This window comes from Agrococcus versicolor, assembly GCF_039531815.1.
Classification (GTDB): Bacteria; Actinomycetota; Actinomycetes; order Actinomycetales; family Microbacteriaceae; genus Agrococcus; species Agrococcus versicolor.
In genome coordinates this window covers 740888-796692 of record NZ_BAAAQT010000005.1, presented here as the reverse complement: position 1 = coordinate 796692, position 55805 = coordinate 740888, and the positions used below count along the sequence as shown (strand labels likewise).

Sequence of the window (55805 nt, the reverse complement as noted above, 5' to 3'; positions counted from 1 at the left end):
CCCTCGCGTGCGCGCCGCGCTCGCCGAGGGCTAGGCCGGCAGCGGGGCACCGCAGTCACGGCACGTGTCCGCGGCGGGCACGACCATGAAGCACGCCAGGCACGTGACCTCGCGCATGCTGCCGGTCGGGAGGGCGCGCGGCACGGGCGTCGTGCGCCGTGCGCGCGGAGCCGTGCGCGTGGCCGCCGGCCGTGCGACCGTGCGCGGCGTGAGCTGCGGCTGGCCGCCTCCCGGGGGCAGCGTCGCGCCGAACGCGCGGTAGCACTCGAGCCGATCCTCCGCGGCCAGCCGCTCACGGGCCTGCACGCCCTCGCCGGGCACCGAGCCGGCATGATCGCCCACCGAGAGGTCGGCCCGCACGCACAGCGAGGCGAGCCTCGGCTCGCCGCGCATCGCCGCCTCCGCCGCGACGCGCGCGAGCAGGTTGCCCACCCACTCCTGGGCAGGCTGACGCGTGGTGACGCCCGTGGCGGCCTGCACGCGCTCGGCGAGATCCTCCTCGGTGATCCACGCGCCGTACTCGTGCGCGACGGCGACGAGCACCTCGCGGGCCGCCGGCGCCCACTGCCGGAGCGCGTCGGACTGCGAGACGTACTTGCCGCTGGCAAGGTCGGGCATCTGGGTTCCTCCTCGGAGATGGTCCGTCTGCCAGGCTACGCGTCAGTCGCGTGTGCCGGCGAACGGTGCGAGGGCGTCGCGCAGCGCGACGAGCGCCTCGGGCGACATCCCCGTGGCCTCCATGACCTGCTCGGGCACCCGCAGCGCCTCGCGACGCAGCGCGACGCCCGCATCCGTCAGCCCGATGTCGAGGACCCGCTCGTCGACGGCGCTGCGGACCCGCGTGACGATGCCCTGCGCCTCGAGTCGGCGGACGAGCGGCGAGAGGGTCGCAGGCTCGAGAGCGACGGCCGCCGCGAGGTCGCGGAGCGACCGAGGCGCACGCTCCCACAGCGCGAGCAGCACGAGGTACTGGGGATGCGTGAGGCCGAGCGGCTCGAGGATGGGGCGGTAGATCGCGACGACGTTGCGCGCCGCCGTGACGATCGCGAAGCAGACCTGCTCGTCGAGTCGCAGCATGTCGTCGCGTTCGCTCATGGCAGCCCTCTCCCCCGTCATTCGTGAGTACACTGATCATCATGGCACGAAGAGACTCGCTGCGCGCACGGATCAAGGCCGCCGGCGGACTCTACCGGTGGGCGAACGCCCACCTCATCCGCGTCGCCGGGCCGCCGCAGCTCGGTCCGTGGGGCGAGGATCGGGAGGGCCGCGCGACCGCCCGTGGATGCCCCGAGTGCGGCGCTCCCTGGGAGGCGCACGAGACGCTGCACGTGCTCGGCCGCGCGAAGCTCGTCTGCCCCGTGCCGGACGCGCGCGAGCCGTCCTGATCCGGCAGCGCGCAGCACGGGGCTGCTAGCGTCCTCGACATGCTCGGTGCCGACGACCCGCTGCCGCATGCGCCCGAGCGCATCCTCGTCGCCGGCGTCGCCGGCACGGGCAAGACGACGCTCTCCGCACGCCTCGCGGCGAGGCTCGGCGTCGTCCACGTCGAGATCGACGGCCTGCACTGGGGTCCGGACTGGACGCCTCGAGCATCGTTCTCGGACGACGTCGACGCAGCGATCGCCGGCGATCGCTGGGTGATCGAGTGGCAGTACCGCATCGCGCGTGAGCGCCTCGCGCAGCGCGCGGACCTGCTCGTCTGGCTCGACTACCCGATCCGCGTGTCGATGGCGCGCGTCATCCGCCGCACGCTGCATCGACGGCTCCGCCGCGTCGAGCTGTGGCATGGCAACGTCGAGCCCCCGCTGTGGACGCTGCTCACCCACCGCGACCACATCGTGCGCTGGGCGTGGCGCACGCGGTCCAAGCACCGCGAGCCCCTGCTGCGCATCCACGAGCCGCACCCGCACCTGACGGTCGTGCGGCTGCGCAGCCAGGCCGAGACCGACCGATGGATCGCACGCCTGCCCGCGTCGTCCCCGCCCTGAGACGACGAACGCCCCGACCGAGAGGGTCGGGGCGTCCGTGGAGCGCGATGCGTCAGCGGCCGAAGTTGCCGCGATAGAACTCGAAGACCCAGCCCACCAGCATGATGAGCACGAGGGCGGCGCCGATCGGCACGAGGAAGACCGAGATCGCCAGGCCCATGAAGAGGATCATGAGGGATCCGGCGAGGAACACCGGCCACCACGACCACGGCGCGAAGTGCCCGATCTCGGGGTCGCCGTCGTCGATGAGCGCAGCCGCGTCGTCCTCGGGCAGCTGCCCGCCCGACGTGCGGTGCACGATGCCCATGTACGCGCCGATGAAGGCGGCCAGGATGGCGCACAGGCCCATGCCCAGCGTCCCGACCCACTCCACGGCTCCGTCGTAGGAGATCATGTGCCAGATCGTGTACGCGGTCGCCGCGAGCAGGAAGAAGACCGACAGGACCCAGAGGATCGTGATGTTGGCGCGCATCGGCTACTTCACCTTGCCTTCGGAGATGTCGAGCACGGGGCGCTCCGGAGCATCCTTGAACGGTCCGACGCCCACCTGCGGGCCCACCTCGGGGTGGTGCAGGTCGAACGCCGGCGACTCGCTGCGGATGCGCGGGATCGACGTGAAGTTGTGGCGCGGCGGCGGGCAGCTCGTGGCCCACTCGAGCGAGCGGCCCGAGCCCCACGGGTCGTCGACGGTGACCTTCTCGCCGTGGCGAGCGGTGACGTAGACGTTCCAGAGGAACGGCACCATCGAGAACGCGAGGATGAACGCGCCCACGGTCGAGACCTGGTTCATCCAGGTGAAGCCGTCCTCCGGCAGGTAGCTGTAGTAGCGACGCGGCATGCCGATGACGCCCAGCCAGTGCTGGATGAGGAACGTCATGTGGAAGCCGACGAACAGGAACCAGAAGTGCACGTGGCCCAGGCGGTCGTTGAGCATCTTCCCGGTCCACTTCGGCCACCAGAAGTAGAAGCCGGCGAACATCGCGAACACGACCGTGCCGAAGACGACGTAGTGGAAGTGCGCCACGACGAAGTACCCGTCCGACAGGTGGAAGTCGAGCGGCGGCGAGGCGAGGATGACGCCCGTGAGCCCACCGAAGACGAACGTCACGAGGAAGCCGATCGACCACACCATGGGTGCGTCCCACGTGATCGACCCGCGCCACATCGTGCCGATCCAGTTGAAGATCTTCACGCCCGTCGGCACGGCGATGAGCATCGTCGTCAGCGCGAAGAACGGGAGCAGCACGGATCCCGTGACGTACATGTGGTGCGCCCACACCGCGACCGACAGGGCCGCGATGGCGATCGTCGCGTACACGAGCGTCTTGTAGCCGAAGATCGGCTTGCGCGAGAACACCGGGAGGATCTCGGAGATGATGCCGAAGAACGGCAGGGCGATGATGTACACCTCGGGGTGCCCGAAGAACCAGAACAGGTGCTGCCAGAGCAGCACGCCGCCGTTCGACGGATCGTAGATGTGCGCCCCGAAGAGGCGGTCTGCGGCCATGCCGAACATCGCGGCTGCCAGCACGGGGAAGGCGATGATCACGAGGATCGACGTGATGAGGATGTTCCACGTGAAGATCGGCATGCGGAACATGGTCATGCCCGGCGCGCGCATCGTCATGATCGTCGTGATGAAGTTCACGCCACCGAGGATCGTGCCGAAGCCCGACAACGCGAGGCCGAGGAACCACAGGTTGGCGCCGACGCCTGGCGACCAGGTCTCATCGCTCAGCGGGGCGTAGGCCGTCCATCCGAACGACGCCGCACCCTGCGGGGTGAGGAAGCCGGCGACCGCCATGAGCGAGCCGAAGGAGTACAGCCAGTAGGCGAACGCGTTGAGTCGCGGGAAGGCGACGTCGGGCGAGCCGATCTGGATGGGCATGAGCGCGTTGGCGAAGCCGGCGAACAGCGGCGTCGCGAACATCAGCAGCATGATCGTGCCGTGCATCGTGAACAGCTGGTTGTACTGCTCGCGCGTGGGGACGATCTCGAGGCCGGGCTCGAAGAGCTGCGCACGGATGAGCAGCGCCATGACGCCGCCGATGCAGAAGTACACGAACGACGTGATCAGGTACATGTACCCGATGGTCTTGGCGTCGGTGGAGGTGATCCACTTGACGAGCACGTTGCCCTTGCGCTCGAAGCCATCGGAGCCGGTGCGCTCCTCCTGGATGGTGCTGGTGGCCATCACTCGCCTTCCTGGTCGGCGGGAGCCTCGGGCGTCGAGTCTCCGCCCTCCTGGTTCGCCGGGTTCGTGACGGGGTTGAGGCCCTCGCCGAACTGCTCGATCTCGTCCTCGCCGGACAGGACGTTGCCGTCCGTCTCGAGGCTCTCGAGGTAGGCGTCGTACTCGGCCTGCGAGACGATCTCCACCTGGAACAGCATCAGCGAGTGGTACTCGCCGCACAGCTCCGCGCACTTGCCTGCGTAGACGCCCTCGGTGTCGCCGGTCTCGAAGTAGAACCGGTTCGTGACGCCCGGGAGGGTGTCCTTCTTGTAGAGGAAGTCGACGATCCAGAACGAGTGCGCGACGTCGCGCGACTCGAGCGTGATCTCGACGGATGAGTTGACGGGCAGGTACATCGTCGGCAGCTGCTCGGTGTCGACCGAGCCGTTCTCGCCTGCGATCGTCTGCGCCTGGATGCCCTGGAAGTAGACCGACTGCTGGTCGGACTGCTCGTAGACGAAGTCCCACGCCCAGCGCTTGCCGTAGACCGTGATGGACACGTCGGGGTCGTCGATCGGCTCCTCGATGGCGGCCTGGTCGCGGGCCGTGAAGGCGAAGAAGCCCACGACGAGGATGACCGGGACGACCGTGAAGAAGACCTCGATCGGCATGTTGTAGCGCAGCTGCACGGGGAACCCGGTCTGGCCCTTGCGCCGGCGGTAGGCGATGCCCGCCCAGAGCATGAGGCCCCAGGTGATGACGCCGACGGCGAGGAGGACGATCCACGACGTGACCCACAGGCCGACGACGCGGTCGACGTGGTTCGTGAGGCCGGGCGTCGACGGGAGCCAGCCCTGGAGCTGCTCCTGGGTGCACCCCGCGAGGGCGAGCGTCAGGACGCCGACCACGGGGATCGCGAGCCATCGGGAGGTGCGACGAGTGCGCAAGAGAGGGTCCTTACGTATGCCTGCTGTGCAGCCCAATCCTAGTACGCGCCCAGCAGCCGGCGAGGACCGCGCCATGGGCGTTGCGCGAGGGCAGTGGCCATGCTGGGCACGCGCTCGGGCGTGTCGTCCGCGCGCCGCCGCACGACGACGGCCCCGGCGCGTGCTGCGCCGGGGCCGTCGTCGTGGTTCGAGCGGCGTGCCGCCCTAGTGGAAGCTGTCGCCGCAGGCGCAGGAGCCCTGCGCGTTCGGGTTGTCGAGCGTGAAGCCCTGCTTCTGGATCGAGTCCTCGAAGTCGATGCTCGCGCCGTCGAGGTAGGGCACGCTCATGCGGTCGACGATGACCTCGACGCCGTCGAAGTCGCGGACGGCGTCGCCGTCGAGGTAGCGCTCGTCGAAGTAGAGCTGGTAGATGAGCCCCGAGCAGCCGCCGGGCTGCACGGCGACGCGCAGGCGCAGGTCGGTGCGGCCCTCCTGGTCGAGCAGGCGGCGCACCTTGTCGGCGGCGGCGTCCGTGAGCGCGACGCCGTGCTCCTGGTCGATCTGCTCGGCAGCGCTGGTGGTGGTGTCGGTCATGATGCTCCCCTCGACGAGTCGAACGCGTCGTGTGCCTCGATCATTCCACCGAGCGCGCGTTCGCGCGAGCGAGCAGCGCCGCCTCGGCGAGGATCGCCTTGCGCAGCACGCCGAGGTGCTGCGACTCGTTCGGGCTGTGCGCCATCGTCTCGGGGTCCTCGACGCCCGTGACCAGGATCTGCGCCTCGGGGAACTGGTCGACGAGCTGCGCGATGAATGGGATCGACCCTCCGACGCCCTGCAGGACGGGCTCGGCACCCCACGCGTCGGCCATCGCGGCCTGCGCCTCCCCCGCCGCCCAGCCGTCGACGTCGACGAGGAAGGGCTCGCCGAGGTCGACGTCGGAGATGTCGAGGTGGGCGCCGAAGGGCGCGTTCGCCTCGAGGTGCGTGCGCAGCGCCTCGAAGGCCGACTGCGCCGTCTGGCCGGGCGCGATGCGCGCGGACAGGCGCACGGCGACCTCGGGCAGCAGGGTGTTGGACGCGTCGGCGACGCTCGGGGCGTCCATGCCCGTGATGGTGATCGACGGCTGGAACCACGTGCGCGAGAGCACGCTGCCCGAGCCGAGCAGGCGCACGCCCTCCAGCAGCGCGGCCTCGTCGCGCAGCTGGTCCTCGCCGCGGTCGGGCGTCGGCGCGTCGTGGCTCGTGAGCCCGGCGACCGCGACGCTCCCGTCGGCGGTCCAGAGGGTGTCGAGCAGGCGGATCGCCGCGAGCATCGCGTCGGGCACCGCGCCGCCGTACATGCCCGAGTGGCTCGCGTGGTCGAGCGTGCGCACGCCGAGGCGGAAGGTGACGTTGCCGCGGAGCGCGACGGTGAGCGAGGGGACCTCGGTCGACCAGTTGTCGCTGTCGGCGACGACGATGACGTCGGCGGCGAGCGTGTCGGCGTGCGTCTGCAGGAAGCGGCCGAACGAGCGGGATCCGAACTCCTCCTCGCCCTCGACGAAGAGCACGATGCCGAGGTCGGGGTCGGGCGTCGTCTCGGCGAGGGCGCGGAGCGCCGCGACGTGCGTCATGACGCCCGCCTTGTCGTCCGAGGCGCCACGTCCGAAGAGCCGGTCGCCGACCTCCGTGGGCTCGAACGGCGGCGTGCGCCACAGCGACTCGTCTCCCCAGGGCTGCACGTCGTGGTGCGCGTAGAGCAGCACGGTCGGGGCGCCGCCGCGGGCGGGACGACGGGCGAGGACCGCCGGCTGCCCCTCGCGGCCCTGTTCGTCGTCGACCTGCTCGATCGCGACGTCGTCGAACAGGCCCGTGCCGAGCACGAGCTCGCGCACGGCCTCGGCGCTCGCACGCACGTGGGCGCGGTCGTACGCGGCCCACGAGACGCTCGGGATGCGCACGAGGTCCTTGAGGTCGCCGACGGCGCGGTCGAAGCCGGCGTCGACGGCGGAGCGGAGCTGGTCGAGGTCTGCGGATGCCATGCGTCCGATCCTAGGGACGGTCGGGCGCGGTATCCTGGGGTCTCGAACGCCGACGTCAGGATCCTCCGTGCCCCTCTTCTCGAAGCCCAAGGACGTGCCCGTCGAGGCCGAGGTCGTCAAGGCCCACGGCAAGGGCACCGCGACCCCCAAGCGCAGCCAGCAGGTCGCGCGCAACGCACGCCCGCTCGTGCCGACGGACCGCAAGCAGGCCAAGCGCGACTCGCGCGAGGAGCTCGCGGCGCGCCGCGAGGAGCAGCGACGCGGCTTCGAGCGAGGCGACGAGAAGTTCCTCCCGGCGCGCGACCGCGGACCGGTGAAGCGCTACGCCCGCGACTACGTCGACGCGCGCCTGTCGGTCGCGATGCTCATGATCCCGGCGATGGTCGTCGTCATCATCCTGACGTTCTTCGACTCCATGGACGTCCGCGTCATCGCCAACGTCGTGCTCTTCGCCTTCATCGGCGTCGCGATCCTCGACTGCCTCCTGCTCAGCTTCCTGCTCAAGCGGCGCATCACGGCGAAGTTCGGCCCGGGTCAGACGAAGGGCGTCGCCTGGTACGCGTCGATGCGCGCCGCGCAGCTGCCGTTCATGCGCATGCCGAAGCCGCAGACGCGCCTCTTCCAGTTCCCCGAGTGACGCCGCACGGCCCCCGGCCGCCCGTCTGAGCCGCGGTCACGTCGTCGCGACGACGCGTCCGCCCGCGAGCACCATGCGGCGCTCCGGCAGCCGCACGAGCGCGTCCATCGCGTGCTCCGCGTCCACGAGCACGACGTCGGCGCGTGCGCCGGGCACGAGGTCGTGCACGTCGCGGCCCACGGCCCATGCGCCGTCGGTCGTCGCGAGGCGGACGACGCGCTCCAGGTCGTCGTCGCGCACGAGGCTCGAGGCGCGGGCGTACTGCCTCGCGATCGCGAGCGTGTCGCCGTCGCCGTAGGGGCTCCAGAGGTCGCGGATGCCGTCCGTGCCGAGCCCGAGGCGCACGCCCGCGTCGGCGAGCTCGTGCATGGGCAGCTGCGGCAGCCGCAGGGGTGCGACGGTCGTCATGCCGACGCCGGCCTCCCCCATCCGGCGCAGCAGCCCGGCACGACGGTCGGGCGCGAGCTGCGCGATCGCGAAGCCGTGCGCGATCACGACGCGTCCCTGCAGCCCCAGGCGCTCGACGCGCTCGAGCACGAGCTCGATCTGGAAGGCGCCGAGCTCGGCCGGATCGTGCAGGTGGATGTCGACGCCGACGCCCGTGTCGGCCGCGAGGCCCATGACGAGGTCGATCTGCCCCACGGGGTCGCGATCGATCGACGCGGGGTCGAGGCCGCCGACGTGCACGGCACCCGCCTCGACGGCGTCGCGCAGCAGGCGGTCGACGCCGGGGCGGCGCAGCACGCCGTCCTGCGGGAAGGCGACGATCTGCACGTCGAGCGCGCCGCCGTACGCCGCCGCCGCCTCCTGCACCGCCTCGATGCCGGCGAGCCCGATGCCGAGGTCGACGTCGACGTGCGTGCGGATCGCGGTGGTGCCGTGCCGGACCATCTCATGCAGCACGGCCGCCGCGATCGGGGTCGACGGGATGCCGAGCTCGCCGCGGCGGGCCCGCTCGTGGCGGATGCGGCCGTCGACGCCGGCCTCGCCGGCGTACGACTGCCACGGCAGCCCCCACCACGACTTGTCGACGTGCGCGTGCGCGTTCACGATGCCCGGCAGCGCGCAGTGCCCGCGGCCGTCGACGACGATGCCGGCGTGCTCGGGCGCGGCGCCGTGCGGATGGATCGCGGCGATCGTCGCGCCGTCGACGTCGAGGTCGACGGCGTCGCCGCCCCAGGGCCGGACGTTCGCGAGCCTCGTGATGGGCGTCGTCTCGTGCTGGGTCATCCGCGCTCCTCGTCCTCGGCGCCGGAGGCGGCCCGAGCGGGTCGACGCCGACGGCACCCGAGTCTAGGAGCGAGGTCGTCGCCTCAGCGCTTGGCGACCGTCGCCGTCACGGGCGTGGGGTTCGCGAAGAGGTCGAGCACGGGGCAGTGGGCGTCGACGGCGTCGCGCAGCCGCTCGTAGCGCTCGATCGACTCGGGGCCGTCGATGCGGATGTCGAGGCGGATCGCCGAGAACCCGGCGCGGACCGACTCGTCGGCGCCGAAGAGGCGCGCGGCGTCGAGGTCGCCCTCGGCCGTGATCTCGATGTCGTCGAACGGGATCGACAGCGCCTGGGCGTAGAGACGGTAGACGACGACCTGGCACGACACGAGCGCGCCGAGGGCGATCTCGACCGGGCTCGCCGCGACGTCGTCGCCCGCGAGCGCCGCGGGCTCGTCGATCCAGAACGTGTGGGCACCCGCGCGGACGCGGGTGGCGACGGCACCCTCCCCCGTGCCCTGCACGCGGTAGCGCAGGTGGGCGGCGGTGCGGTCGGCGGCGATGCGCTCGCCCCAGGCGGAGCCTGCGTCGGCGAGCCTCGTCGCGCGCTCGTCGGCGCTCGAGTCGGGCAGGGTGCGGGTGGCGGTGTCGATGCTCATGCGTGCGACGGTACGAGCGCGTCGCCGGCCGCGGCACCCCGCGACGTCACACGAGGTCGCGGGGCGTCTCGGAGCGTCGCAGAGGGTCGCCGAGGGTCGCGCGACGCCGTCAGGCGGCCGCGAGGACGCGCTGCAGGCCGAGCGCCGTGACGAGCACGACCCCCGCGAGCCCGATCGCGGCGACCGCGATGCCGCCTGGCACGAGGATCGCCAGCACGATGCCGCCGAGCGCGACGGCGACGGCAGCGCCCAGCAGGACGAGCATCCGCTCGACCTCGCGATGCACGGCGTCGACGCGGTCGTCGGCGATCGGCCCGGGCACCTGGGCCCACTCCGGGCGGGTCGAGAGCCAGGCGACGAGCAGCTGCAGCGCCAGCCACGCGCCGGCGAGCGGCGCGAGGGTCCACCTGGGACCGAACGCGTCCGCCTCGCCCGTGACGCCGAAGTGCGTCGGGATGGTCTCAGGCAGCGTCGGGATGACGGCGAGCGTCGCCACGGCGCCCAGCACGGTCGCGACGAGGGTGGCGATCCGGAGGCCCCGGATGCCGGGAGCGCTCGGTCCGTGCCAGCGAGGGCGGGTGGCTGCGCGCATCCCACGACCGTATCGAGGGGTGCTGGACGGCACCGTCGGGCGTGCACGGCGCGACGTCAAGGGCGCGCGCCGGCCCCGGGCGCGGACGTACCGTCGTCCGATGGGAACGCAGAGATCCATCGCACGCCGAAGCCGCGTCGCCGTCGTCGCCGGCGGCTCCCGCGGCCTCGGGCTGCTCGTCGCGCTCGACCTCGCCAGGCGGGGCTGGAGCGTCGCCGTGTGCGCGCGCGGCGAGGACGGCGTCGCGCACGCCGTCCGCAGGCTCGACGGCGCCGCTCGTCGCGGAGCCGCCATGCGCGGCGCCGTCTACGACGTGGGCGACGCGGACGCGGTCGCCGCATGGATCGCCGACGTCGAGGACGAGCTCGGCCCGATCGACGCCGCCTTCTCCGTCGCGGGCGTCATGGACGTCGGCCCGGCCGAGACCATGCGCATCGCCGACTTCGACCAGGCGATCGACGTCATGCTGCGCGGCCCCATCCACCTCGCATGGGCCGTCCTGCCCGGGATGCGTGCGCGTCGCCGCGGCCGCATCGGCGTCGTCACGAGCATCGGCGGCATCGTGTCCGTGCCGCACCTCCTTCCCTACTCGGCCGCGAAGGCCGGGGCGGTGGGCTTCACGGAGGGGCTCGCGGCCGAGCTCGCCGGCACCGGCGTCTCGGCGACGACGATCGTGCCCGGCCTCATGCGCACGGGCGCCCACGAGGTCGCGCGCTTCCGCGGACGCCGGAGCGCCGAGCTCGCGTGGTTCTCGGCCGGCGCATCCCTGCCGATCGTGTCGACCTCCGCCGAGCGCGCCGCGCGCCGCATGGTCGAGGGCGTGCTCGCCGGTCGGCCGCACGTGCGCGTGCCGTGGTGGATCCACGTGGCGATGCGCGTGCACGGGCTCGCTCCCTCGACGACCGTGCGTGCCGCCGGCCTCGCAGGCAGGCTGCTGCCGTCGGCCGGCCGGAGCCCCGACGGACCCGCCGAGGGTGGCACGGTGCCGCGCTCCCCCGTCGTCGCAGCGCTCACGGTGCTCGGCACGCGTGCAGCGCAGCGGCTGGGGACGCGCGTCGACCGCGAGGGCGACGGGCGCTCCTGACGCGCCGGCGCCCCTGCCGGGTCCGGCCGGGCTGCCGGGCCGAGCCGGGCTGCCGGGTCAGGCCGGGCGCAGCTCGGGCTTGAGGACGACCTTGATGCAGCCATCCTCCTTGCGCTGGAACGTGCGGTATGCCTCCGGCGCGGCGTCGAGCGGCAGCCGATGCGTCGCGAGCTGCTCGAGGCCGAGCACGTCGCCCTCCTCCTCCACGATCGGCAGCAGGTCGTCGATCCACCGGCGCACGTCGCACTGGCCCATGCGCATCGCGATGCCCTTGTCGAACATGATCCGCAGCGGCATCGGGTCGGCGACGCCGCCGTAGACGCCCGAGATCGAGACCGTGCCACCGCGTCGCACGGCGTCGATCGCGGTCATGAGGGCCGAGAGGCGGTCGATGCCGCCGTGCTCGATCGCCGCCTGCGCGACGCTCTTCGGCAGCCTGCTCGCGAGGCCGATCGCCACCGCGGCGGCGGGGTTGCCGTGTGCCTCCATGCCGACCGCCTCGACGACGGCGTCGGGCCCGCGACCGTCGGACGCGTCGCGCATCGCCTGCACGGCGTCGTCGACGTCGACGGCCACCGCGCCCCACTCGACGGCGAGCGCGCGGCGCTCGGGCTCGGGGTCGGAGCCGACGACGCGGATGCCGCGGCGGACGGCGAGGCGGACGACCAGCTGGCCGACCGGTCCGAGGCCGACGACGCCGAGGGTGCCGCCGTCGGGCACGTCTGCGTACTCGAGCGCCTGGTACGCGGTGGGGAGGATGTCCGAGAGGTACAGGTAGCGCTCGTCGGGGTGCTCGGAGCCGACGACGATCGGTCCGACGTCGGCGAACGGGACGCGCAGCCGCTCCGCCTGGCCGCCGGGCACCGCGCCGTACATCGACGTGTAGCCGAACAGCGCGGCACCGGTGCCCTGCTCGCGGTCCTGCGTCGTCTCGCACTGGGCGAAGCGCTTCCGCTCGCACATCCAGCACTCGCCGCACGCGATGACGAAGGGCACGACGACGCGGTCGCCGACCTTGAGGCGGGTCACCTCGCTGCCGATCTCCTCGACGACGCCCATCGTCTCGTGGCCGAGGACGTCGCCCTGCGTCAGGTACGGCGCCAGGACGCGGTAGAGGTGCAGGTCGGAGCCGCAGATCGCGGTGGAGGTGACGCGGATGATCGCGTCGGTGGGCAGCTGGATGGTGGGGTCGGGGACCTCCGCGACGCGGACGTCCTCGATGCCGTGCCAGGTGAGTGCTCGCATGTCCCGGACCCTATGCGCTCGCCACCGCGCTGACGAGCGGGTGGACAGCGCGGCGGCGGCGTGCGACGCGTCAGCGCCGGCGGGCGAGGAGCCCGCCGAGCACCGCGTGCAGGAGCGGCACGACCGACGCGACCATGAGCGCGGTGCCGAGCCAGGCGCCGTCGCCCTGCAGCACGGCGCCGCCGACGAGGAGCCCGACGAAGAGCACGGCCGACACGACGCGCGCGATGCTGCGCTCGACGCGGTCGATGCGCCGCTCGATGCGCGGCACGGCGACCTGGAGGCGCCCCTCCTCGATCCGCGTCGCGAGGTCGTCGAGGCGACGGGGCAGGCCTGCGGCGACGCGGGCGGACTGGAGCGCCTGGCGCCCGACGTCCTGCACGACGTTGCCGCGCTCCTCCTGCAGCAGCCGCGACGCGTACGGCTCGACGGCATCCCACAGGTTGAAGGCGGGATCGAGCGACGAGCACACGCCCGACGTGAGCGACATGGCCCGGATGACGAGCAGCATGTCCTCGGGCAGCTGGAAGGGCAGCGTGCGCAGCAGCTCCTGGAACTCGAGGGCGAAGTCGCGGAACTCGCGCGGGTCGACCTCGCGCAGCTCGGCGAAGCCCATGCCGCCGAAGCGTGCGAAGGCCTGCGTCATCGCCCGCTCGAGCTCGGCGGTGTCCGCCGAGGGCAGCAGCACGCCGACGTCGCGGATGCCGTCGACGAGGCCCGTGCCGTCGCGCGACGCGGCGGCGATGAGCATCCGCCGCAGGCCGCGCCGCGTCGTGGGCGGGACGGCGCCCATCATGCCGAAGTCGATGAAGGTGAGCCGCCACGTCGGGCGTCCCTCGGCGTCGATGCCGCCGAGCGGCGTGACGAAGACGTTGCCCGGGTGCGGATCGGCGTGGAACCAGCCGTGCGAGAAGAGCTGCTCGAACATCGTCCTGGCGAAGCGGTGCGCGACGATCGACGGCTCGATGCCCGCGGCGAGCAGGGCCGCGTGATCGGTGATCTTGATCGCCGTGACGTCCTCGAGCGTCAGGACGCGGCGCGTCGTGCGCTCCCAGACGACCTCGGGCGCGCCCACGCCGTCGTCCTCGGCGAAGATCGCGGCGAACCGCTCGGCCGACTGCGCCTCGTGGAGGTAGTCGATCTCCTCCTCGCTCGTGCGGGCGAACTCCTCGACGAGCGCGGGCATGTCGGCGCGGTCCGAGATGAGGCGGAAGCGGCTGAGCCAGCCGCCGACGCGGCGCAGCGCCGCGAGATCGGTGTCGACGATCTCGGCGATGCCGGGTCGCTGCACCTTCATGACCGCGTCGCGGAAGCCGGTCTCGGCGGCATCGGCGTCGACGAGCGTCGCGCGATGCGCCTGACCGAGCGACGCCGCGGCGATCGGCGCGTCCGCGACCTGCGCGTAGGCGACCGAGAGCGGCATGCCGAGCTCGGCCTCGGCCGCGCTGCGGATGGCGGGCGTCGGCACCGCGGGGACCTCGTCCTGCAGCCCCTCGAGCTCCTTCGTGATCTCGGGCGGCAGCACGTCGAGGCGCGACGACATGAACTGGCCGACCTTGATCATGAGCCCGCCGAGCTCGACGGCGAAGTCGTGGAACGAGCGGGCGAAGCGCGTCATGCGGCGCGGTCGGCTGCGCGCGGCGAGGCGCGCGAGGCCGATGCGGGGCATGGCGATCTCGAACCACCACGTCACCGCGAGGTGGCGGGCGGCGAAGCGGAGGATGCGGCGGTACCGGGCGCGGGAGGGCGCGGCGTCAGCCATCGCACCTCCCGCAGGCCCGGCAGAGCCGGAGCGCAGACTCGATCGCGCGCTCAGTCGCGCGCGAGGATCGAGTAGAGCCTACGACGCGCGTCCTCGAGGATGACGACGGCCTCGTGCACCTGCTCGGGCGTGCCCGTGCGGCCCACCTGCGCGGCAGCCTGGGCGAGCTCGAAGCCCGCCTTCGGCAGCGCGGAGAAGCCGGTCGACTCGCGCTGGTCGGCGCTCGCCCACGGCGTGCCCTGCTCTGCGGCGGCGTCGGCGACGGCGCGGCCGGCCTCGGTGAGCGAGTAGGTCTTGCGCCCGCCCGCCTCCTCGGCGCCGACGAGGCCCTCGTCGGCGAGCAGCTGCAGCGTCGGGTACACCGAGCCGGGGCTGGGGCGCCACGTGCCACCCGAGCGCGCCTCGATCTCGGAGATGAGCTGGTAGCCGTGCTTCGGCCCCTCGACGAGCAGCGACAGGAGCGCCTGCCGCACGTCGCCGCGGCCCATGCGGGTGCCGGGCGCCTTGCGCTCGAACTGGCTGCGCAGGTGCTCCATCGCCTCCCACATGCCGCTGCCGGGACGGCCGCTGCGGCCACCGTCGAACTGGTCCTGCTGGAACGATCCGTGCATGATGCTCCCCTCTCGTCGACGACTGTCGGCGATGCATCGACGATATGTCGGTAGCGGCGTCGGCGACAGGGGCGTTCGCTGCAGGCGTGCATCGCGACGGATGCGCGACTATCGTGCGATCCATGGCGGAGCACAGGATCTACGGCGTGCCCTTCGCGAGCATCCACCCGCACTACGTGACGAAGGTCGAGCGCAAGGGTCGCACGGTCGCCGAGCTGCACGAGGTGCTCACGTGGCTCACGGGCTACGACGAGGCCGGCATCGCCGAGACGCTCGCCGACGAGCGCTCGCTGCGCGACTTCTTCGACCGGGCGCCCGCGATGCATCCCGCCGCCTCGCAGATCACCGGCGTCATCTGCGGCGTGCGCGTGGAGGAGATCGAGGATCCCCTCATGCAGCGCATCCGCTGGATGGACAAGCTCGTCGACGAGCTCGCCAAGGGCAAGGCGATGGAGAAGGTCCTGCGCCAGGTCGCGGCGTAGCCCCTACGACTCCGGGTCGTGCTGGAACTCCCGCAGCTCCTGCGGGCAGCGGCACGCCGCCGCGATGCGCGCGGCCCACTCCTGCGCCGTCTCGCGGTCGGGCAGGTCGAGCACGGCGTAGCCGCCCTCGATGCGCGCCGTCTGCGGGTAGGTGCCGGGCTCGACCGTGCGGTCGGCGTGCACGCGCACGGGCGGCACCGACTCCTCGATGCCGCCGGCGAAGACGTAGACGCCGGCCGCCTTCGCGTCGCGCATGACCTGATGGGCGTCCTCGACCACCTGCTCCCACTCGCCGTCGGCGACGTCCATCTCGCCGCTCGGGAAGGAGATGAGGTACTTCGGCATGTCGGGATCCTCCGTCCTGGGTGCGCTCACGGTACGCCTGTGCGTGAATGGTGTCCATGTCCACCCGCATCCTCCACGTCGTCGCGAACGCCCAGCACGGCACGGCCCTCGCCGAGCTCGTCGACGCCTGGCGGGTGCTCGAGGCGGCCGGGTTCGAGCAGCTGCTCGTGAGCCCGGCGGGAGGTGCGGCCGACGTCGACGTCGACTCGCCCGCAGGTCGGGCATGGACGGAGGACGCCGCCAGGCGCGTGCTCCTCGCGCGGACCGCGGCGCCGGGGCAGATCGACGCGGGTGACTTCGACGCCGTCGTGTGCGCCGCCGGCGCCGACGACGACACGGTGCACGCGAGCGGCGGCCTCGAGCGCGTCGTGCGCGGCGTCGCCGTCGACGGCGGTGCCGTCGTGGCGATCGGCCACGCCGACTGCGCGCTCGTCCGCCTCTCCGGCGCTGCCGACGGGGCCCGGCCGATCGCGGTCGGCGCCGTCGAGGCCGCCCGGGCGCTCGTCGCGCGGCTCGCCACGCGCTGAGCCGGCCCATGGCCCGGATCAGTCCCCGGGCCGCTCCAGCAGGTCGCGCACGAGCTCGACGAGCAGCGCCGTCCGCGGAGCGATCTCTGCGACGAGCGCGTGCTCGTGATCCGCGTGCGCTCCCCCGCCGACCGCGCCGAGCCCGTCGAGCGTCGGGATGCCGAGGCTCGCCGTGAAGTTGCCGTCGGATGCCCCGCCGACCGAGATCGTGTCGGGCACGGGGATGCCGATGCGCTCGGCCGCGGCGACCGCACGTCGCAGCACGACCTCGGACGAGCGGCGCTCGAGCGGCGGCCGGTTCACGCCGCCGACGATGGCGATGCCCGCGCCCGTCACCGACGTCAGGGCGTGGAAGGCCTCGTCGACGCGCTGCTGCTCGGCGGCCGTCTCGGCCCGCACGTCGACCGTGAACGACGCGTGCGCGGCGACGGTGTTCGACGTCGTGCCGCCCTGCGCGACGGTCGGGGTCACGGTCGTGCCGAGGGCCGGGTCGCCGAGGCCCGCGATCGCGACGATCTGCGCACCCATCTCGACGGTCGCGTTCAGGCCGCGCTCGGGCTCGAGCCCTGCGTGGGCAGCCCGGCCGGTCAGCTCGACGCGGTAGTTCGAGACGCCCTTCCTGCCGACCTTCCACGCCCCGCCGTCGCCGCTCGCCTCGAGCACGAGCGCGGCGACGCATCCCTGCGCCTCCTGCTCGATGAGCGCTCGCGACGTCGTCGATCCGACCTCCTCGTCGCCGGTGACGAGAAGCGTCGCCGCCGTCCCCGGCGGCAGCGCGACCGCGGACAGCGCATGGACGGCCATGATGAGGCCCGTGAGCATGTCGAAGCATCCCGGGCCTCGCACGACGCCCTCCTCGATCGACCACGGATGCGTGGCGAGCGAGCCGATCGGCCACACGGTGTCGTGATGCGCGAGGAGCAGCACCCGCGGGGCGTCGTCGTGCTCGGATCCGATGCGCCAGCGCAGGTGCGTGACGCCGTCGACGACGATGCGGTCGGCCTCCGCGCCGAGTCGCGCGAGGCCGATCGCGGCGACGAGGTCGGCCGAGCGCGCGACGGCCTCGTGGTCGGACGACGGCGACTCGCAGCGCACGAGTCGCTCGAGGTCCTCGAGCATGTCCGCGAGCCGGGCCTCGGCGTCGGCGAGCGCGTGCTCGCCCATCAGCGCAGCGCTCCGCGGAGCCCACGGCCCGGGTAGGCGTCGACGACGACGTCGCCGTCGCGCACGACGAGCTCGCCGCGCACGAGCAGGTGGTCGACGCCGAGGGACGGCCGCGTCGAGTCGAGGTACGTCGCCTGGTCGGTGATGCGCTCGGGGTCGATGACGACGAGGTCGGCGTCGGCCCCGATGCCGAGGTGCCCCTTCTGCGCGAAGGCCGGCGAGACACGGTCGAGCACGCGTGCCGGCAGCATGCTGCAGCGACGGAACGCCTCGAGCCACGTCCACGCACCGCGCTCGCGGACCATGGTGCGCAGCGAGCGGGCGAACGTGCCCGCGGTGCGCGGATGCGTCATGCCGCCGGCGGGCAGCGGCCACTCGCGGGTGTCGGTCGAGCCGTCGGGCCACGTGACGTGCATGGCGTCGGAGGCGACGATCGAGTCGGGGAAGGCGAGCGACCGCTCGAGCAGCGCCCGATCCGCCGGGTCGCGCTCGTCGAGGTACTCGACGATGCACGCCGCCCCGGGATCCGTCGCACGCACGTGGCGCAGGTGCGCCTCGTCGCGGATGCGCTCCCCCGTCGCGACGATGACGATGCTGCTCGGCGTCAGATCCCACACCGGCAGGCGCTCGGGCGCGAGGAACGCGGCGCCGATGCCCGTGCTGCCCGCGCCGTAGGGGTAGGCCTCGACCGTGATCGTCGCGCCCCCGGTGCGCGCACGGTCGATCGTGCCGAGCACGCGCTCGATGTGCCGACGCGACGTGCTGTTGACGTGGCAGTGGTGCACCTGGCCGCCGAAGTCCATCGCGGCGCGCGCCGCCTCCTCGGTGCCGTCGATGGGCGTCGTGGCATCCGCCTCCACGATCTCGCGGACGTGCGTGAACGTCGGCGCGCCCGCGCGTGCCGCGAGCTCCTGCACGGCGCGATGCTCGGCGGGGTCCGTCCGTGGCGCGTAGCCCTGCAGGATGCCGATGCCGAGCGCGCCGTCCGCGAGCTCGGACTCGAGCCGGCCGAGCCACTGGCGCAGCTGCGTCGGCGACGAGTCGGCCTGCCAGGCGGGGTCGGAGAGCATCGACAGCCCGAGGTCGGCGTCGGGCTGCCTGCCGGAGAGGACCTCGGCGCGCGCCATGCCCCACGACGCGGAGAAGCCGAAGTTGATCGGCCGCCCCTCCTCGAGGGCGCGCGCGTAGGCCAGCTCGACCGGCAGGAGGCCCGCCTCGAGCTCGAGCGCCGTCGTCACGCCGTCCATCGCCTGGAGGCGCTGGCCGGCGATGCTGTTCACGTGGCTGTGGAGGTCGACGAAGCCGGGGCCGACGATCCTGCCGGCGACGTCGATGACCTCGGCGCCCTCGTGCACGAGGTCGACGCCGATCGCGGCGATGCGGCCGCCGTCGACGAGCACGTCGGCGATGCCGTCGAACCCGGTGCCCGGGTCGACGACGCGACCGCCGCGCAGCAGCACGGCGGTCACGCTGCCTCCTCCGTGCGCCTCGGGAGGCAGCGGATGCCGACGTACGCCGCGGGCGCGCCATCGACGGTCGTGAAGGACACGCTCGCCCAGGGCGTCAGCGCATCGGGTCGCACGACGAAGCGGGACGGATCGGAGGTCGGCAGCATCGGCATCGCCTCCGGCTCGTCGGCGCCCGGCACGATGCCCATGCGGCTCGCGACGGTCGCCTGGAACCCGCCGCCCTCTGCGCGCGCGACCGTGAGCGTCGTCGAGGCATCGCCGTAGCCGCCGAGCCATGCGTCGTCGACGACCGCCTCCGTGCTCGGGCCCGTCGGCGTCACGGGCCTCGGCGGGGCGACGTCGGCGAACGCCGCCGCGAACGCCCGGTACACCTCGGCGGCGGCCGACGGGGCGATGCCGCCGTTGCAGAAGACGACGAGCACGAGGCCGTCGTCCGGCAGCACCTGCAGCCAGGCGTTGTTGCCGATCGTGGTGCCGCCATGCCAGTGCATGCGGTGGCCGTCCCACTCGTCGAGCATCCAGCCGAGGCCCCAGCGCGGCGCCATCGCCGCGGCCGCAGGGTCGAGCTCCCACTGCGTCGCCGTCATGGCGTCGACCGACTCCTGCTGCAGGATGCGACCGCCGTTCGGTGCGCGCCCGCCGCGCACGAAGGCGCCGCCGAACGACAGCAGGTCGTCGACGCTGCTCGTGATGAGGCCCGCGGGCCCCATGGAGCGCGTGATCGACGTCACGGCGCTCGGCGTCCAGGTCGTGGCTCCCGGCGCGCGCACGTGACCGAGCTGGTGCCGGTGGCCGAGCACCTCCTCCGGCATGGTGAGGAAGGTCGACAGGCCGAGCGGCTCGGTGATGCGCGCGCGCAGCGACGCATCCCACGTGCGCCCGTCGAGCACCTCGACGATGCGGCCCGCGACGACGAAGCCCGAGTTGCAGTACGACCATCCCGTCGACGGTGCGAACAGCGCGTCGGCGGTCGCGAGCGTCGCGACGTAGCGCTCGAGGCAGTCGTCGCCGCGGCCGGTGTCGGTGAAGAGGTCGCCGTCGATGCCGGACGTGTGCGTCAGCAGGTGGCGGACCGTGATGTCGCCGGCGTGCGGCGACTCGAGGGCGAGCTCGGGGAGCACGTCGACGACGGCGTCGTCGAGCCCGAGCCGCCCCTCCTCGACGAGCTGCAGGATCATCGTCGTCGTCACGACCTTCGTGATCGAGCCGACCTGGCAGACCGTGTCGCGGTCGGTGACGTCGCCCGTGCGCAGGTTCGCGAGCCCGGCGCGCGCGACGAGGCGCTGCTCGAGCCCCGTCTCGGGATCGATGCGCAGCACGCCCGCCACGATGCCGGGGACGTGGTGCCGCCTGGCGATCTCGGCCAGCAGCCCGTCCCAGGGTGCCGGGTCGAACGCGGTGGGACTGAGGTGGACGGACATCTGCGCTCCATTCGCTGCTTCGGTCGGGGTGCCGGCGCATCGCCGACGATGCGACGGGCGGGCGCGCTCGTGGCACGCCCGCCCGTCCGTGCCGCTACGGCTGCACGAGGGTGAAGAACGACACGAGGTCGCCGGCTGCGCCCATCGGCGCGTCGATGCCGCGCGAGTACATGACGTCGGGACGCATCGCGAACGGCACGTAGTCGGCCGAGGCGTACATCTCCGACTCCGCCTCCTCCCACGTCGCGCAGGCCTCGCTGCCCGTGAGCTCCGCCGCCTCCGCGACGATCGCGTCGAAGTCGGGGTTCGAGATCGCGGCGTAGTTGTTGCCGAGCGGCGGGGCGTCGCCCGAGACGAACGAGGCGAGCACGTTCGGCACCGAGTAGTTCGCGGCGAGCCAGATGACCTCGAACTCGCTCGGAGCCCCCTCGGCGCGCACGTCCTCAATGAAGACGCCGTACTCCGAGCCGTGCTGCTCGACCCCGACGCCGATCGCCGCCCACTGCTCGGCGATGAGCTCCGCCGTCGCGGCGGTCTCGGGCCAGCGCGTGTTCCAGGCGAAGTCGAGCACGAGCGGCACGCCGTCGCGCTCGCGGATGCCATCCGACCCCATGACCCAGCCGGCCTCGTCGAGCGCGGCCTCCGCGGCATCCACGTCCTGATCCGGCAGGTTCGCGGCCGCGTCGTACTGGCAGATCTGCGGCGGCAGCACCGCGAGGCTCGTCGCCCGCTCGCCGGTGTCGGACGTCTGCACGCGCATGAGCGCGTCGAGGTCGAGCGCCTGCGTGAGCGCGATGCGCACGGCCTCGTCGGCCGTCGGCTGCCCCTCCGCCTGGCTGTACGCGAAGCCACCGGTGACGAGCGACGTCGCGATGAGCGGGTCGGCGGTCGCGGCGACGCGCGCCTCGTCCGGTCCCTGCACGGCCGTGAGGTCGATCTCGCCGGACAGCAGCAGGTTGGCGCGCGTGCTCGGGTTCTCGATGATGCGCACGTCGACCGTCTGCGGCACGCCGGGCGTCGAGCCGTCGGGTGCGCCCTCGGGGCCCCAGGCGTAGTCGTCCTTGCGCTCGAACGTGTAGTGGTCGCCCGCGACGGCCTCCGCGAGGCGGTACATGCCCGTGCCGTTCGTGGCGCTCGCGACGCTGTCGGGGTCGTCGAGCGCGCCCTGGCAGTAGATGGGGTGGATGCCCAGCTGCGGCAGCAGGAACGAGTTCGGCGTGGTCGTCGTGAGGCTCACGGTGCGCGACGCCTCGTCGTGCTCGACGACGGCATCGGCGGGCACCACGAGGCCGACGAAGCTCGAGCCGTTGGCCGGGTCGAGCATCCACCGGTAGTTGTTCGCGACCGTCTCGGCCGTGAGCGTCGTGCCGTCCTCGCACTGCACGCCCTCGCGGATCGTGAACTCGAGCGACGTCGGCGTCTCCTCCCACGACTCGGCGAGCCAGCCCTGCGGCTCGCCCGCGTCGTCGAAGTAGACGGGCGCCTCGTACGCGAACGGGTACACGTAGCTGAGGGTCGCGCTGGAGTTGAGGTGCCGGAAGAGGTTGCCCGGGTCCTCGTTGATCGCGAACGTGAGCGTGCCGTCGACGACGGGCTCGCCCGCAGCGCCGCCGGAGCCGCCGGAGCCGCCGCCTCCGCAGCCGGTCAGGACGAGGGCGACCGCCGTGCAGGCGGCGACGCCGAGCAGGTTCTTCTTCATGGGTGTCCTCCGGATGATGGTGCAGGGAGCATGGTCATCGTCTGCTGGCACTCTCCCGCCCGCAGCCGGCCGCGGCATCGTCCGAACGCACGGAAGCCGTCGAGCGGCCTTGGGGGAAGCGACAGGCGCGCGACGCGTCAGGCGTCGCGGAGCTCGGCGACGGCGGCCGCGGCGATCTCGCCGATGGCGCGGTCGGCGGACGGCACGACGGACGCGGTCGAGCGCAGGCGCAGGAACACGGCCACGGTCCACGCGCGACCGCTCGCGAGGTCCTCGACGACGCCGACCTCGTTGCGCACCGTGGGGAGCGTGCCCGTCTTGCCGCTGACGCGGATGCCGTCGTCCGGGAAGCCGGCGCGCAGGCGGTGCGACCACGCCTGCATGCCCAGGATGCGGCGCGCCTCGGTGCACGCCGCCGGCGCGAGGCCGCGCTCGGTCCAGATGCGGTCGAGCAGCAGCGTCGACTCGCGCGGCGTCGTGCGGTTCGTGCGTGCCGGATCGAGCGCCGCCGCCGCACGGAGCACGTCCTCGTCGACCGTCGCGACGTCGAGGTCGCCGTCGCGCGGCATGCCCACGTCGTCCGCGAGCGAGCCGAGCAGCGCCGCGCAGTCGCCCTCGAGCACGGTGCCCGGCAGCTCGAGCGCGCGCATGGTCGCGTTGACGCGGTCGAGCCCGACGGCGTCGATGACGACGTCCGTCGCCCGATTGTCGGAGACGGACATCATCGACAGGCACAGGTCGCGGAACGAGAGCGACACGGGGTCGAGGAAGACGGAGATGCCCGTTGGGCCCGGGACGACGAACGCGTCCGCAGCGAGGTCGACGCGGCGGGTGGCGTCGATCTCGCCTGCGGCGACCTGGCTGCACGCCTCGACGAGCACCGGCACCTTGCAGACGCTCGCCGCCACGACGGCGTCGTCGGCGCGCACCCCGACCTCCCGGTCGCCGCCGATCTCCGCGGCGTGCACGAACGCCGTGATCCCCCATCGCCCCTCGAGCGCGTCCACCGTCTGCTGCAGTCCCATGCCCTCACCCAACGCACGCGCATGCCGTGGCGCATCGGCGTCGGCGACGACATGGGAGGTCGCACGTGGTGCGTCCGGACAGGCGCGGCGGCCAGGCCGGACGGGCTTGTCGCTTCGGACAAGGAGGGGGGTCGGGGATGATCCGCCTGCATGATGCCCAGCCGTCGCGGACGCGCGAGCCTGGCTCCAGCACCAGACGAAGGGGACAGTGTGATCGATGCGCACGCCGGCTCGGCCATCGCGACGCCGACCACCGCCGCACGCGCCCTCGCGGACGAGGCGTGCGCCGCGGCCGGCATCACGATGGTCGACGCCGCCGACCCCGTCGCGACGCAGCGCGTCGCCGCGGTGCTGAGCGCCGTGTGGAGCAGGCAGGGCGCCCAGATCATGGACCCCGCGATGCTCGTCGCCATCGCCCACGCCGGCAACCTCGTGTGCGTCGCGCTCGAGGACGACGTGCCCGTCGGCGCCGCCGCCGGCTTCTGCGGTCCGCCCGGCAGCCCCTTCCACTCCCACATCGTCGGCCTGCTCGAGACCGCGACGGGCAGGGGCCTCGGCCGCGCGATCAAGCTGTACCAGCGCGCCTGGTGCCTCGAGCACGGCATCCGCGCCATGTCCTGGACCTACGACCCGCTCGTCGCCCGGAACGCGTACTTCAACCTCCGCAGGCTCGGCGCGCGGGCGACGTCGTACCACCCGGACTTCTACGGCGTCATGACGGACGTCATCAACGCCGGGCAGCGCTCCGACCGCATGGTCGTGCGCTGGGACCTCGACGTCGAGCCGCCGCCGGCCGGTCCGTCGTCGCAGCCCGACGAGGCGCCCGAGGACGCGCACGTCGTGCTCGCCGACGTCGACGGCGAGCCCTCCGCGGTCGTGCTGCCGGGCGCCACGGCGCGGACGGCGGTCGTCGCCGTGCCGCGCGACGTCGAGGCGATGCGCCGTGTCGAGCCCCAGCAGGCCCTCCGCTGGCGGGACGCGACGCGCGACGCCCTCTCCACGCTCCTCGCCGACGGCTGGACCGTCGTCGACTTCACCCGAACCTGCCAGTACGTGCTCCACCGCGAAGGGACGCCATGAGACTCCTCGGCCTGCGCCTCCACCACGTCGAGATGCCTCTCGTCGCACCGTTCACGACCTCGTTCATGACGCAGACGCACAAGCGCTGCTTCCTGGTCGAGGCCCGCGTCGAGACCGCGAGCGGAGCGATCGTGACCGGCTGGGGCGAGAACGTCGCCCTCGACCGGCCCTTCTACTCCCCCGAGCACGTCGACGGCGCCTCGGAGGTCATCGAGCGCTGGATCGCGCCGCTGCTGTTCGCCGTCGAGGACCTCACGGCCGAGACCGTCGCCCATCACCTCCGACGCATCGTCGGGCATCCGATGGCCAAGGCGTCGGTCGAGATGGCCATGCTCGACGCGCAGCTGCGCGCCGAGGGGCGGTCGTTCGCCTCCTACCTCGGTGCCGTGCGCACGAGCGTGCCCTCAGGGGTCTCGGTCGGCATCCAGGACTCCGTCGCCGCGACCCTCGGGGTCATCGGCGGCTACGTCGAGCAGGGCTACGCCCGCATCAAGCTGAAGATCCGGCCCGGCGCCGACGTCGAGCACGTCGCGGCCGTGCGCCGCGAGTTCGGCGACGACCTGCCCTTCCAGGTCGATGCGAACGCCGCGTACACCCTCGTCGACGCCGCGCATCTGCGCAGGCTCGACGCGTATGGCCTGCTGCTCATCGAGCAGCCGCTCGGCGAGGCGGACATCCGCCAGCACGCCGAGCTCGCCCGGCTCATGACGACGCCGATGTGCCTCGACGAGTCGATCGACTCCGCCGAGGCCGCCGTCGACGCGATCGTGCTGGGCGCCGCGGCCGTCGTCAACGTGAAGCCCGGTCGCGTCGGCGGCTACCTCGAGGCGCGCCGCATCCACGACATCGCCAGCGCGCACGGCATCGCCGTGTGGTGCGGCGGCATGCTCGAGACCGGCATCGGCCGTGCGGCGAACGCCGCCCTCGCCGCGCTCCCCGGCTTCACGCTGCCCGGCGACATCTCGGGCTCCGACCGCTTCTACGCCGAGGACGTCGTCACCGAGCCGCTGCGCATGCACGACGGCGTCGTCGACGTGCCCACGGGCCCCGGCTTCGGCGTCGAGATCGACGAGGGCAGGCTCGACCGCTTCCGCACGAGCCTCAAGGAGATGAGCGCGTGACCCGCACCCCCACCCTCGACGACCTCGGCGCGTTCGTCGAGTCCGGCAGCCCCGTCCTCGCACCCGACGGCGCGCACGTCGTGTCGGTCGTGTCGCGCGTCGGCGCGTCCGGGTCGACGACGTCGCGGCTGCACGTGCGCGCGCTCGGCGACTCCGACGTCGGCGGCGCCGGTGCTCGCGACGTCGAGCTCACGACGGGCGACGGCGACGCCAATCCGGCGGTGTCGCCGGACGGCGCGACGGTCGCGTTCGTGCGCACGGACGGCGACGACCCCGGCATCCACGTCGTGCCGCTCGCCGGCGGCGAGCCGACGCGCGTCACGAGCGGGCTGCGCGTCGTCGGCGCCCCGCGGTTCTCGCCCGACGGCGCATCCCTCGCGTTCGTCGCGCTCGTCGACGACGACGCCGCGACGCCACCCGCGCCGCTCGTGTTCGACGGCGACCCCGACCACAAGGTCGACGGGCTCGGATCGATCGGCACGACGCGCATGCACGTGCACGTCGTGCACGTCGCCGATGGCACCGTGGAGCGGATGACGGTGGAGGGGCACTGCACCGATCCGGCCTGGTCGCCCGACGGCACGACGCTCGCGTTCGCGCAGTCCGGCGTCGCCGTCGACGGGCATCCCCTCGCGCGCCGCGTCGGCCTCGTCGACGTCGACGCTCCTCGCACCTCCGTGCGGCTCCCGTTCGCCGCGAACGCCGTCGGCGGGCCGCTGGCGTGGACGCCGGACGGCGTCGCGATCGTCGCGATCGGCGACGTGACCACGCGCGTCGGGCACGGACGCCTCGTGCGCCTCGACGTCGCCGACGGCTCCGCGACGATCCTCGCCGCAGACCTCGACCGCAACGTCATGGGCGGCGGCCCCGGCTACCCCGGCGGTGCGCCGGCGTTCGACGCCGACGGCCGCCTCGTCTTCTGCATCCGCGACGGCGGCCAGACCGTCGTGCACTCGCTCGATGCGGACGGCGGCGACCTCCGCAGGCACGACGCCGGCGATGGCGTCGTCGTGAGCGGCCTCACGATCGCGGGCACGCGCGCGGTCGTGCGCGTGTCGGATGCGACGGTGCCGGCCGAGCTCGCACTGCTCGACCTGCGCGCCTCCGACGGGGCGGGCGACGCCGTGCAGCGCCTCACCGACCACCTGGGGGACGCGCTGCCGGACGTCGCCTTCCTGCCGACGCGGCCGGTGTCGTTCGCCATCGCCGACGGCACGACCGTGCACGGGTGGCTGCTGCGCGATCCCGACCTCGAGGGGCCGGCGCCGACGCTGCTCGACATCCACGGCGGACCGCACAACGCGTGGACCGGCGCCGCCGACACCGCGCACCTCTACCACCAGGTGCTCGCGGCCCGCGGGTGGAACGTGCTCACGCTCAACCCACGCGGCTCCGACGGCTACGGCGAGGCGTTCTTCACGGATGCCGTGGGCGGCTGGGGCGAGCGCGACCAGCAGGACTTCCTCGACCCCCTCGACCGGCTCGTCGCCGACGGCATCGCCGATCCCGACCGGCTCGCCGTCACGGGCTACAGCTACGGCGGCTTCATGACGTGCTGGCTCACGACCGTGACGGATCGCTTCCGCGCGGCCGTGCCCGGCGGGCTCGTGTGCGACCAGCGCACGCAGGGCGCGTCGAGCGACCTCGGCGGCCTGCTGCGCGACCTCGAGATCGGCGGCGTCGCGAACGCGACGCGGCTGTCGCCGTCGACGCACGCCGACCGCGTCACGACGCCGTCCCTGATCCTCCACGGCGCCGACGACCAGCGCTGCCCCGTCGCGCAGGCCGAGCTGTGGCACGCGCTGCTGCGCGAGCACGACGTCGAGTCGCGCCTCGTGCTCTACCCCGGCGGCTCGCACCTGTTCATCCTGAACGGCCCGCTGTCGCACCGCCGCGACTACAACGAGCGCGTGATCGACTGGGTGGAGACGCGCGCGGCGGCGCGCTGAGCGCCGGCGCAGCCGGCGACGGCCTGCATGCGCGGCCGGCAGCCGTGGCCTGCGTCGACCGGTCACGTCCTGCGCCGACCGGTCACGTTCCGCGCCGACCGGTCACGTTCCGCGCCGACCGGTCACGTTCCGCGCCGACTGGTCGCGATCTGCGCCGACCGGTCACGTTCTGCGCCGACTGGTCGCTGTTGCACGTTCGGTGGTCACCGCTGCACGCACGGTGGTCACGGTTGCACCCCGCTCGGCCTTATCGAGGTGCAACCGTGACCACCGTGCGTGCGATCGTGACCAGTCCCGCACCGGTCGTGACCGGTCGACGCAGGACGTGACCGATCGACGCAGGTCGCGACCGCCGGGCCGTCCGCGTCGGCTGATCGGCGCGGGAGCAGCACCCCGCACCCGCTCAGAGCGTCGGCACCGCTGCGATGAGCTCGCTCGTGTACGCCTGGGACGGCTGCTCGAGCACCTGCAGCGTGTCGCCCACCTCGACGAGGGCGCCGTGCCGCATGACGGCGACGCGATCGCAGACGACGCGCACGACCGCGAGGTTGTGGCTGATGAAGAGCACCGAGAAGCCGAGCTCGCGCTGCAGGTCGCGCAGCAGGTTCAGCACGGCGCCCTGCACCGAGACGTCGAGCGCCGACGTGATCTCGTCGGCGAGCACGACCGACGGGCGTGCCGCGATCGCGCGAGCCACGGCGACGCGCTGGCGCTGGCCGCCCGAGAGCTCGGTCGGCATGCGATCGGCCATCGCGGCCGGCAGCGCGACGGCTTGCAGCAGCTCGCCGGCCTCCGCACGGCGTGCTCGCGCACCGGCGGCCGCCACGCCCTCCCGACGGGCGGCCTGCACGAGGGCCTCGTCGATCGACTGGCCGATCGTGCGGCGCGGGTCGAAGCACGACTGCGGGTCCTGGAAGATCATCTGCACCCGACGCCGCTCGCGGGCTGCGGCGCCGCGGGCACGCGAGATGACGGTGTCGCCCAGCAGGATGCGCCCGGCCGAGGGCTCCTGCAGCCCGACCGCCGCGCGCGCGAGGGTCGACTTGCCCGATCCCGACTCGCCGACGAGGCCCAGCATCTCCCCCGGCTGCACCGTGAGGTCGACGCCGCGCACGGCGGCGAAGGTCGACGAGCCGTGGCCGAACGTGATGGTGACCGTCTCGAAGGTCAGCGGCATGCTCATGAGGCCCCCTCCGCCAGCGCCGTCTCGCCGAACGTCTCGACGAGCGCCGGATCGTCCGCGGCACGCACGACCTCGACCTCCGCGGCTCCGGCGGTGAAGTCGGCGTCGTCCGGGATCGACGCCATCGGCTCGCCGCGCGGCGTCGACATGGTCGGCACGGTCGCGAGCAGCGCCCGCGTGTACGGATGCGTGGCACGACCTGCCTTGAGGTCGCTCGAGCGCACGTCCTCCACGAGCCGTCCCCGGTACATGACGAGCACGCGCGAGCACAGCGACGTCACGACCGCGATGTCGTGCGAGACGAGCACGATCGAGGTCCCGTGCTCCTCGTTGACCTGCCGCAGCTGCGCGAGGATCTCGGCCTGCACGGTGACATCGAGGGCCGTCGTCGGCTCGTCGGCGAGGATGAGCGCCGGCGTGCCCATGAGGCCCGTCGCGATCATCGCGCGTTGCCGCATGCCGCCCGAGTACTCGTGCGGGTACTGGCCGTAGCGGCGCTCCGCGTCGGGGATGCGCACGGCCCGCAGCCGCTCGATCGCCGCCGCCTTCGCCTCCGACCGCGACATGCCGAGGTGGAGGATGCCGGGCTCGGCGACCTGCGAGCCGACGCTCAGCGCGGGGTTGAGCGACGACATCGGATCCTGGAACACGATCGCGAGGCGCTGCCCGAGCCGGTGGTCGACGGACGAGGCGCGCGCGTCGGTCGTCATGGCGAGCGGCTCGCCGTCGAACCGCGCACCGGCGGCGCCGACGCGCAGCGGGGCGTCGAGCAGGCCGGCGATGGCCATGAGCGTGACGCTCTTGCCCGAGCCCGACTCCCCCACGACGCCGACGATCTCGCCGCGCGCGACGTCGAACGAGATGCCGTGCACGAGCGGCTGCCACTGCCCGTCGGCGCCGGGCGCCGACACGTGCAGGTCGCGCACGGACAGCACGGCGTCCTCGTCGACGGCCGTGGCGTCGGCGGGCGCCTCCGACGTGCGCTGCGCCCTGCGCATCGCCCGCGGCACGCGCCGACGGGTCGAGGGCGTGAGCGCCTGCCCGAGCACCTCGCCGAGCAGCACGAACGTGAGGCCGGCGAGGATGATGGCGGCGCCCGGCACGAGCGCGGCCGCGGGCGTGACGAAGATGCGCGTGACGCCCTCGTTGAGCATCCGGCCCCAGTCGTACTCGGGCACCTGGATGCCGAGGCCGAGGAACGACAGGCCCGCGAACGCGAGGAGCGCCGTGCCCGCGGTGATCGCGGCGTTCACGAGCAGCGGGTCGCGCACGTTCGGCAGCACGTGGCGCAGCACCGTGCGCCAGTCGGGCACGCCGAGGACGCGAGCGGCCGACACGAAGTCGCGACCCCAGACGGAGGCGGCGAGATTGTGCGTGAGGCGACCGTAGCTGGGGATCATCGCGATCGCGATCGCGAGGGTCGCGGCGGTGCCGCTCTGCCCGAGGATGACCGAGAACGCGATCGCGAGCAGGAGGCTCGGAAAGGCGACGCCGATGTTGATGGCGGCGACGATGAGGCGGCCGGCGCGGCCGCCGAGCATGAGCGGCAGCAGCCCGAGCACGACGCCGCACACGACGCCCGCGAGGGTCGCGGTGAGCGCCATGACGACCGACAGCCGCGTCGCGACGAGCGTGCGCAGCAGGATGTCACGGCCGCTGCCGTCGGTGCCGAAGACGTGCTCGGCGCTCGGCGGCTGCGACAGCTGCTCGGTGTCGGTGACGGCTGCCGCCGCGCCCCAGACGATCGGCGCGAAGATCGCGAGGAACGCGAGGGTGAGGCACGCGACGACGGCGAGGATGCCGACGGGCGAGCGCAGCACGGCGAGCACGCGACGCGTCGTGCGGCTCATGCGGCGTCCAGGGCCGTGCGCGGGTCGACGACGATGAGGATGACGTCGACGACGAGGTTGATGAGCAGCACGGCGGCGCCGTAGAAGAGGATGATCGCCTGCACGAGCGGGAAGTCCTGTCCTTGGATGGAGCTGACGATCGTGCTGCCGAGGCCCGGCCAGGCGAAGATGTTCTCGACGAGCACGGTGCCGGCGATCATGCCGCCGAGCAGCAGGCCCGAGATCGTCAGCGTCGAGGTCAGCAGGTTCGGCAGCACGTGCCGCCGGTACAGGCGCGCGGCCGACATGCGGCGCGAGCGGGCGGTGCGGATGTAGTCCTGCTCGAGCACCGTGTGCGTCTCGGCGCGCACGATGCGGGTGAGCGCCGCCGTCGGCCCGAGCGCGAGCGCGATGACGGGCAGCACGTAGGAGGCGGCGTCGGATCTGCCGGCGACGGGCAGCCACTGCACGTTGACCGCGAAGAGGTAGACGAGCACGATGCCGGCGAGGAACTCGGGGATGACGGCGACGACGGCCGAGATGGACGTGAAGCCCGCCTCGGTCCCCGGGCGGCGCTGGCCTCGCGTCAGGGCGCCGAAGGCGAGGCCGACGGGGATCGCGACGACGAGCACGACGGCGACGGCGAGCAGCGCGAGCTCGAGGGTCGCCGGGGCGCGGGTGGTGAGGACGTCGATGACGGGCGTGCGCGACGTGAACGAGTCGCCGAGGTTCCCGGTGAGCACGCCGCCCCAGAAGCGCAGGTACTGCACGACGAGCGGCTGGTCGAGGCCGAGCTCGATCCTGCGTGCCTCGACGGCCTCCGGCGTCGCGAGCTCGCCCGCCGAGGCGCGCGCCGGATCGCCGGGGATGAGCTGCACGAGCAGGAACGCGAGGGTGACGAGCACCACGAGCGAGGCGACGAAGTACATGGCGCGGCGCCCGAGGTACCGCAGCCAGGGGTTGCCGCGGCGCTGCTGCGCCGCGAGGGCCAGGACGGTGGTCGTGGACGCCACGGATCACCTCACCTCTCCCGCATGGATCGCGTGGTCACGAGCCTGGCGGGTCCGCCCCGCCGCGGCATCGTCTGATCCGCCAGCGAGTGCGCGACGCGTTCGTGCGATCGGGCGAAGCGCCTGCCGCTGGCGCGCATCGCAGGCGATCACGGGTGGCCGGGGGCGATGCTCCCTCGCCCGCACCGGTTCGCCTGCGAAGCGCACCCGACCGAAGGCATGCACGGCGCGCGCGCTCGACGCGAGGTGGCGTCGGGCGCGGCGCAGGTCAGGCGCGGCGCACGAGCTCCGGGACGATCCGCAGCTGCAGCTGCGCCGCGAACCGGGCGTCGGCGTCGCCGAGGTCCATGTCGCCCACCTCGGCGAGGCGTCGCAGGCGGTAGCGGAAGGTGTTCGGGTGGATGTGCAGGCGCTCGGCGGCGGTCGAGACGTCGCCCATGCTGTCGAGCCAGACCCGCAGGGTCTCGACGAACTCGCTGTCGTGCTCGCGGTCGTGCTCGAGCAGGCGCGCGACGGGACCGGTGGCCCACTCGCCGCCGACGGCGAAGCGGTCGCGCAGCTCGAGCAGCAGCGACTCGACGTGGACGTCGCTGAACAGCGCGACGCGAGCCGGCGACGCCTGCTGCATCAGCACGCGCAGCGCGCGCTCGGCGCCCTCGCGCGAGTGCACGAGGCCGCGTGCGCCGCTCGTGATCCTGCCGATGCCGATCGCGAGGCCCGATCCCTCGCCGATGCGCGCGAGGAAGTCGCCCGCGAGCCGTGCGGCCTGCGCCTCGCCCTGCTCGGGCGAGCGCACGGGGATGAGGCCGTAGATCGTGCCGCCCATGAGCGCGGCGGACGCCTTGGGATGCACGGCCGCGAGGTGCACGACGATGGCGTCGGCGATGCGCTGCCGCCTGGCCTCGCGACCGCTCGCCTCGTCGAGGCTCTCGTCGTCGCCGACGATGCCCGCGGCGAAGACGGCGACGTGCTCGTCGGCGATGCCGAGCCGCTCGAGCGCGTACGCGGAGCCCTCGCGGCCCTCGAGGGCCGTGCTCAGCACGTCGGCGCGCATGCGGTGCGTGACGTCGGCGCCGGCGCGGATGCGCAGCATGTGCAGCGCGACGACCTTCGCGGCATCGCGCAGCGCGGCGGTGCGCTCGGGGCTGAGCGGCTCGGTGACCGCAGCCCAGATCGACCCGAGGATCTCGTCGCCCGCTCGCACGGCGAGCGCGGCACGCGTCTTCAGCTCCTCGCCGTCGACCGTGAGGTCGATGTACGCCGGGTCCTGCGACGAGTACAGGGTCTTGAAGAAGCCGGCCTCCGTCAGCATCCGCGAGTACCGCTCGGGCACCTGCCGCTCGAGGATCGTGGCGATGCGCGAGGGGTCGGCGCCGTCCTGCCTGCTCGAGAACGCGATGACGCGCGACGAGCGGTCCTCGATCGTGATGGGCGCGTCGAGCAGCGCCGAGATGGCGTTGGCGAGCGTGAAGAGGTCGCCGCTCGGCAGCCCGCCGATCGTGCCGCCGGCCGGCGCCTCCTGCGACGCGGCGAGCAGCGATCCGACCATCGCGCTCAGCTGCGCCCACGAGGCGCCCCGGGTGAGGCCGAGCAGTGCGACGCCGTGCTGCTCGGCGACGCCTGCGGTCTCGTCGTCGACGACGACGGGCTCGCGCAGCACGATCGCGCTCGCGCCCTGCGCGCCGGCGATGCCGAGCACGGCGCGCAGCTGCGGCCCGTCGGCGAGGCCGACGCCCAGCACGACGGCGCCGTGCGGCACGGCCTGCGTGTCGAGCGGGTCGTAGACGAGCACGCCGCCGATGCGGCGGGACGGATCCGGCAGCGGCGCGAGCGGCGACAGGAACGTCGTGCCGAGGTCGTCGAGCATGCGCGAGAGCGTCGGACGCGGCCACGGCGCCGGCTGCGCGGCGCCGCGCGCGGGCGCCTCGAGCGTGCCGTCGATGCGGGAGGAGGGCAGCATCCGCCCACGCTATACGCCTCGCCGTCGTGGATCCTCGACGCCGAGGCGCCCGCGGAGACGACGGAAGCCCCGCCGACAGGCGGGGCTTCGATGGTGGATCTGAGGGGATTCGAACCCCTGACCCCCTGCATGCCATGCAGGTGCGCTACCAACTGCGCCACAGACCCGTTCGCCGCCGAAGCGACTCCACGAGACTACACCACGCGACGCCCTCGACCGAACCACGCGGCGCCGAGCAGGGGTGCCGTGTCGCCGAGCGCCGCGCGTTCGAGGCGGCCATCCCAGCCGTCCAGGCCGGCGATCACCGCGGGCTCGACGAGGTCCCACGAGCGCGACATCGAGCCGCCGATGACGAGCACCTCGGCGCCGAAGCGGTCGAGCCAGGGGCGGATGACCTCCCCCACCGCCGAGAAGCCGGAGGCGAGCACGGCCGCGGCGGCCTTCTCCCCCGCCCGCGCCGCGATGGCGAGCTCGTGCACGTCGCGCTCGACGCCCGTCGCCGCGAGCCCGGCAGCCATGAGCGCACGACGCGACACCACGTCCTCCACAGGCAGGCCGCGCACCGACTCGAAGTGGATCTCGCCGTCGAGCGGCACGTCGGCGCCGGCAGCGATGGGCGCGCCCTCCGCGACGAACGCGCTGCCGAGGCCCGTGCCGAGCGTCAGGAGCACCGCGCGCGACGAGCCCTCCGCGGCACCCGCGAACCACTCGCCGAGGCCGTAGGCGTCGGCGTCGTTCACGAACCGCACGTCCGCGCCGAGCGCCTCCCGCAGCGCGGCGCCCACGTCGACGCCGTCGAGGCTGTCGAACTTGCCCACGTCGCGGAACCGGCCGATGCCGGCGTCGTGGTCGAACGGCCCGGGCATCGCGACGACCCAGTCGCCGGCCACGTCGCCCAGCAGCCTCGCCGTGTCGATCCAGCCGGACAGGATCGCCTCGGCGGAGCCCTGCGCATCCGGGTGCCCGCGATGCTCCGCGAGCACGCCGTGCGCGTCCAGGTCGACGAGCGCGGCGGTCACGTGCGTGCCGCCGATCTCGAGCACGGGCACGACCGCATGCGTCATCGCTTCGTCCCCATGGTGCTCCCTCGTCGACCGGCCGGATCGATCGTAGCCGCGCCGGTCGCCCGCGCCGTGGCGGGCGCGCGGGTCAGTCGCGGCGACGCACCTCGTCCTCGGCGGCGGGGTCGGGCCGCTCGTCGGGGCGCAGGCCGGCGTCGGCGAGCACGTCGACGACCTGCAGCTCGCCCGTCGCGTCGGCTGCGGCCTCCTCCTCGACCTCCTCGAGCTCCTCGGGCGAGGGCACGACGAGCGCCGCGATCGCCGTCGTGATCGGGATGGCGAGCACGAGGCCGATCGAGCCGACGAGCGTGCGCACGATCTCCTCCGCGATCTGCCCCGTCGTCCAGCCGACGTTCCCCGGCGCATCCGTGAGCACCATGATCATGAGCACGGGCAGCGCGGCGCCGACGTAGGCGAAGGCGATCGTGTAGACCGTCGAGGCGATGTGGTCGCGGCCGATGCGCATGGCGCGCGCGAAGAGCTCGCGGCGCGATGCGAGCGGCGAGACGGCGCGCAGCTCCCACACGGCCGACGCCTGCGTGATCGTGACGTCGTTGAGCACGCCCATGCCGGCGAGCACGAGCCCGCAGAGGAAGACCTGCTGCAGGTCGAGGTCGGCGCGGATGAGGAGGAGCCGCGCGTCCTCGGTGGCCGTGCCCGTCATGCTCGCGCCCTGCGTCGCGATCCAGCCGATCGTCGCGGTGAACACGAGGCCGATGAGCGTGCCGAGCAGCGCGGTCGACGTGCGCGCCGTGAAGCCGTGCGCGACGTACAGCACGATGAACATCACCACCGCGCTCGTCACGAGCGCGACCGGCAGCCCCGGCTGCCCCGTCAGCAGCGCGGGCAGCGTGAAGAGCAGGATCATCGCCCCGGCACCGACGAGGCCCACGATGGCGGCGAGGCCGCGCCAGCGGGCGACGAGCGCGACGACCAGGATGTACAGCGCCGCGAGGATCCACAGCGGGATCTCGCGCGCGAAGTCGATGAAGACGTACGGGCTGCCGTAGATGGCCGCCTCGGGGATGTAGAGCACGCGCAGCTGGTCGCCCGGGCCGATCGACTCGATGACCTCGGGCGGCACCGTGACCGTGATGGCCTCGCCGTCGAGCGTCGCGTCGACGATCTGGGATGCCGGGTCCGGCACGCCCGTCGCCTCGACCTGCAGCACCTCGGCGCCCTCGGCCGCGAACGGCAGCGAGTCGGGCATCTCGTCGGCGTGCGGCCACAGCATCGCCATGCCGACGAGCGCGACGAGCAGCAGCGGTCCGAGCAGCGCCGCCAGCACGAGGCGCGTGCGCGGCGTCGTGGGGGCGGCGGGCCCGTGCCCGTGGCCGTGCGCGTGATCGTGCGGATGCGCGTCGCGCTGCTCGCGACGCGTCAGCCGGTCGCGCAGCCGCTCGCGCCGACGCACCTCGGCGTCGAGCACGGGATCGACGTCGTGCACGTCGTCGTCGTCATGCCTCGGCCCGTGCTGCAGCCCGCCGTGCCGTCCCATGCGTCCCCCGCTCGTCCGCGGGCGATGCTACCGAAGCCGGTGGCATCGCCCGCGGTGACGCGTCGAGCGATCAGCCGAACGACTTCTCGAACCCGAGCTGCTTCGCGATGATCGCGAGCTGCACCTCCGTCGATCCCTCGCCGAGGGTGAGGATGCGCGAGTCGCGGTAGTGGCGCGCCACGACGTTCTCGTTCATGAAGCCGTAGCCGCCCCAGATCTGCGTCGCGTCGGCGGCGTTCGCCATCGCGGCCTCGGAGGCGATGAGCTTCGCGAGCGACGCCTCCTTCGTGAACGGGATGCCCGCGTCGATGCGGCGCGCCGCGTCGTGCATGACGGCACGCGCGCCGGCGACGCGCGCCTGCATGCGCGCGATCGTGAAGGCGATGTGCTGGTTGTCGCCGATGGGCTTGCCGAAGACGACGCGACGCTTCGCGTAGTCGACGGCCTGCTCGAGGCAGCCCTGCGCCGCGCCGACGCACAGCGCCGCGAACGCGACGCGGCCCTCGTCGAGGATCGACAGGAAGTTCGCGAAGCCGCGGCCGCGCTCGCCCAGCAGGTTGCCCTCGGGCACCTTGACGCCGTCGAACACGAGCGGGTGCGTGTCGGAGGTGTGCCAGCCGACCTTGTCGTAGGCGGGCAGCGCCGTGAAGCCGTCGATCGGCACGGGCACGATGATCGTGGACAGCTCGGGGCCGCGGCTGCCGTCGCGTCGCTCGACCTCGCCCGTGACGGCGGTGACCGTGACGACGCTCGTGATGGGCGTGCCGGAGTTCGTGATGAACTGCTTCGTGCCGTCGATCGTCCACCACCCGTCCTCGAGGGTCGCGGACGTCTTCGTCGCACCGGCGTCCGAGCCTGCGCCCGCCTCCGTGAGGCCGAAGGCGGCGAGGTGCTCGCCGCGCGCGAGGCTCGGCAGGTAGGTGCGGCGCTGCTCCTCGGTGCCGAACCGGTAGATCGGCATCGCGCCGAGGCCGAGGCCGGCCTCGAGCGTCACGGCGATCGACTGGTCGACGCGGGCGAGCTGCTCGACGGCGACGCACAGGTGCATGTACGTCTTGCCCTGCCCGTCGTACTCGGTGGGCAGCGGCAGGCCGAACAGGCCCATGCGGCCCATCTCGCGGATGATGTCGAGCGGCAGGCGGCGCGCGGTGTCGTACTCGTAGCTGGCGGGCGCGACGACCTCGTCGGCGAACGTGCGGACCTCGGCGGCGAGGCGCTGCAGCTCGGGCGAGAGCATCTCGGTGCCGTCCACGGGCAGCTCGGTGCTCGTGAGCTCGCGATCGATGGCGGTCATGATTCCTCCTCGGGTGCTCGTGGCACGTCGGTGGCGGTGCCCTGCCGGGTGGGCAGGGAGTCGGTGGTGGTGCGGATGGCCGCGGCCCGAGCGCGGACGCTGCGCGCGTGGCGCAGGATCGGCTCGTCGACCATGCGGCCCTCGAACGAGAGCACGCCCGGGTGGTCGGCCGCGGCGGCGAGCACGCGCTCGGCCCAGTCGGCCTCCTCGGCCGTCGGCGCGAACGCCTCGCGGATGGGGGCGACGTGCGAGGGATGGATGGCCGCCTTGGCGGCGAAGCCGGAGGCCGCGGCGTCGAGCGCCTCGACGCGACAGCCGTCGACGTCGGCGATGTCGGTGCGGATCGCGTCGATCGCGCGCTTGCCCGACGCGGCGGCCGCGAGCAGCACGTGGCTGCGGGCATGGGTCGCGACGGCGCGGTACGCGCCCGTCGCGTCGCGGCTCGAGGTGCCGCCGATCGAGGCGACGAGGTCCTCGGCGCCCCACATGAGGGCGACGACGTTCGGATGCGCCGCGATGTCCGCGGCGTGGACGACGCCCGCGGCGGTCTCGCAGAGCGCGACGACCGCGAAGCCGTCGAGCGCGTCGAGCTGCCTGGCCGACTCGGCCTTCGCGAGCATGATCGTCGTGACGCCCGCGCTACGCGCGGCGTCGAGGTCGGCCTCGAGCATGCCCTCGCCTATGGCGTTGACGCGGACGATGGTGCGCTCGGGGTCGACGATCGCGGCCGCGACGGCCTCGCGCGTCGCCGACTTCGCATCCGGGCCGACGGCGTCCTCGAGGTCGAGGATCACGGCGTCGGCGCGCTCGGCGGCCTTGCCGAAGCGGTCGGGGCGGTCGCCGGGGCAGAACAGCAGGGCGGGACCCATTGCGAAGATCATGCGTCGCCCTGCCCCTCGGCGGGACGACCCTGCATGAGCACGGAGCGCGTCGCGACCACGACGACCTCGCCGCGCTGGTTGCGACCGGTGTGCTCGAGGGTCGCGATGCCCTGGCCTGGCCGCGACGACGACGGGCGCACGTCGACGACGAGCGTCTCGGCGTACAGCGTGTCGCCGTGCCGCACGGGCGCCGGGAAGCGGATGTCGGCGAAGCCGAGGTTCGCGACGATCGTGCCCTGCGTGAGCTGCGCGACCGAGAGGCCCACGAGCGTCGCGAGCGTGTGCATCGAGTTGACGAGCCGCTCGCCGAACTCCGTGCCCTCCGCCCACGCGGCGTCGAGGTGCAGGGCCTGCGTGTTCATCGTCAGCGTCGTGAAGAGCACGTTGTCGGCCTCGGTCATGGTGCGGCCGGGACGGTGCTCGTAGATCGTGCCGGGCTCGAGCTCCTCGAGCCACAGGCCGCGCTGCCGGATGCGGCGCTCGGTCATCGCTCCCCCTCGGTCGTGTCGGATGCGCTGGCCCCATCCTGCTCCGCATCGGGCTCGACGGCCGCGACCTCCTGGCCGCGGCGCACGGTCTCGCCGACGGCGACGTGGATGCGTGCGATGCCCGCGGTCGGGGCACGCAGCACGTGCTCCATCTTCATGGCCTCGACGCTCACGAGCGCGGCGCCCTCGGCCACGACGTCGCCGTCGGCCGCGTGGACCGCGACGACGGTGCCCGGCATGGGCGAGGCGAGGCTCGGCGCGGCGGACGCGCCGGCACGAGCGCGCGCCGCGGGCCGGGCGTGCTCGACGAGCCAGTCGCCGCTCGCGAGCGGCATCCACACGTCGCCGTCGCGCGTGATGGTCGGATGGATCGACCGCTCGACCGAGCGGACCTCCTCGATCGTCCCGTCGGCGCGCGCGACGCGCAGCTCGACGTCGCGCATCGCGTGCTGACCACCGACGAAGGCGAAGTCCGTCTGCTGCACCCCTCCGGGCGCACGGGTGACGGTCGCGATGCCGTCGCCGTCCGTCAGCCGCACCGAGGCGCCGCGCGCGCCCGCGATGCGCCATCCGTCGCTCGACCACGCGCGCGTGCCGACGCCGCCACGCTCGATGAGCGCGAGGCCGGCCTGCGCCAGCACCGCGGCGGGCATGGGACGAGCCGCGAGCCGCTCGGCGTCGCGATCGATGAGCCCGGTGTCGAGGTCGCCCGCGAGCACCGCAGGCTCGGCGAGCAGCGCGCGGAGGAAGGGCACGTTCGTCGTGACGCCGAGGACGTGGGTCGATCCGAGCGCCTCGTCGAGCGCGGCGATGGCCGCCTCGCGCGTGGGACGGTGCGCGATGACCTTCGCGAGCATGGGGTCGTAGCTCGACGAGACGACCGAGCCGCGCTCGATCCCCGCGTCGACGCGCACGCCGTGCGGCCACCGCAGCTGCAGCACCTCGCCACCGGTCGGCAGGAAGCCGGCCGCGGGATCCTCGGCGTAGATGCGCGCCTCGATCGCATGGCCCGTCGTCCGCACCTCGTGCTGCGCGATGCCGAGGTGCTCGCCGGCGGCGACGCGCAGCTGCTGCTCCACGAGGTCGATGCGGGTGACCTCCTCGGTCACGGGGTGCTCGACCTGCAGCCTCGTGTTCATCTCCATGAAGAACGGCTCGTCGGGCTGGTCGGCCGACACGATGAACTCGACGGTGCCGGCGCCGACGTAGCCGACGCTGCGCGCCGTCTCGCACGCGGCTGCGCCGATGGCCTCGCGCTGCTCGGGCGTGAGCAGCGGGCTCGGCGCCTCCTCCACGACCTTCTGATGGCGACGCTGCAGCGAGCACTCGCGCTCGCCGAGGTGGATGACGTGGCCGTGCTCGTCGGCGAGCACCTGCACCTCGATGTGGCGGGGGTTCGCGACGAACCGCTCGACGAAGAGCGTGTCGTCGCCGAACGCCGCGGCGGCCTCGCGCCTGGCCTGCACGAGCGCGGCGGGCAGGTCGGCGGCATCGTCGACGCGGTGCATGCCCTTGCCGCCGCCGCCGGCGGACGGCTTGACGAGCACCGGATAGCCGACGCGCTCGGCGCCCGCGACGAGCGCCGCGTCGTCGAGCCCGGGCTCGGCGATGCCGGGCACGGTCGAGACGCCGCGCGCCTCGACGGCGGCACGGGCGCGGATCTTGTCGCCCATCGTGTCGATGGCCGCGGGCGTCGGGCCGACGAAGACGATGCCGGCGTCGGCGCACGCGCGCGCGAACGCGGCGCTCTCGGCGAGGAAGCCGTAGCCGGGGTGGATCGCGTCGGCGCCGGTCTCGCGCGCGGCGGCGATGACGCGGTCGATCGCGAGGTACGACGAGCGGGCGTCGGCCGGGCCGAGTCGCACGGACTCCCCCGCCATCCGCACGTGCGGCGCGGCCGCGTCGGCGTCGGAGTAGACGGCGACGGAGGCGATGCCGAGGCGGTCGAGCGTGCGGATGATGCGCACGGCGATCTCGCCCCGGTTGGCGATGAGGACCTTCTGCAGCACTGCCATCACATCCTGAAGACGCCGTAGCGCACGTCGGGCATCGGCGCGCGGCCGACGACGTCGAGGGCGAGGCCGAGCACGCGGCGCGTGTCGGCGGGGTCGATGACGCCGTCGTCCCACAGTCGGGCCGTCGAGTAGAACGGCGAGCCCTGCTGCTCGTACTGCTCGCGCACGGGCGCCTCGAACGCCTCCTGCTCCTCGGCGCTCCACGAGCCGCCCGCGGCCTCGATCTGGTCGCGCTTCACGGTCGACAGCACCGACGCCGCCTGCGGTCCGCCCATGACGGAGACGCGTGCGGTCGGCCACAGCCACAGGAAGCGCGGCGAGTAGGCCCGCCCGCACATCGAGTACGTGCCGGCGCCGAACGAGCCGCCGATGACGACGGTGAGCTTCGGCACGCGGGCGCACGAGACGGCCGTGACCATCTTCGCGCCGTGCTTGGCGATGCCGCCGCGCTCGTACTCGCTGCCGACCATGAAGCCCGCGATGTTCTGCAGGAAGACGAGCGGGATGCCGCGCTGGTCGCACAGCTCGATGAAGTGCGCGCCCTTCTGCGCCGACTCCGAGAAGAGCACGCCGTCGTTGGCGACGATGCCGACCGGGTGGCCCCAGATGCGCGCGAAGCCCGTGACGAGCGTCGTGCCGTAGCCGGCCTTGAACTCGTGCAGCTCGGAGTCGTCGACGAGGCGCGCGATCACCTCGCGGACGTCGTAGGGCGTCTGCAGGTCGGCGGGCACGGCGGCGCCGAGCGTCGCGGGGTCGACGGCAGGGGCGGCGGCCTCGAGCACCTCCCACGGGGGTGCTGGGCTCGGCGGCAGGGTCGAGACGATGTCGCGCACGATGCGCAGTGCGTGCTCGTCGTCGTCGGCGAGGTGGTCGGCGACGCCCGAGACGGTCGTGTGCAGCTCGCCGCCGCCGAGGTCCTCCGCGGTCACGACCTCGCCGGTCGCGGCCTTCACGAGCGGCGGGCCGCCGAGGAAGATCGTGCCCTGCTCGCGCACGATGACGGTCTCGTCGCTCATGGCGGGCACGTACGCGCCGCCGGCCGTCGACGAGCCCATGACGCACGCGATCTGCGGGATGCCCGCGGCGCTCATGCGCGACTGGTTGTAGAAGATGCGGCCGAAGTGCTCGCGGTCGGGGAAGACCTCGTCCTGCATCGGCAGGTAGGCGCCGCCCGAGTCGACGAGGTACACGCACGGCAGGCGGTTCTCGCTCGCGATCTCCTGCGCCCGCAGGTGCTTCTTCACCGTCATCGGGAAGTAGGTGCCGCCCTTCACCGTCGCGTCGTTCGCGACGATCATGCAGTGGCGGCCGGAGACGAGCCCGATGCCGGCGATGACGCCCGCGGCGGGCGCCTCGTCGTCGTACATGCCGTTCGCGGCGAGCGGGGCGACCTCGAGGAAGGGGCTGCCGACGTCGAGGAGGCGCTCGACGCGCACGCGCGGCAGCAGCTTGCCGCGCGCGACGTGGCGCTCGCGCGACCGCTCGGGTCCGCCGAGCGCCGCCGTCGCGAGCCGCTCGCGCAGGTCGTCCACGAGCGCGCGCATCGCGTCGCCGCGGTCGGCGCCCTGCGCCGACGCCGCGTCGACCGTCGTCGTCAGCCGCTCCACGTCAGCGCCTCGCCAGCGCGAGGCCGGGGTGCTCGAGCAGCGCGCCGACGTCGGCGATGAACGCGCTCGCCTCCTTGCCGTCGAGCACGCGGTGGTCGAACGACACCGTGATCTGCATGACGTCGCGCAGCGCGATCTCGCCGCGGTGCTCCCACGGCGTGCGTCGCACGGTGCCGAGCGCGAGGATGACGGCCTCGCCGGGGTTGAGGATCGGCACGCCGCCGTCGACGCCGAAGACGCCGACGTTCGACACCGTCATGGTCGACGAGGTGAGCTCGGCCGGGCTCAGCTGGCCGGCTCGGGCGCGCTCGGCCTGCGTGCGGATGCGGTCGGCGAGCTCGGTCGCGTCGAGCAGGTCGGCGTCGTCGACGCTCGCGACGACGAGGCCGCGGTCGGTGGCGACGGCGATGCCGAGGTTGACGGCGCCGTGCACCTCGATCTCGTTCGCGTCGGCGTGGAAGGTGCTGTTCACCTCCGGCGTCCTGGCGGCGGCGAGCAGGATCGCCCTGCACGCCATCGAGAGGAAGGTCGGGGTCGCGCCGCCGCGGGCGCGGGCCTTGAGGTCGTCGACGAGCTGCTTCGTCTCGGTCACGTCGACCTGCAGGAAGACCGCCGCGTGCGGCGCCGTGAAGGCCGAGTCGGTCATGGCCTTCGCCGTGTGCTTGCGCAGGCCGGTCACGCGCTCGCGGCGCGAGGCGCGCGGCTGCGACGTCATGGCCTCGGCGGGCGCCGCGTTCGTGCGGTCGAGGTCGGCGCGGGTGACGACGCCGCCCTCGCCCGACGGCTCGATCGCGGCGAGGTCGATGCCGCGCTGGCGCGCGAGGGCGCGCACGGGCGGGTAGGCGCGCGCGGGTCGGCGCTCGTCGCGCACGAACGGCGTGGGCTCGAACGTGCGGCGGCGGCGCGTGGCGCGTGCGCCCGTGCCGAGCTTCACCGAGCCGACGAGCACGCTCACGCGCTCCTCGACGGGCTTGGCGTCGGCGGGCTTGCGCTCCTCGACCGGCTGCGCGGGCGCCGGCTGGCGCTCGGGCTCGGCGGCCTCCGGCGCGGGTGCCGCAGTGGCCTGCTCGGCCTCCGCGCCCTCGACGTCGTACTCGATGAGCGGCGCGCCGACGGCGATGGTCTCGCCCTCGGTGGCGTGCAGGCGGGTGACGACGCCCGCGTACGGGCTCGGCAGGTCGACGACGGCCTTGGCCGTCTCGACCTCGGCGAGGATCTGGTTCAGCTCGACCTCGTCGCCCTCGGCGACGAGCCAGCGCACGATCTCGGACTCGGTGAGCCCCTCGCCGAGGTCCGGCAGGCGGAAGGTGGTCATCGGGATCCTCCCTGCAGGGCGGGCGTGCGATCGCCGGCGGTCCGCGAGCTGCGGCGGCCGAGCGTGCGGTCGACGGCGTCGAGGATGCGGTCGACGCTCGGCAGGTACGCCTCCTCGAACGCGCTCGGCGGATACGGGGTGTCGTAGGCGGTGACGCGCTCGGGCGCGGCCTGCAGCGAGGCGAAGGCCCGCTCGACGACGCTCGCGACGAGCTCGGACGACACCGACGACTCCTTGGGCGCCTCATGGGCGACGACGAGGCGGCCGGTGCGCTCGACGCTCGCGACGACCGTGTCGACGTCGAGCGGGGAGATCGAGCGCAGGTCGATGACCTCGATCTCGATGCCCTCGTCGGACGCCGCGACGGCGGCGTCGAGCGCGGTCTTCACGACCGGCCCGTACGTGGCGAGGGTCACGTCGCGGCCGCGCACGAGCACCTCGGCGGTGTCGAGGTCGCGCACGATCGAGCGGTCGACCTCGCCCTTCGACCAGTAGCGCGACTTCGGCTCGAAGAAGAGCACCGGGTCGTCGCTCGCGATGGCGGCGCGCAGCGTCGAGTACGCCTCCTGCGGCGTCGCGGCGGTCACGACCCGCAGGCCGGCGGTGTGGGCGAAGTACGACTCGGGGCTCTCGGAGTGGTGCTCGACCGAGCCGATGTCCCCGCCATACGGCACGCGGATGACCATGGGCACGCGCACGCGGCCCTTGGTCCGGTAGTGCAGCTTCGCGACCTGGGCGACGATCTGGTCGAACCCGGGGTAGATGAAGCCGTCGAACTGGATCTCGACCACGGGCCGGTAGCCGCGGTAGGCCATGCCGATCGCGGTGCCGATGATGGCCGACTCCGCCAGCGGCGAGTCGATGACGCGCTTCGGGCCGTACGTGGCCTGGAGGCCGTCGGTGACGCGGAACACGCCGCCGAGGGCGCCGATGTCCTCGCCCATGAGGAAGACGCGGTCGTCCTCGGCGAGGGCGTCGTGGAGCGCGGCGCCGATGGCCTTGCCGAGCTGCATCGTCTCGGGCGCGGTCATGCGTGGTCCTCCGCCTCGACGCTCGCGACGAACGCGTCGTGCTCGGCGAGCTGACGCTCGAGCCGCTTCGTGGGGGTCGTGTAGACGTGCTCGAAGAGCGTGCGCTCGTCGGGCACGTGCACGGCCGTGACCGCGGCGCGCAGCTCCTTCGCGACGGCGTCGCAGCGGATCTTCGCCTCCTCGCGGATGCGCTCGATGGGCGCGCCGACCGACTCGAGGTGACGCTCGAGGCGCACGATCGGGTCCTTGGCACGCCAGCTCGCGACCTCCGCCTCGTCGCGGTAGCGCTTGGGGTCGTCGGTGGAGGTGTGCGGGCCCATGCGGTACGTCATGGCCTCGATGAACGTGGGGCCGCCGCCCGAGCGTGCGCGCTCGACGGCGATGCGCGTCGCGGCGAGCATCGCGAGGACGTCGTTGCCGTCGACGCGCAGCGCGGGGATGCCGAAGCCGGTCGGGCGCAGCGCGAGCGGGAAGCCCGACTGCACGGCCACGGGCTCGGAGATCGCGTACTGGTTGTTCTGGCAGACGAAGATCACGGGCGCCTGGAACGCGCTCGCGAACACCATCGCCTCGTTGACGTCGCCCTCGCTCGTGGCGCCGTCGCCGAAGTAGGCGACCGCGACGTCGTCCGAGCCGTCGAGCGTCGACGCCATGGCGTAGCCCGTCGCGTGGAGCGACTGCGCCCCGATGATGATCTGCGGCGTCGCGAGGTGGTGCTCCATCGGGTCCCAGCCCGACTGCTGCACGCCCTTCCAGACGCGCATCGCCTCGCCCTGGTCGACGCCGCGTAGGTACGCGAGACCGTGCTCGCGGTACGAGCCGAAGACGAAGTCGGTGTCGCGCAGCGCACGCCCGGAGCCGATCTGCGCGGCCTCCTGGCCCTGCGACGGCGGCCAGAGCAGCAGCTCGCCCTGGCGGGTGAGCGCGAACGCCTCCGCGTCGATGCGGCGCAGGATCGACAGGTCGACGTAGAGGTCGGTGAGCAGGTGCTCGTCGACGTCGCCGAGCTGCGGGTCGAGCAGCGCGCTCGCGTGGCGCGAGCCGTCGGGGTGCAGCACGGTCAGCGGCTCGTCGAGCCCCGCTGCGAGCGCCGGGTCGGGCGCGGGTACGGTCAGCGACATGGGCGGAACCTCCTCGTTCACGCACCTCGTGGGCGCATCGCGGGCCGTGGTGCGGGCCCTGCTGTCGCAACGCTATCGACGTCGCGCAGATCGAGCAACGCCGACGCGCCGCATTGCGCATCCTGCTGTCCACATCCATGCATCCCGCATAGGATGCATCGCATGAAGGTCGTCGATGACACCGATCGCAAGATCCTGCTCGCCATGACCGAGCACCCGCGGTCGACGATCGTCGCCATCGCCGAGCGCCTCGGCCTCGCCCGCAACACCGTGCAGGCGCGCGTGCAGGCGCTCGAGGGGTCGGAGGCGCTGCAGGGCTTCGACCGCCGGCTGCACGCCGAGGCGCTCGGCTACCCGCTCACGGTCTTCATGGCGACGCACGTCGACCAGCCGCGCATCGACCACGTCGTCGCGCAGCTGCGCGAGATCCCCGAGGTCGTGCAGGCGCACGGCATCGCCGGGCAGGCCGACGTGCTCGTGCGCTGCGTGTGCAAGGACGCCGAGGACCTCTACCGCGTCAGTCGTCTCGTGCTGCAGTGCGAGGGCGTCGTGCGCACGGAGACGTGGCTGTCGATGGGCGAGCTCATCCCGTTCCGCCTCGCGCCGGTGCTCGAGCGCGACCTCGGGGCGTAGGCGGGGTCGCCCGGCGGGGGGTCCGGTGCGCGGGCCGCCGCGGGGGCCCATCCTCCACCCGGCAGCGCAGCCCGCGGACGGGCGTCGGGCCGAGTTCGCATCGGCGCGACCCTCGGCATGACTGGTCGCATCCTGCCTCGACCGGTCGCATCCTGCCTCGACCGGTCGCATCCTGCCTCGACTGGTCGCATCCTGCCTCGACTGGTCACGTTCTGCGACGACCGGTCTCGTCTCACGTCGACGGGTCACGTCCTGCGATCGCTCCCCTGCCTCGACTGGTCACGATCTCACTCGCACTGGTCACGGTTGCACCACGCTGGTCACCACTGCACCCGCACTGGTCACGATCGCACCCGCACTGGTCACGATTGCACCCACGCTGGTCGCCATTGCACCTCCGAGGACCCATTCGAGGTGCAACCGTGACCAGTCGACGCAGAACGCGACCAATCGACGCAGGATGCGACCAGTCGACGCAGGATGCGACCAGTCGGCGCGCCCGTGCCGCAGCGCCACCTCGGCGCCTGACGCAGGGGCGACCGCGCAACGGGTGTCGAGCGCACGGCGCTGCGCGTAGCGTCGGCGGCATGGTTCCTGCAACGCAGACGTCCGTCGCCCTCGCGCACGGCTTCGCCGACGACCTGCCCGAGATGGCGATCGCCTGGCAGGCCGAGGAGCCGCCGGATCCGCGGCTGCTCGTGCTGAACGAGCGGCTCGCGACCGAGGTCGGGCTCGATCCCGACGCACTGCGGACGCGGGAGGGCGTGCGGATGCTCACGGGGGCCGCCGTGCCCGAGGGCGCCCATCCCGTCGCGCAGGTGTACGCCGGCCACCAGTTCGGCGGCTACTCGCCCCGCCTCGGCGACGGACGCGCCCTGCTGCTCGGCGAGCTGCGCGCGCCCGACGGTCGCCTCCTCGACCTCCACCTCAAGGGCTCGGGCCGCACGCCGCTCGCACGCGGCGGCGACGGCCTCGCAGCGGTCGGCCCCATGCTGCGGGAGCACGTCATCAGCGAGGCGATGCATGCGCTCGGCGTCCCGACGACGCGCTCGCTCGCGGTCGTCGCCACCGGTCGGTCCGTGCAGCGCGACACGCTGCTGCCGGGCGCGGTGCTCGCACGCGTCGCGAGCAGCCACCTGCGGGTCGGCAGCGTGCAGCTCGCGAGCGCGAGCGGCGACCGAGCGCTGCTGCGTCGGCTCGTCGACCACGCGATCCGCAGGCACCATCCCGACCTCGTCGACGCCGACGTCCCCGCCCTCGCGCTGCTGCAGCGGGTGATCTCGGCGCAGGCCTCGCTCGTCGCGCGATGGATGCTCGTCGGCTTCGTCCACGGCGTGATGAACACCGACAACATGACGCTCTCGGGCGAGACGATCGACTACGGCCCCTGCGCCTTCATGGACGCCTTCGACCCGCAGACGGTCTACAGCTCGATCGACGTCGGCGGCCGCTACGCCTACGGCAACCAGCCGGGCATCGCGGCGTGGAACCTCGCACGGCTCGGCGAGGCGCTGCTGCCCGTGCTCGACGACGACCCCGACGCCGCGCTCGCGCTCGCCCAGGAGGCGATCGACGCCTTCGCCCCGCAGCATGCGACGGCGTGGACGGACGGGATGCTGGCGAAGCTCGGCGTGCGCGGCGACGTCTACCCGCAGGTGGCGTCCTCGCTCGTAGGCGACCTCGTCGCGATGATGCAGGCCACGCGCGCCGACCACACGTCGTGCTTCCGAGCGCTCACGGATGCGGCCCGCGGCGACGCGACCCGCATGCACGCGCTGCTCGGTGCCTCCGAGGAGCTCGAGGCCTGGACGCGACGCTGGATGGCCCTCCACCCGGACGGCGAGGCGATGGCCGCGGTCAATCCGGTCGTCATCCCCCGCAACCACCTCGTGGAGGAGGCGCTCGCCGCGGCGACCGCGGGCGACCTCGTGCCGCTCGAGCGACTGCTCGACGCGGTCTCCCTCCCCTACGCGGAGCGTCCCGGCCTCGAGCGCTACGCCGAGCCGGCTCCCCTGGCCTTCGGCACGTACCAGACCTACTGCGGCACCTGACCGAGCAGCTGCCACCCTCGAGTCCTGCACCCCGCGAACGCCCAGCGAGGCGGACCTAGCGTGGTCTCGTCGGAGGGGGCCCGGATGGGGTGGCAGGAGGCAGGACGCGTGCGGCGCTCGTCGAGCACGGGCGCGCATCCCGGCTGGCCGTGGGGCATCGTGCTCGTGCCGGCGGGCGTCGGGCTGGCCGCCGGCGGCGTCGCCCTCGCACGAGCGCTCGATGCCGGCATCGGCACCGCGATCGGCGTCGCCCTCGTCGCATGGGGCGCGACGCTCGTCATGCCATTCGTCGTCATCGCCTGGTACGCGGCGCAGGCGGCCTGGAAGGCGCCGCGCGAGGCGTCGGGCGCCGAGTTCCGCGCGCCGTCGCACGAGCTGCGACGCATCGGGTTCCGGATCCGATGGAGTCCGGGCGCGCGCAGCCTCGTCTTCGGCTCGGCGGCGCACGACGGCCGTGACCTGCCGATGCTCGTCGTCGGCCGCGTCGTGCACGTGCTCGGCATCGTCGTCCTCGTCGTCGCCGGCCTGGGCGCGGCGCTGTCGAACCTCGGAGGCCGCTGACGTCGGTGCATGCACTCGTGCAGACGAACGGCGAATCCTGGTGTGCCGAACCGCCGAATGGATACACTCCTGACGTGGGCATGGATGCGAGCACTCGGCGACGCGCCGGCGAGCACGCCTACGCGCGGCTGCGCGACGACATCCAGTCCGGCGCCCTCCCACCCGGCTCCGTGCTTGGCGAGGTCGAGCAGGCCGCGCGCATCGGCGTGAGCAGGACGCCGCTGCGCGAGGCGCTCGACCGGCTCGAGTCCGAGGGGCTCGTCGTGCAGCGCAGCCCGCGCGTCACGGTCGTCGCCGACGTCTCCCTCGGCCAGATCCGCGACCTCTTCGCCGTGCGCCGCGCGCTCGAGGAGCGCGCCGCGAGCCTCGCCGCCGAGCGCTCCGACGCCGAGCGCAACGCCTTCGCACCGCTCGCCGACGCCTTCGAGCGCAGCGACGTCACCGACGACGTCGCCGCCTACTACGCACGCGTCGCCGAGCTCGACGCCGCGATCGAGGCCGCCGTGGCCAACGCCTTCCTCGCCCGCGCCCTGCAGCCGATCCGTGCGCACCTCGGTCGCATCCGCAGGCTCGCGAGCGATCGACCGGAGCGGCTGCGCGCCTCCGCGGCCGAGCACGCGCTCATCGCTCGTGCGATCGCCGCCGGCGACGGCGACCTCGCCGCCCACGCGACCCACGTCCACCTCCACCATGCCCTCGCGAGCGTCGAGCTCGCCCTGGCTCCCGACTCCCCCGACGCCGCCACCGGAAGGACCCCATGACCGAGCTCCACCACCTGCGCGCCCATCGCAGCGCCGAGCCCCTCCCGCGCGAGCAGCAGCTCGCGTGGCGCATCGCCGAGGTCGCGGCCGATCCCGTCGCGGTCGACGCCGACGTCGCCGAGATGATCGTCAACCGCGTGCTCGACAACGCGTCCGTCGCGATCGCGAGCCTCACGCGCGCTCCGGTCACGGCCGCCCGCGAGCAGGCGCTGCGCCATCCGTACGCGCCGGGCGCCACCGTCTTCGGCGTCGACGACCGCGTGAGCCCCGAGTGGGCGGCGTGGGCGAACGGCGTGGCCGTGCGCGAGCTCGACTTCCACGACACGTTCCTCGCCGCCGACTACTCGCATCCCGGCGACAACATCCCGCCGATCCTCGCGGTCGCGCAGCACGTCGGCGCCGACGGCGCAGCCCTCGTGCGCGGCATCGCGACCGGCTACGAGATCCAGGTCGACCTCGTCCGCGCCATCTGCCTCCACGAGCACAAGATCGACCACGTCGCCCACCTCGGCCCGTCCGCCGCCGCCGGCATCGGCACGCTCCTCGGTCTCGACCGCGAGACGATCTTCCAGGCCGTCGGGCAGGCGCTCCACACGACCACCGCCACGCGGCAGTCGCGCAAGGGCGAGATCTCGACGTGGAAGGCGCACGCGCCCGCGTTCGCGGGCAAGATGGCCGTCGAGGCCGTCGACCGCGCCATGCGGGGTCAGACGAGCCCCACGCCCATCTACGAGGGCGAGGACGGCGTCATCGCATGGCTGCTCGGCGGCTGGGATGCGCGCTACGAGGTGCCGCTGCCCGTCGCGGGCGAGGCCAAGCGCGCCATCCTCGACACGTACACGAAGGAGCACTCGGCCGAGTACCAGGCCCAGGCCTGGATCGACCTCGCCCGCCGCCTCGGCACCGAGCGCCCCGAGCTGCGCGACCCGGCGAACGTCGCCTCGATCGTGCTCCACACCTCGCACCACACGCACGTCGTCATCGGCTCCGGCGCGAACGACCCGCAGAAGTACGACCCGACGGCGTCGCGCGAGACCCTCGACCACTCGATCCCGTACATCGTGGCCGTCGCGCTGCAGGACGGTGGCTGGCACCACGTCGACTCGTACGCACCCGAGCGCGCCGCCAGGCCCGACACCGTCGCGCTGTGGCGCAGCGTCACGACGGTCGAGGACGCCGAGTGGACGCGTCGCTACCACGACCCCGACCCGGCGGCGAAGGCGTTCGGCGGTCGCATCGAGATCACGCTCGCCTCGGGCGAGCGCATCGTCGACGAGATCGCCGTCGCCGACGCGCACCCGGCCGGTGCGCGCCCCTTCGCCCGCGCCCAGTACCTCGAGAAGCTGCACACGCTCGCGGACGGCGTCGTCGACGCGGGCGAGCTGCAGCGGTTCGTGGACCTCGCCGAGCGCCTGCCCGAGCTGACGGCCGACGAGGTGCGCTCGCTGACGGTCGCCGCGCCCGCGGGCCTCATCCGCCCGACGACGACGCAGGGGATCTTCTAGTGCTCTCCTCGCCCATCGACGCCCGCGCCAAGCGGCAGGCGTTCCGCCTCGGGCTCGCATCCGGTCGCATCCAGCGCTTCCCCGGCGCCTTCACGCCGCTGTCGACCGCGCTCATCGAGGCCAAGGGCTTCGAGGGCGTGTACCTCTCGGGCGCGGTCATGGCGGCCGAGCTCGGCCTGCCGGACATCGGGCTCACGACGCTGACGGAGGTCGCGCAGCGTGCGCACCAGGTCGCGCGCCAGACGTCGCTGCCCGTGCTCGTGGACGCCGACACGGGCTTCGGCGAGCCCATGAACGTCGCGCGCACCGTGCACGAGCTCGAGGACGCCGGCGTCGCAGGCCTCCACGTCGAGGACCAGGTGAACCCGAAGCGCTGCGGCCACCTCGACGGCAAGGAGGTCGTCTCGACCGCCGCCGCGACGCGGCGCATCGCCGCCGCCGTCGCCGCCCGCCGCGACCCCGGGCTCGTCATCATGGCGCGCACCGACGTGCGCGGGGTCGACGGGCTCGACGCCGCCGTCGACCGCGCGCGTGCGCTCGTCGACGCGGGTGCCGACGCGATCTTCCCGGAGGCGATGGCCTCGCTCGAGGAGTTCGCCGCCGTCCGTGCCGCCGTCGACGTGCCGATCCTCGCCAACATGACGGAGTTCGGCAAGAGTCCGCTGTGGACCGCGCAGCAGCTCGAGGACGTCGGGGTCAGCATGGTCATCCATCCCGTGTCCCTGCTGCGCGTCGCGTTCGGTGCGATCGAGCGCGCGCTCGACGCCCTCGCGACCGAGGGGTCCCTGGCGTCGCAGGTGGAGACCATGCAGACTCGAGCCAGGCTCTACGAGCTCAACGACTACCAGGCGTACGCCGCGTTCGACGCGGGCGTCTTCGACTTCGAGGTGCCAGGCGCACCCGACCGGCAGCACCGAGGCCAAGGAGCACTCCCATGACCGAGCAGGACATCAAGAAGGGGCTCGCGGGCGTCGTCGTCGACACCACGGCCATCTCGAAGGTCAACCCCGAGACGAACAGCCTGCTCTACCGCGGCTACCCGGTGCAGGAGCTCGCCGACACGCAGTCGTTCGAGGCCGTCGCGCACCTGCTGTGGCACGGCGAGCTGCCGAGCGACGCCGAGCTGGAGGCGCTGCAGCGCCAGGAGCGCGGCGATCGCGCGCTCGACCCGCTCACGCGCGAGCTCATCGACCGCTCCCCCGTCACGGCGCACCCCATGGACGTGCTGCGCACCGCCGTCTCCGCCACGGGCGCCGACGACCCCTCCGCCGACGACGCGTCGCGCGAGTCCGACCTCGACAAGTCGGTGCGCCTGCTCGCCCGCATCCCCGCGATGGTCGCGTACGACCAGCGCCGCCGTCGCGGCCAGGACATCGTCGCCCCGCGCGACGACCTCGACTTCTCGGCGAACTTCCTCTGGATGACGTTCGGCGAGGAGCCCGAGCCCGTCGTCGTCGACGCCTTCCGTCGCTCGATGGTGCTGTACGCCGAGCACTCGTTCAACGCGTCGACCTTCACGGCGCGCGTCATCACGTCGACCACGGCCGACCTGTACTCGGCGGTCGTCGGCGCGATCGGTGCGCTGAAGGGCGCGCTGCACGGCGGCGCGAACGAGGCCGTCATGCATCTGTTCGACGAGATCGGCGAGGCGTCGAACGTGTCGGCCTGGCTCGAGACGGCGCTCGCCGAGAAGCGCAAGATCATGGGCTTCGGCCACCGCGTCTACAAGCACGGCGACTCGCGCGTGCCCACGATGCGCGCTGCGCTCGACGAGCTCGTCGAGCACTACGGCGCGCAGGACATGCTCGCGCTCTACGAGGAGCTCGAGCGCGAGTTCGTCCGTGCCAAGGGCATCCACCCGAACCTCGACTACCCCTCGGGCCCCGCCTACCGCCTCATGGGCTTCGACACCCCCACGTTCACGCCGCTGTTCGTCGCGGCGCGCATCACGGGCTGGACGGCGCACGTCATGGAGCAGGCGGCGTCGAACGCGCTCATCCGCCCGCTCGCGGCGTACGACGGCCCCGACGAGCGCCACGTCCCCGGCGCCGAGGGCTGACGCGATCGGTCGGCGGAATGCGGAGGCGGCAGGCGTGGTTGCTTCGAATGTGAACGATTTCCTGCCCGACGCGACCCGCATGGGTCCCGTCACCCTCCGCACCGCCGACCTCGCCCGCCTCGAGCGCTGGTACCTCCAGGGTCCCGGGCTGTCGCCCATCGCCGAGTCGCCCGGCGCCGTCGAGCTCGGCGTCGACGGTCGCACGCTCGTGCGCCTCGAGGCCGCGCCCGACCTGCGCGGTCCGGATCCGAGGGCCGCCGGCCTCTTCCACACCGCGGTGCTGTACGAGGACCAGGCGTCGCTCGCGGCCGCGGTGCTGCGCATGACGCAGGTGCCCGGCATGGTCTTCGCTGGCGTCGGCGACCACGGCGTCTCGGAGGCGTTCTACTTCGTCGACCCCGACGGCAACGGCGTCGAGCTGTACGCCGACCGCCCGCGCGACGTGTGGCGCTGGCAGGACGGCCGGGTGCAGATGACGACCGACGGGTTCGACCCGAGCGCATTCGTGCGCGAGCACCTCGTCGAGGGCGCGGGGCAGCCCACCGGCGCGACCGTCGGCCACGTCCACCTCCAGGTCGGCGACGTGCCGACGGCGCGCGCGTTCTACGTCGACGCGCTCGGCTTCGCCGAGACGGCATCCCTCGGAGGGCAGGCGCTGTTCGTGAGCGCGGGCGGCTACCACCACCACATGGCGATGAACACGTGGAACTCCGCGGGAGCCGGCCGACGCGCCGACACGCTCGGGCTCGGCCTCGTCGACGTCGTCGTGCCCGACGCGGAGTCGATGGGCGCGGTGCGCGAGCGCCTCGCGGACCGCGGCGTGCAGGTCGCCGACGACGGCGCGACGCTCGGCTTCGACGACCCGTGGGGCAACCGCATCCGCCTCGGCGCCTGAGGCCGCCCCGCAGGCGTCAGACCACGCCGCGCTCGCGCAGCGCCGCGAGCTGCTCGGGCGTGACGCCCACCTCGGCGAGCACGGCCTCGGTGTCGGCGCCGTGCCGCCTGCCGGCGTGCCGCACGGCGCCCGGCGTCGCCGAGAGGCGGAACAGCACGTTCTGCATCTTGAGGCGCCCGAGGTCGTCGTCGTCGAGCTCGAGGATGGTGCCGAGCGCGTCGTACTGCGGGTTCGCCATGACGCCCGCGACGTCGTCGACGACGCCGATCGCCGCCTCGACGCGAGCGAACTCCGCCAGGACGACGTCGAGGTCGCGCTCGCCGATCCAGCCGCCGACGGCCGCATCGAGCTCGTCGACGTGGGCGGCGCGGTCGCGGCCGGTGCCGAACCAGGGCTCGTCGACGACGTCGGGACGGCCGACGAGCCGCATGACGCGCTCCGCGATCGACTGCGACGACGTCGAGACGGCCACCCATCGGTCGTCGCGCGTGCGGTAGACGTTGCGCGGCGCGTTGTTCACCGAGCGGTTGCCCGTGCGCGGCTGCAGGTAGCCGAGCTGGTCGTAGGCGGTGATGCCGCCGCCGAGCAGCATGAGGATGGGCTCGATGATCGCCATGTCGACGACCTGGCCCTCCCCCGTGCGCTCTGCATGGCGCAGCGCGATCGAGCACGCGTAGGCGGTGGCGAGCGCCGTGATGCCGTCGGCGAGGCCGAAGGGCGGCAGGATCGGCGGTCCGTCGGGCTCGCCGGTGATGGCGGCGAACCCGCTCATGGCCTCGGCGATCGAGCCGAAGCCCGGCTGCGTCGCCATCGGACCGGTCTGGCCGAAGGCCGTGACCCGCGCGATGACGAGGCGCGGGTTCGCCGCGAGCAGCCGCTCGGGGCTGAGACCCCAGCGCTCGAGCGTGCCCGGCCGGAAGTTCTCGACGAGCACGTCGGCGTCGGTCGCGAGGTCGACGAGGAGGTCGGCGCCGTCCTGCGACGAGAGGTCGATCGTCGCGGCGCGCTTGTTGCGACCGAGCGTCTTCCACCAGAGGTTGACGCCGTCCTTCGCCTGCCCGTGGCCCCTCGCGGCGTCCGGGCGGCGAGGATGCTCGATCTTGACGACGTCGGCGCCGAAGTCGCCGAGGAACGTCGCGGCGAGCGGGCCTGCGAAGAGCGTGGATGCGTCGATGACGCGCACGCCCTCGAGCGGACCGGTCATGCCGTCTCCTCCGTGTCGTGCAGGTCCCATGCGAGACGGAACCCGATGGCGTCGCTGCGGTCGAGCCCCGTGCGCAGCCACGACAGCACGCGCTCGGGCGGCTGCGCACCGCCGTCGGCGTACCAGTCCGATCCCTCGACCGCCCGGGCGCTCCCGCCGACGAGCAGCACGCGACGCGTCACGCCGTCGGTGCGCTCGGTCTCGGTCCACTCCCATGGCGACGGCGCAGGACGCTCGAGCGCCGCGGCGGCCTCGCGCCACTCGGCATCGGTGGGCAGGCGTGCCCCGTGGGCGGTCGCGTAGGCGCGCGCCTCGTCGAGGTCGACGTGCGTCGCGGCCGCGCCTGGCACGTCGGGCGTCGTCGCGCCGCGCCACGCGGCGAGCTCGCCCGCCGTGACGGGCGTCCGCGCGACGGCGACCGCGCCGAGGCGCACCGTGCGCTCGAGTCGCTGCACGTCGTGCAGGCGTGGCGGGAGCGGCTTCCACTCCTCGACGTAGGGCGCCTCGCCCTCGAGCCCCGTCTCGCGGCGTCGCCACTCGACGACGTGCCGACGCTCGCCGGCGGCGATCCGCACGGCGTCCGCCGGGGCGTGGGCCCTCGATGCCGCGTGCGGCACGAGCGTCGCCTCGCGCGCGGGGAACGACGCGTCGGGGT

General features: G+C 73.3%; 53 protein-coding genes and 1 tRNA gene (1 of these 54 cut by a window edge). 18 read left to right on the top strand and 36 right to left on the bottom strand.

All coding sequences use genetic code 11. The features are described 5' to 3' along the window. Window positions 1–34: the final stretch of an LLM class flavin-dependent oxidoreductase gene (locus ABD249_RS06685; protein ID WP_344341866.1), read on the top strand. The gene continues 998 nt to the left of window position 1, outside the view; only the last 34 of its 1032 coding nucleotides appear in the window; the start codon falls outside the window, past its left edge; its stop codon occupies window positions 32–34. Here ABD249_RS06685 and ABD249_RS06680 read toward each other — a convergent pair. Next, window positions 31–618, bottom strand: a complete 588-nt coding sequence (locus ABD249_RS06680; RefSeq protein ID WP_344341864.1) for a hypothetical protein — start codon at window positions 616–618, stop codon at window positions 31–33. The two genes, ABD249_RS06685 and ABD249_RS06680, sit on opposite strands and share 4 nt — an antisense overlap. A 42-nt stretch (window positions 619–660) precedes the next feature. Next, window positions 661–1095 (bottom strand): MarR family winged helix-turn-helix transcriptional regulator, encoded by a 435-nt coding sequence (locus ABD249_RS06675; protein ID WP_344341861.1) that lies wholly within the window; start codon window positions 1093–1095, stop codon window positions 661–663. A 41-nt stretch (window positions 1096–1136) separates the two neighbouring features. Between ABD249_RS06675 and ABD249_RS06670 the strand changes: the two genes are divergently transcribed. Next, window positions 1137–1385 (top strand): hypothetical protein, encoded by a 249-nt coding sequence (locus ABD249_RS06670; RefSeq protein WP_344341858.1) that lies wholly within the window; start codon window positions 1137–1139, stop codon window positions 1383–1385. A 39-nt stretch (window positions 1386–1424) separates the two neighbouring features. Next, window positions 1425–1988, top strand: a complete 564-nt coding sequence (locus tag ABD249_RS06665) for a P-loop NTPase family protein (protein WP_344341855.1) — start codon at window positions 1425–1427, stop codon at window positions 1986–1988. Between the two features lie 52 nt (window positions 1989–2040). Here the strand turns inward: ABD249_RS06665 and ctaF are convergent, their stop codons facing one another. The 5 genes from ctaF to ABD249_RS06640 all read right to left on the bottom strand — a co-directional run bounded on the left by ctaF (window position 2041) and on the right by ABD249_RS06640 (window position 7107). Then, the gene (gene ctaF, locus ABD249_RS06660) at window positions 2041–2460 is read right to left on the bottom strand and encodes an aa3-type cytochrome oxidase subunit IV (RefSeq protein ID WP_344341852.1); all 420 of its coding nucleotides are present in this window, start codon (window positions 2458–2460) and stop codon (window positions 2041–2043) included. A 3-nt stretch (window positions 2461–2463) separates the two neighbouring features. Next, window positions 2464–4182 carry an aa3-type cytochrome oxidase subunit I gene (gene ctaD / locus ABD249_RS06655; protein WP_344341849.1) on the bottom strand — a complete coding sequence of 573 codons (1719 nt, stop codon included), beginning with the start codon at window positions 4180–4182 and terminating at the stop codon, window positions 2464–2466. Next, window positions 4182–5108, bottom strand: coding sequence for an aa3-type cytochrome oxidase subunit II (ctaC, locus tag ABD249_RS06650; RefSeq protein ID WP_344341846.1), 927 nt, complete (start codon window positions 5106–5108; stop codon window positions 4182–4184). Before ctaC ends, ctaD begins: the two co-directional genes overlap by 1 nt. Window positions 5109–5312: 204 nt before the next feature. Further along, complete coding sequence (locus ABD249_RS06645) at window positions 5313–5681, bottom strand: HesB/IscA family protein (RefSeq protein WP_344341843.1); 369 nt, start codon at window positions 5679–5681, stop codon at window positions 5313–5315. 40 nt (window positions 5682–5721) lie between these two features. Then, complete coding sequence (locus tag ABD249_RS06640) at window positions 5722–7107, bottom strand: dipeptidase (protein ID WP_344341840.1); 1386 nt, start codon at window positions 7105–7107, stop codon at window positions 5722–5724. A gap of 67 nt (window positions 7108–7174) precedes the next feature. Between ABD249_RS06640 and ABD249_RS06635 the strand changes: the two genes are divergently transcribed. Further along, entirely contained in the window at window positions 7175–7744 is a 570-nt protein-coding gene (locus ABD249_RS06635; protein WP_344341837.1) for a DUF3043 domain-containing protein, read from the top strand. A 36-nt stretch (window positions 7745–7780) separates the two neighbouring features. Here ABD249_RS06635 and ABD249_RS06630 read toward each other — a convergent pair whose 3' ends face one another. From ABD249_RS06630 to ABD249_RS06620, 3 genes are all read right to left on the bottom strand, one after another. Next, window positions 7781–8974 (bottom strand): amidohydrolase family protein, encoded by a 1194-nt coding sequence (locus tag ABD249_RS06630; protein ID WP_344341834.1) that lies wholly within the window; start codon window positions 8972–8974, stop codon window positions 7781–7783. Between the two features lie 83 nt (window positions 8975–9057). Next, entirely contained in the window at window positions 9058–9612 is a 555-nt protein-coding gene (locus ABD249_RS06625) for an OsmC family protein (RefSeq protein ID WP_344341831.1), read from the bottom strand. A 109-nt stretch (window positions 9613–9721) separates the two neighbouring features. Continuing rightward, window positions 9722–10204, bottom strand: coding sequence for a DUF1648 domain-containing protein (locus tag ABD249_RS06620; RefSeq protein ID WP_344341828.1), 483 nt, complete (start codon window positions 10202–10204; stop codon window positions 9722–9724). 100 nt (window positions 10205–10304) lie between these two features. Between ABD249_RS06620 and ABD249_RS06615 the strand changes: the two genes are divergently transcribed. Then, window positions 10305–11288 carry an SDR family NAD(P)-dependent oxidoreductase gene (locus ABD249_RS06615; RefSeq protein WP_344341825.1) on the top strand — a complete coding sequence of 328 codons (984 nt, stop codon included), beginning with the start codon at window positions 10305–10307 and terminating at the stop codon, window positions 11286–11288. A 57-nt stretch (window positions 11289–11345) separates the two neighbouring features. Here the strand turns inward: ABD249_RS06615 and ABD249_RS06610 are convergent, their stop codons facing one another. The 3 genes from ABD249_RS06610 to ABD249_RS06600 form a co-directional block, all read right to left on the bottom strand. After that, window positions 11346–12533, bottom strand: coding sequence for an alcohol dehydrogenase catalytic domain-containing protein (locus ABD249_RS06610; RefSeq protein WP_344341822.1), 1188 nt, complete (start codon window positions 12531–12533; stop codon window positions 11346–11348). Between the two features lie 70 nt (window positions 12534–12603). Then, window positions 12604–14295, bottom strand: a complete 1692-nt coding sequence (locus tag ABD249_RS06605) for an ABC1 kinase family protein (protein ID WP_344341819.1) — start codon at window positions 14293–14295, stop codon at window positions 12604–12606. Window positions 14296–14345: 50 nt separating this feature from the next. Then, a complete protein-coding gene (locus tag ABD249_RS06600; protein WP_344341816.1) occupies window positions 14346–14906 on the bottom strand; it encodes a PadR family transcriptional regulator in 561 nt (186 codons plus the stop codon). A 122-nt stretch (window positions 14907–15028) separates the two neighbouring features. On the opposite strand from ABD249_RS06600, the gene ABD249_RS06595 reads away from it, so the two are divergent. Next, the gene (locus ABD249_RS06595) at window positions 15029–15388 is read left to right on the top strand and encodes a DUF2200 domain-containing protein (protein WP_344341813.1); all 360 of its coding nucleotides are present in this window, start codon (window positions 15029–15031) and stop codon (window positions 15386–15388) included. A gap of 3 nt (window positions 15389–15391) precedes the next feature. Here the strand turns inward: ABD249_RS06595 and ABD249_RS06590 are convergent, their stop codons facing one another. Further along, the gene (locus ABD249_RS06590; RefSeq protein ID WP_344341811.1) at window positions 15392–15733 is read right to left on the bottom strand and encodes a YciI family protein; all 342 of its coding nucleotides are present in this window, start codon (window positions 15731–15733) and stop codon (window positions 15392–15394) included. A 56-nt stretch (window positions 15734–15789) separates the two neighbouring features. On the opposite strand from ABD249_RS06590, the gene ABD249_RS06585 reads away from it, so the two are divergent. Then, entirely contained in the window at window positions 15790–16260 is a 471-nt protein-coding gene (locus tag ABD249_RS06585; protein ID WP_344341809.1) for a DJ-1/PfpI family protein, read from the top strand. 18 nt (window positions 16261–16278) lie between these two features. Here the strand turns inward: ABD249_RS06585 and ABD249_RS06580 are convergent, their stop codons facing one another. From ABD249_RS06580 to ABD249_RS06560, 5 genes are all read right to left on the bottom strand, one after another. Continuing rightward, the gene (locus ABD249_RS06580; RefSeq protein WP_344341806.1) at window positions 16279–17424 is read right to left on the bottom strand and encodes a M20 family metallopeptidase; all 1146 of its coding nucleotides are present in this window, start codon (window positions 17422–17424) and stop codon (window positions 16279–16281) included. Continuing rightward, window positions 17424–18893, bottom strand: a complete 1470-nt coding sequence (locus tag ABD249_RS06575; protein ID WP_344341803.1) for an amidohydrolase family protein — start codon at window positions 18891–18893, stop codon at window positions 17424–17426. The genes ABD249_RS06580 and ABD249_RS06575 overlap by 1 nt, the downstream gene beginning before the upstream one ends. Continuing rightward, entirely contained in the window at window positions 18890–20314 is a 1425-nt protein-coding gene (locus tag ABD249_RS06570) for a serine hydrolase domain-containing protein (RefSeq protein WP_344341800.1), read from the bottom strand. Before ABD249_RS06570 ends, ABD249_RS06575 begins: the two co-directional genes overlap by 4 nt. A gap of 94 nt (window positions 20315–20408) precedes the next feature. Then, window positions 20409–22013, bottom strand: coding sequence for an ABC transporter substrate-binding protein (locus ABD249_RS06565; protein ID WP_344341797.1), 1605 nt, complete (start codon window positions 22011–22013; stop codon window positions 20409–20411). 137 nt (window positions 22014–22150) lie between these two features. Next, on the bottom strand, window positions 22151–23038 hold the full coding sequence (locus tag ABD249_RS06560) for a serine hydrolase (RefSeq protein ID WP_344341794.1): 888 nt from the start codon (window positions 23036–23038) through the stop codon (window positions 22151–22153). A gap of 210 nt (window positions 23039–23248) precedes the next feature. Between ABD249_RS06560 and ABD249_RS06555 the strand changes: the two genes are divergently transcribed. From ABD249_RS06555 to ABD249_RS06545, 3 genes are read left to right on the top strand one after another with little or no spacing between them, the layout of a single operon-like run. Next, on the top strand, window positions 23249–24118 hold the full coding sequence (locus ABD249_RS06555; RefSeq protein ID WP_344341791.1) for a hypothetical protein: 870 nt from the start codon (window positions 23249–23251) through the stop codon (window positions 24116–24118). Continuing rightward, window positions 24115–25239, top strand: coding sequence for an o-succinylbenzoate synthase (gene menC / locus ABD249_RS06550; RefSeq protein WP_344341788.1), 1125 nt, complete (start codon window positions 24115–24117; stop codon window positions 25237–25239). The genes ABD249_RS06555 and menC overlap by 4 nt, the downstream gene beginning before the upstream one ends. Further along, a complete protein-coding gene (locus ABD249_RS06545; protein ID WP_344341785.1) occupies window positions 25236–27188 on the top strand; it encodes a S9 family peptidase in 1953 nt (650 codons plus the stop codon). Before menC ends, ABD249_RS06545 begins: the two co-directional genes overlap by 4 nt. Window positions 27189–27591: 403 nt before the next feature. Here ABD249_RS06545 and ABD249_RS06540 read toward each other — a convergent pair whose 3' ends face one another. The 15 genes from ABD249_RS06540 to ABD249_RS06470 all read right to left on the bottom strand — a co-directional run bounded on the left by ABD249_RS06540 (window position 27592) and on the right by ABD249_RS06470 (window position 45481). Then, complete coding sequence (locus ABD249_RS06540; RefSeq protein ID WP_344341782.1) at window positions 27592–28371, bottom strand: ABC transporter ATP-binding protein; 780 nt, start codon at window positions 28369–28371, stop codon at window positions 27592–27594. Continuing rightward, window positions 28368–30221, bottom strand: a complete 1854-nt coding sequence (locus ABD249_RS06535) for a dipeptide/oligopeptide/nickel ABC transporter permease/ATP-binding protein (RefSeq protein ID WP_344341779.1) — start codon at window positions 30219–30221, stop codon at window positions 28368–28370. The genes ABD249_RS06540 and ABD249_RS06535 overlap by 4 nt, the downstream gene beginning before the upstream one ends. Further along, a complete protein-coding gene (locus ABD249_RS06530; RefSeq protein WP_344341776.1) occupies window positions 30218–31213 on the bottom strand; it encodes an ABC transporter permease in 996 nt (331 codons plus the stop codon). The genes ABD249_RS06535 and ABD249_RS06530 overlap by 4 nt, the downstream gene beginning before the upstream one ends. 265 nt (window positions 31214–31478) lie before the next feature. Beyond that, entirely contained in the window at window positions 31479–33170 is a 1692-nt protein-coding gene (locus tag ABD249_RS06525) for a PucR family transcriptional regulator (RefSeq protein WP_344341773.1), read from the bottom strand. Between the two features lie 91 nt (window positions 33171–33261). Then, window positions 33262–33337 (bottom strand) — tRNA-Ala (locus ABD249_RS06520). Window positions 33338–33364: 27 nt separating this feature from the next. Next, the gene (locus ABD249_RS06515) at window positions 33365–34234 is read right to left on the bottom strand and encodes an ROK family protein (protein ID WP_344341770.1); all 870 of its coding nucleotides are present in this window, start codon (window positions 34232–34234) and stop codon (window positions 33365–33367) included. 85 nt (window positions 34235–34319) lie between these two features. Next, on the bottom strand, window positions 34320–35729 hold the full coding sequence (locus ABD249_RS06510; protein ID WP_344341767.1) for a YibE/F family protein: 1410 nt from the start codon (window positions 35727–35729) through the stop codon (window positions 34320–34322). A 70-nt stretch (window positions 35730–35799) separates the two neighbouring features. Continuing rightward, window positions 35800–37023, bottom strand: coding sequence for an acyl-CoA dehydrogenase family protein (locus ABD249_RS06505; protein ID WP_344341764.1), 1224 nt, complete (start codon window positions 37021–37023; stop codon window positions 35800–35802). Then, the gene (locus ABD249_RS06500) at window positions 37020–37892 is read right to left on the bottom strand and encodes an HpcH/HpaI aldolase/citrate lyase family protein (RefSeq protein ID WP_344341761.1); all 873 of its coding nucleotides are present in this window, start codon (window positions 37890–37892) and stop codon (window positions 37020–37022) included. Before ABD249_RS06500 ends, ABD249_RS06505 begins: the two co-directional genes overlap by 4 nt. A gap of 8 nt (window positions 37893–37900) precedes the next feature. Continuing rightward, a complete protein-coding gene (locus ABD249_RS06495) occupies window positions 37901–38392 on the bottom strand; it encodes a MaoC family dehydratase (RefSeq protein ID WP_344341758.1) in 492 nt (163 codons plus the stop codon). Further along, window positions 38389–40407 carry an acetyl/propionyl/methylcrotonyl-CoA carboxylase subunit alpha gene (locus ABD249_RS06490; RefSeq protein ID WP_344341755.1) on the bottom strand — a complete coding sequence of 673 codons (2019 nt, stop codon included), beginning with the start codon at window positions 40405–40407 and terminating at the stop codon, window positions 38389–38391. The genes ABD249_RS06495 and ABD249_RS06490 overlap by 4 nt, the downstream gene beginning before the upstream one ends. Continuing rightward, window positions 40407–42014 carry a carboxyl transferase domain-containing protein gene (locus ABD249_RS06485; protein ID WP_425546291.1) on the bottom strand — a complete coding sequence of 536 codons (1608 nt, stop codon included), beginning with the start codon at window positions 42012–42014 and terminating at the stop codon, window positions 40407–40409. The genes ABD249_RS06490 and ABD249_RS06485 overlap by 1 nt, the downstream gene beginning before the upstream one ends. A 1-nt stretch (window position 42015) precedes the next feature. Beyond that, complete coding sequence (locus ABD249_RS06480) at window positions 42016–43329, bottom strand: dihydrolipoamide acetyltransferase family protein (RefSeq protein ID WP_344341752.1); 1314 nt, start codon at window positions 43327–43329, stop codon at window positions 42016–42018. Then, entirely contained in the window at window positions 43326–44360 is a 1035-nt protein-coding gene (locus ABD249_RS06475) for an alpha-ketoacid dehydrogenase subunit beta (RefSeq protein ID WP_344341748.1), read from the bottom strand. The genes ABD249_RS06480 and ABD249_RS06475 overlap by 4 nt, the downstream gene beginning before the upstream one ends. Next, window positions 44357–45481: a thiamine pyrophosphate-dependent dehydrogenase E1 component subunit alpha gene (locus ABD249_RS06470; RefSeq protein ID WP_344341745.1), complete on the bottom strand. Its 1125-nt coding sequence runs from the start codon at window positions 45479–45481 to the stop codon at window positions 44357–44359. Before ABD249_RS06470 ends, ABD249_RS06475 begins: the two co-directional genes overlap by 4 nt. Before the next feature lie 162 nt (window positions 45482–45643). Here ABD249_RS06470 and ABD249_RS06465 point away from each other — a divergent pair, with 162 nt between their 5' ends. From ABD249_RS06465 to ABD249_RS06430, 8 genes are all read left to right on the top strand, one after another. Next, window positions 45644–46114, top strand: coding sequence for an Lrp/AsnC family transcriptional regulator (locus tag ABD249_RS06465; protein ID WP_344341742.1), 471 nt, complete (start codon window positions 45644–45646; stop codon window positions 46112–46114). Window positions 46115–46701: 587 nt separating this feature from the next. After that, window positions 46702–48165 carry a protein adenylyltransferase SelO gene (locus tag ABD249_RS06460; RefSeq protein ID WP_344341739.1) on the top strand — a complete coding sequence of 488 codons (1464 nt, stop codon included), beginning with the start codon at window positions 46702–46704 and terminating at the stop codon, window positions 48163–48165. 84 nt (window positions 48166–48249) lie between these two features. Further along, window positions 48250–48726: a hypothetical protein gene (locus ABD249_RS06455; RefSeq protein ID WP_344341736.1), complete on the top strand. Its 477-nt coding sequence runs from the start codon at window positions 48250–48252 to the stop codon at window positions 48724–48726. A gap of 80 nt (window positions 48727–48806) precedes the next feature. After that, a complete protein-coding gene (locus ABD249_RS06450) occupies window positions 48807–49487 on the top strand; it encodes a GntR family transcriptional regulator (protein WP_344341734.1) in 681 nt (226 codons plus the stop codon). After that, window positions 49484–50992: an MmgE/PrpD family protein gene (locus tag ABD249_RS06445; RefSeq protein WP_344341731.1), complete on the top strand. Its 1509-nt coding sequence runs from the start codon at window positions 49484–49486 to the stop codon at window positions 50990–50992. The genes ABD249_RS06450 and ABD249_RS06445 overlap by 4 nt, the downstream gene beginning before the upstream one ends. Then, complete coding sequence (gene prpB / locus ABD249_RS06440) at window positions 50992–51930, top strand: methylisocitrate lyase (RefSeq protein ID WP_344341728.1); 939 nt, start codon at window positions 50992–50994, stop codon at window positions 51928–51930. Before ABD249_RS06445 ends, prpB begins: the two co-directional genes overlap by 1 nt. After that, complete coding sequence (locus ABD249_RS06435; protein WP_344341725.1) at window positions 51927–53051, top strand: bifunctional 2-methylcitrate synthase/citrate synthase; 1125 nt, start codon at window positions 51927–51929, stop codon at window positions 53049–53051. The genes prpB and ABD249_RS06435 overlap by 4 nt, the downstream gene beginning before the upstream one ends. 79 nt (window positions 53052–53130) lie before the next feature. Beyond that, window positions 53131–53946: a VOC family protein gene (locus ABD249_RS06430; RefSeq protein WP_344341722.1), complete on the top strand. Its 816-nt coding sequence runs from the start codon at window positions 53131–53133 to the stop codon at window positions 53944–53946. A gap of 16 nt (window positions 53947–53962) precedes the next feature. On the opposite strand, the gene ABD249_RS06425 is transcribed toward ABD249_RS06430, so the two are convergent. Next, window positions 53963–55150, bottom strand: coding sequence for a CaiB/BaiF CoA transferase family protein (locus ABD249_RS06425; RefSeq protein ID WP_344341719.1), 1188 nt, complete (start codon window positions 55148–55150; stop codon window positions 53963–53965). Then, the coding region (locus ABD249_RS06420; protein ID WP_344341716.1) for an SUMF1/EgtB/PvdO family nonheme iron enzyme at window positions 55147–55805 on the bottom strand (659 nt) is incomplete at its 5' end. The genes ABD249_RS06425 and ABD249_RS06420, both read right to left, overlap by 4 nt.

Bases quoted from the DNA above. Each gene is read 5' to 3' on its own strand.
- ABD249_RS06435 (WP_344341725.1), top strand. From the start codon at position 51,927: ATGACCGAGCAGGACATCAAGAAGGGGCTCGCGGGCGTCGTCGTCGAC.
- ABD249_RS06640 (WP_344341840.1), bottom strand. From the start codon at position 7,107: ATGGCATCCGCAGACCTCGACCAGCTCCGCTCCGCCGTCGACGCCGGC.
- ABD249_RS06480 (WP_344341752.1), bottom strand. From the start codon at position 43,329: ATGACCACCTTCCGCCTGCCGGACCTCGGCGAGGGGCTCACCGAGTCC.
- ABD249_RS06645 (WP_344341843.1), bottom strand. From the start codon at position 5,681: ATGACCGACACCACCACCAGCGCTGCCGAGCAGATCGACCAGGAGCAC.
- ABD249_RS06570 (WP_344341800.1), bottom strand. From the start codon at position 20,314: ATGTCCGTCCACCTCAGTCCCACCGCGTTCGACCCGGCACCCTGGGAC.
- ABD249_RS06630 (WP_344341834.1), bottom strand. From the start codon at position 8,974: ATGACCCAGCACGAGACGACGCCCATCACGAGGCTCGCGAACGTCCGG.
- ABD249_RS06505 (WP_344341764.1), bottom strand. From the start codon at position 37,023: ATGACCGCCATCGATCGCGAGCTCACGAGCACCGAGCTGCCCGTGGAC.
- ABD249_RS06565 (WP_344341797.1), bottom strand. From the start codon at position 22,013: ATGAAGAAGAACCTGCTCGGCGTCGCCGCCTGCACGGCGGTCGCCCTC.
- ABD249_RS06580 (WP_344341806.1), bottom strand. From the start codon at position 17,424: ATGGGCGAGCACGCGCTCGCCGACGCCGAGGCCCGGCTCGCGGACATG.
- ABD249_RS06560 (WP_344341794.1), bottom strand. From the start codon at position 23,038: ATGGGACTGCAGCAGACGGTGGACGCGCTCGAGGGGCGATGGGGGATC.
- ABD249_RS06475 (WP_344341748.1), bottom strand. From the start codon at position 44,360: ATGACCGCGCCCGAGACGATGCAGCTCGGCAAGGCCATCGGCGCCGCG.
- ABD249_RS06670 (WP_344341858.1), top strand. From the start codon at position 1,137: ATGGCACGAAGAGACTCGCTGCGCGCACGGATCAAGGCCGCCGGCGGA.
- ABD249_RS06605 (WP_344341819.1), bottom strand. From the start codon at position 14,295: ATGGCTGACGCCGCGCCCTCCCGCGCCCGGTACCGCCGCATCCTCCGC.
- ABD249_RS06495 (WP_344341758.1), bottom strand. From the start codon at position 38,392: ATGACCGAGCGCCGCATCCGGCAGCGCGGCCTGTGGCTCGAGGAGCTC.
- ABD249_RS06425 (WP_344341719.1), bottom strand. From the start codon at position 55,150: ATGACCGGTCCGCTCGAGGGCGTGCGCGTCATCGACGCATCCACGCTC.
- ABD249_RS06460 (WP_344341739.1), top strand. From the start codon at position 46,702: ATGGTTCCTGCAACGCAGACGTCCGTCGCCCTCGCGCACGGCTTCGCC.
- ABD249_RS06615 (WP_344341825.1), top strand. From the start codon at position 10,305: ATGGGAACGCAGAGATCCATCGCACGCCGAAGCCGCGTCGCCGTCGTC.
- menC (WP_344341788.1), top strand. From the start codon at position 24,115: ATGAGACTCCTCGGCCTGCGCCTCCACCACGTCGAGATGCCTCTCGTC.
- ABD249_RS06455 (WP_344341736.1), top strand. From the start codon at position 48,250: ATGGGGTGGCAGGAGGCAGGACGCGTGCGGCGCTCGTCGAGCACGGGC.
- ABD249_RS06465 (WP_344341742.1), top strand. From the start codon at position 45,644: ATGAAGGTCGTCGATGACACCGATCGCAAGATCCTGCTCGCCATGACC.
- ABD249_RS06430 (WP_344341722.1), top strand. From the start codon at position 53,131: ATGGGTCCCGTCACCCTCCGCACCGCCGACCTCGCCCGCCTCGAGCGC.
- ABD249_RS06470 (WP_344341745.1), bottom strand. From the start codon at position 45,481: ATGTCGCTGACCGTACCCGCGCCCGACCCGGCGCTCGCAGCGGGGCTC.
- ctaD (WP_344341849.1), bottom strand. From the start codon at position 4,182: ATGGCCACCAGCACCATCCAGGAGGAGCGCACCGGCTCCGATGGCTTC.
- ABD249_RS06600 (WP_344341816.1), bottom strand. From the start codon at position 14,906: ATGCACGGATCGTTCCAGCAGGACCAGTTCGACGGTGGCCGCAGCGGC.
- ctaF (WP_344341852.1), bottom strand. From the start codon at position 2,460: ATGCGCGCCAACATCACGATCCTCTGGGTCCTGTCGGTCTTCTTCCTG.
- ABD249_RS06675 (WP_344341861.1), bottom strand. From the start codon at position 1,095: ATGAGCGAACGCGACGACATGCTGCGACTCGACGAGCAGGTCTGCTTC.
- ABD249_RS06445 (WP_344341731.1), top strand. From the start codon at position 49,484: ATGACCGAGCTCCACCACCTGCGCGCCCATCGCAGCGCCGAGCCCCTC.
- ABD249_RS06525 (WP_344341773.1), bottom strand. From the start codon at position 33,170: ATGCTGCCCTCCTCCCGCATCGACGGCACGCTCGAGGCGCCCGCGCGC.
- ABD249_RS06590 (WP_344341811.1), bottom strand. From the start codon at position 15,733: ATGCCGAAGTACCTCATCTCCTTCCCGAGCGGCGAGATGGACGTCGCC.
- ABD249_RS06540 (WP_344341782.1), bottom strand. From the start codon at position 28,371: ATGAGCATGCCGCTGACCTTCGAGACGGTCACCATCACGTTCGGCCAC.
- ABD249_RS06510 (WP_344341767.1), bottom strand. From the start codon at position 35,729: ATGGGACGGCACGGCGGGCTGCAGCACGGGCCGAGGCATGACGACGAC.
- ABD249_RS06595 (WP_344341813.1), top strand. From the start codon at position 15,029: ATGGCGGAGCACAGGATCTACGGCGTGCCCTTCGCGAGCATCCACCCG.
- ABD249_RS06500 (WP_344341761.1), bottom strand. From the start codon at position 37,892: ATGGGTCCCGCCCTGCTGTTCTGCCCCGGCGACCGCCCCGACCGCTTC.
- ABD249_RS06620 (WP_344341828.1), bottom strand. From the start codon at position 10,204: ATGCGCGCAGCCACCCGCCCTCGCTGGCACGGACCGAGCGCTCCCGGC.
- ABD249_RS06450 (WP_344341734.1), top strand. From the start codon at position 48,807: ATGGATGCGAGCACTCGGCGACGCGCCGGCGAGCACGCCTACGCGCGG.
- ABD249_RS06490 (WP_344341755.1), bottom strand. From the start codon at position 40,407: ATGGCAGTGCTGCAGAAGGTCCTCATCGCCAACCGGGGCGAGATCGCC.
- ABD249_RS06680 (WP_344341864.1), bottom strand. From the start codon at position 618: ATGCCCGACCTTGCCAGCGGCAAGTACGTCTCGCAGTCCGACGCGCTC.
- ABD249_RS06515 (WP_344341770.1), bottom strand. From the start codon at position 34,234: ATGACGCATGCGGTCGTGCCCGTGCTCGAGATCGGCGGCACGCACGTG.
- ABD249_RS06610 (WP_344341822.1), bottom strand. From the start codon at position 12,533: ATGCGAGCACTCACCTGGCACGGCATCGAGGACGTCCGCGTCGCGGAG.
- ABD249_RS06665 (WP_344341855.1), top strand. From the start codon at position 1,425: ATGCTCGGTGCCGACGACCCGCTGCCGCATGCGCCCGAGCGCATCCTC.
- ABD249_RS06535 (WP_344341779.1), bottom strand. From the start codon at position 30,221: ATGAGCCGCACGACGCGTCGCGTGCTCGCCGTGCTGCGCTCGCCCGTC.
- ABD249_RS06585 (WP_344341809.1), top strand. From the start codon at position 15,790: ATGTCCACCCGCATCCTCCACGTCGTCGCGAACGCCCAGCACGGCACG.
- ABD249_RS06625 (WP_344341831.1), bottom strand. From the start codon at position 9,612: ATGAGCATCGACACCGCCACCCGCACCCTGCCCGACTCGAGCGCCGAC.